Source organism: Frigoribacterium sp. ME-P-080, from assembly GCF_030209595.1.
Lineage (GTDB): Bacteria > Actinomycetota > Actinomycetes > Actinomycetales > Microbacteriaceae > Frigoribacterium.
Map to the genome: position 1 here is coordinate 460,292 of NZ_JARVRR010000004.1, position 56,709 is coordinate 517,000.

55 protein-coding genes, 3 tRNA genes and 1 other RNA gene (2 of these 59 only partly in view) are annotated in these 56,709 nt (G+C 71.6%); 19 read left to right on the forward strand and 40 right to left on the reverse strand.

The genetic code is table 11. The features are described 5' to 3' along the window. On the forward strand, positions 1–133 hold the end of the coding sequence (gene map, locus QRN23_RS10705; RefSeq protein ID WP_285063530.1) for a type I methionyl aminopeptidase. 731 nt of this gene lie to the left of the window's left edge; only the last 133 of its 864 coding nucleotides appear in the window; its start codon lies off the left edge, out of view; the stop codon is at positions 131–133. A gap of 13 nt (positions 134–146) precedes the next feature. Further along, positions 147–908 carry a polyphosphate--glucose phosphotransferase gene (gene ppgK, locus QRN23_RS10710; protein WP_056045514.1) on the forward strand — a complete coding sequence of 254 codons (762 nt, stop codon included), beginning with the start codon at positions 147–149 and terminating at the stop codon, positions 906–908. 75 nt (positions 909–983) lie between these two features. On the opposite strand, the gene rnpB is transcribed toward ppgK, so the two are convergent. The 6 genes from rnpB to QRN23_RS10740 form a co-directional block, all read right to left on the reverse strand. After that, positions 984–1,364: RNase P RNA component class A (gene rnpB / locus QRN23_RS10715), an RNA gene on the reverse strand. Between the two features lie 71 nt (positions 1,365–1,435). Further along, the gene (locus QRN23_RS10720; RefSeq protein ID WP_233568328.1) at positions 1,436–2,179 is read right to left on the reverse strand and encodes a zinc ribbon domain-containing protein; all 744 of its coding nucleotides are present in this window, start codon (positions 2,177–2,179) and stop codon (positions 1,436–1,438) included. Between the two features lie 112 nt (positions 2,180–2,291). After that, entirely contained in the window at positions 2,292–3,107 is an 816-nt protein-coding gene (locus QRN23_RS10725; RefSeq protein WP_285063531.1) for a Nif3-like dinuclear metal center hexameric protein, read from the reverse strand. A gap of 9 nt (positions 3,108–3,116) precedes the next feature. Continuing rightward, positions 3,117–4,529: a hypothetical protein gene (locus tag QRN23_RS10730; RefSeq protein WP_285063533.1), complete on the reverse strand. Its 1,413-nt coding sequence runs from the start codon at positions 4,527–4,529 to the stop codon at positions 3,117–3,119. Positions 4,530–4,644: 115 nt separating this feature from the next. After that, positions 4,645–5,418: an alpha/beta fold hydrolase gene (locus QRN23_RS10735; protein WP_285063534.1), complete on the reverse strand. Its 774-nt coding sequence runs from the start codon at positions 5,416–5,418 to the stop codon at positions 4,645–4,647. 29 nt (positions 5,419–5,447) lie between these two features. Beyond that, a complete protein-coding gene (locus tag QRN23_RS10740) occupies positions 5,448–6,587 on the reverse strand; it encodes an FAD-dependent oxidoreductase (RefSeq protein ID WP_285063535.1) in 1,140 nt (379 codons plus the stop codon). A gap of 164 nt (positions 6,588–6,751) precedes the next feature. On the opposite strand from QRN23_RS10740, the gene QRN23_RS10745 reads away from it, so the two are divergent. From QRN23_RS10745 to QRN23_RS10755, 3 genes are all read left to right on the forward strand, one after another. After that, entirely contained in the window at positions 6,752–7,696 is a 945-nt protein-coding gene (locus QRN23_RS10745; RefSeq protein ID WP_285063536.1) for a septum formation family protein, read from the forward strand. 99 nt (positions 7,697–7,795) lie between these two features. Then, positions 7,796–9,265, forward strand: a complete 1,470-nt coding sequence (gene cls, locus QRN23_RS10750; RefSeq protein ID WP_285063537.1) for a cardiolipin synthase — start codon at positions 7,796–7,798, stop codon at positions 9,263–9,265. A 77-nt stretch (positions 9,266–9,342) separates the two neighbouring features. Then, entirely contained in the window at positions 9,343–9,921 is a 579-nt protein-coding gene (locus QRN23_RS10755) for a DinB family protein (RefSeq protein WP_173150915.1), read from the forward strand. A 143-nt stretch (positions 9,922–10,064) separates the two neighbouring features. Here the strand turns inward: QRN23_RS10755 and QRN23_RS10760 are convergent, their stop codons facing one another. Beyond that, entirely contained in the window at positions 10,065–11,351 is a 1,287-nt protein-coding gene (locus QRN23_RS10760) for an Nramp family divalent metal transporter (RefSeq protein WP_285063538.1), read from the reverse strand. Positions 11,352–11,486: 135 nt separating this feature from the next. Between QRN23_RS10760 and QRN23_RS10765 the strand changes: the two genes are divergently transcribed. Together QRN23_RS10765 and QRN23_RS10770 are read left to right on the forward strand one after the other, a co-directional pair. Then, positions 11,487–12,872, forward strand: coding sequence for a magnesium chelatase ATPase subunit I (locus tag QRN23_RS10765; RefSeq protein WP_056045542.1), 1,386 nt, complete (start codon positions 11,487–11,489; stop codon positions 12,870–12,872). Positions 12,873–12,880: 8 nt separating this feature from the next. Further along, the gene (locus QRN23_RS10770; RefSeq protein WP_285063539.1) at positions 12,881–14,878 is read left to right on the forward strand and encodes a vWA domain-containing protein; all 1,998 of its coding nucleotides are present in this window, start codon (positions 12,881–12,883) and stop codon (positions 14,876–14,878) included. Here the strand turns inward: QRN23_RS10770 and QRN23_RS10775 are convergent. The 4 genes from QRN23_RS10775 to QRN23_RS10790 all read right to left on the reverse strand — a co-directional run bounded on the left by QRN23_RS10775 (position 14,847) and on the right by QRN23_RS10790 (position 17,957). Then, entirely contained in the window at positions 14,847–15,650 is an 804-nt protein-coding gene (locus QRN23_RS10775; RefSeq protein WP_200413289.1) for an SCO1664 family protein, read from the reverse strand. The two genes, QRN23_RS10770 and QRN23_RS10775, sit on opposite strands and share 32 nt — an antisense overlap. Next, entirely contained in the window at positions 15,650–16,201 is a 552-nt protein-coding gene (locus QRN23_RS10780; protein WP_056045550.1) for a DUF3090 domain-containing protein, read from the reverse strand. The genes QRN23_RS10775 and QRN23_RS10780 overlap by 1 nt, the downstream gene beginning before the upstream one ends. A gap of 33 nt (positions 16,202–16,234) precedes the next feature. Then, complete coding sequence (locus QRN23_RS10785) at positions 16,235–16,957, reverse strand: histidine phosphatase family protein (protein WP_056045553.1); 723 nt, start codon at positions 16,955–16,957, stop codon at positions 16,235–16,237. A gap of 142 nt (positions 16,958–17,099) precedes the next feature. Continuing rightward, positions 17,100–17,957 (reverse strand): NAD(P)H-binding protein, encoded by an 858-nt coding sequence (locus QRN23_RS10790; protein ID WP_285063542.1) that lies wholly within the window; start codon positions 17,955–17,957, stop codon positions 17,100–17,102. Between the two features lie 91 nt (positions 17,958–18,048). Between QRN23_RS10790 and QRN23_RS10795 the strand changes: the two genes are divergently transcribed. After that, positions 18,049–18,417 (forward strand): winged helix-turn-helix transcriptional regulator, encoded by a 369-nt coding sequence (locus QRN23_RS10795; protein ID WP_159826467.1) that lies wholly within the window; start codon positions 18,049–18,051, stop codon positions 18,415–18,417. A 16-nt stretch (positions 18,418–18,433) separates the two neighbouring features. Here QRN23_RS10795 and QRN23_RS10800 read toward each other — a convergent pair whose 3' ends face one another. Then, the gene (locus QRN23_RS10800) at positions 18,434–18,847 is read right to left on the reverse strand and encodes a hypothetical protein (RefSeq protein WP_200412985.1); all 414 of its coding nucleotides are present in this window, start codon (positions 18,845–18,847) and stop codon (positions 18,434–18,436) included. A gap of 129 nt (positions 18,848–18,976) precedes the next feature. Between QRN23_RS10800 and QRN23_RS10805 the strand changes: the two genes are divergently transcribed. Next, positions 18,977–20,377, forward strand: a complete 1,401-nt coding sequence (locus tag QRN23_RS10805) for a dihydrolipoyl dehydrogenase family protein (protein ID WP_285063543.1) — start codon at positions 18,977–18,979, stop codon at positions 20,375–20,377. A 53-nt stretch (positions 20,378–20,430) separates the two neighbouring features. Continuing rightward, entirely contained in the window at positions 20,431–21,042 is a 612-nt protein-coding gene (locus QRN23_RS10810) for a histidine phosphatase family protein (protein WP_285063544.1), read from the forward strand. A 35-nt stretch (positions 21,043–21,077) separates the two neighbouring features. Here QRN23_RS10810 and QRN23_RS10815 read toward each other — a convergent pair whose 3' ends face one another. Then, positions 21,078–21,746: a response regulator transcription factor gene (locus QRN23_RS10815; protein WP_043592622.1), complete on the reverse strand. Its 669-nt coding sequence runs from the start codon at positions 21,744–21,746 to the stop codon at positions 21,078–21,080. 119 nt (positions 21,747–21,865) lie between these two features. Between QRN23_RS10815 and QRN23_RS10820 the strand changes: the two genes are divergently transcribed. Further along, positions 21,866–22,147, forward strand: coding sequence for a GlsB/YeaQ/YmgE family stress response membrane protein (locus tag QRN23_RS10820; protein ID WP_123570784.1), 282 nt, complete (start codon positions 21,866–21,868; stop codon positions 22,145–22,147). A 97-nt stretch (positions 22,148–22,244) separates the two neighbouring features. Here the strand turns inward: QRN23_RS10820 and QRN23_RS10825 are convergent, their stop codons facing one another. The 4 genes from QRN23_RS10825 to QRN23_RS10840 form a co-directional block, all read right to left on the reverse strand. Continuing rightward, positions 22,245–22,922, reverse strand: a complete 678-nt coding sequence (locus QRN23_RS10825) for a DUF6766 family protein (RefSeq protein ID WP_285063545.1) — start codon at positions 22,920–22,922, stop codon at positions 22,245–22,247. 5 nt (positions 22,923–22,927) lie between these two features. After that, complete coding sequence (locus QRN23_RS10830) at positions 22,928–23,053, reverse strand: hypothetical protein (RefSeq protein ID WP_274604854.1); 126 nt, start codon at positions 23,051–23,053, stop codon at positions 22,928–22,930. A 217-nt stretch (positions 23,054–23,270) separates the two neighbouring features. Further along, positions 23,271–23,343, reverse strand: a tRNA-Val gene (locus QRN23_RS10835). Positions 23,344–23,428: 85 nt separating this feature from the next. After that, positions 23,429–23,902, reverse strand: coding sequence for a peroxiredoxin (locus tag QRN23_RS10840; protein WP_159826459.1), 474 nt, complete (start codon positions 23,900–23,902; stop codon positions 23,429–23,431). Positions 23,903–24,166: 264 nt separating this feature from the next. Here QRN23_RS10840 and aceE point away from each other — a divergent pair, with 264 nt between their 5' ends. The 6 genes from aceE (at position 24,167) to QRN23_RS10870 (ending at position 31,904) form a co-directional block, all read left to right on the forward strand. Then, positions 24,167–26,911: a pyruvate dehydrogenase (acetyl-transferring), homodimeric type gene (gene aceE, locus QRN23_RS10845; RefSeq protein WP_123570161.1), complete on the forward strand. Its 2,745-nt coding sequence runs from the start codon at positions 24,167–24,169 to the stop codon at positions 26,909–26,911. A 7-nt stretch (positions 26,912–26,918) separates the two neighbouring features. After that, positions 26,919–28,145, forward strand: a complete 1,227-nt coding sequence (locus QRN23_RS10850; protein ID WP_233568329.1) for a PucR family transcriptional regulator — start codon at positions 26,919–26,921, stop codon at positions 28,143–28,145. Positions 28,146–28,251: 106 nt separating this feature from the next. Then, positions 28,252–29,172 carry an ACP S-malonyltransferase gene (locus QRN23_RS10855; RefSeq protein WP_159826455.1) on the forward strand — a complete coding sequence of 307 codons (921 nt, stop codon included), beginning with the start codon at positions 28,252–28,254 and terminating at the stop codon, positions 29,170–29,172. After that, entirely contained in the window at positions 29,169–30,179 is a 1,011-nt protein-coding gene (locus tag QRN23_RS10860) for a beta-ketoacyl-ACP synthase III (protein WP_123570163.1), read from the forward strand. Before QRN23_RS10855 ends, QRN23_RS10860 begins: the two co-directional genes overlap by 4 nt. A gap of 81 nt (positions 30,180–30,260) precedes the next feature. Next, positions 30,261–30,509, forward strand: coding sequence for an acyl carrier protein (locus QRN23_RS10865; protein WP_043592609.1), 249 nt, complete (start codon positions 30,261–30,263; stop codon positions 30,507–30,509). Between the two features lie 156 nt (positions 30,510–30,665). Beyond that, positions 30,666–31,904 (forward strand): beta-ketoacyl-[acyl-carrier-protein] synthase family protein, encoded by a 1,239-nt coding sequence (locus QRN23_RS10870; protein ID WP_055972470.1) that lies wholly within the window; start codon positions 30,666–30,668, stop codon positions 31,902–31,904. A gap of 105 nt (positions 31,905–32,009) precedes the next feature. On the opposite strand, the gene QRN23_RS10875 is transcribed toward QRN23_RS10870, so the two are convergent. The 9 genes from QRN23_RS10875 to QRN23_RS10915 all read right to left on the reverse strand — a co-directional run bounded on the left by QRN23_RS10875 (position 32,010) and on the right by QRN23_RS10915 (position 40,440). Further along, on the reverse strand, positions 32,010–32,513 hold the full coding sequence (locus QRN23_RS10875; protein ID WP_056045587.1) for a DUF3145 domain-containing protein: 504 nt from the start codon (positions 32,511–32,513) through the stop codon (positions 32,010–32,012). A gap of 196 nt (positions 32,514–32,709) precedes the next feature. Further along, the gene (locus QRN23_RS10880; RefSeq protein ID WP_350224700.1) at positions 32,710–34,371 is read right to left on the reverse strand and encodes a bifunctional 3'-5' exonuclease/DNA polymerase; all 1,662 of its coding nucleotides are present in this window, start codon (positions 34,369–34,371) and stop codon (positions 32,710–32,712) included. A gap of 42 nt (positions 34,372–34,413) precedes the next feature. Further along, positions 34,414–35,274 carry a DUF1684 domain-containing protein gene (locus QRN23_RS10885; protein ID WP_285063546.1) on the reverse strand — a complete coding sequence of 287 codons (861 nt, stop codon included), beginning with the start codon at positions 35,272–35,274 and terminating at the stop codon, positions 34,414–34,416. Between the two features lie 105 nt (positions 35,275–35,379). Further along, positions 35,380–36,021 (reverse strand): FMN reductase, encoded by a 642-nt coding sequence (locus QRN23_RS10890; protein ID WP_285063547.1) that lies wholly within the window; start codon positions 36,019–36,021, stop codon positions 35,380–35,382. A 19-nt stretch (positions 36,022–36,040) separates the two neighbouring features. Next, positions 36,041–37,177 carry an LLM class flavin-dependent oxidoreductase gene (locus tag QRN23_RS10895; RefSeq protein ID WP_056045601.1) on the reverse strand — a complete coding sequence of 379 codons (1,137 nt, stop codon included), beginning with the start codon at positions 37,175–37,177 and terminating at the stop codon, positions 36,041–36,043. 384 nt (positions 37,178–37,561) lie between these two features. Next, positions 37,562–37,903, reverse strand: a complete 342-nt coding sequence (locus tag QRN23_RS10900; RefSeq protein ID WP_148053615.1) for a hypothetical protein — start codon at positions 37,901–37,903, stop codon at positions 37,562–37,564. 115 nt (positions 37,904–38,018) lie between these two features. Next, positions 38,019–38,092: transfer RNA gene (locus QRN23_RS10905), tRNA-Ile, on the reverse strand. Between the two features lie 57 nt (positions 38,093–38,149). Then, positions 38,150–39,433 carry a glycosyltransferase gene (locus tag QRN23_RS10910; protein WP_324289741.1) on the reverse strand — a complete coding sequence of 428 codons (1,284 nt, stop codon included), beginning with the start codon at positions 39,431–39,433 and terminating at the stop codon, positions 38,150–38,152. A 92-nt stretch (positions 39,434–39,525) separates the two neighbouring features. Next, positions 39,526–40,440, reverse strand: a complete 915-nt coding sequence (locus tag QRN23_RS10915; RefSeq protein ID WP_123570787.1) for a DMT family transporter — start codon at positions 40,438–40,440, stop codon at positions 39,526–39,528. A 41-nt stretch (positions 40,441–40,481) separates the two neighbouring features. Between QRN23_RS10915 and def the strand changes: the two genes are divergently transcribed. After that, positions 40,482–41,048 (forward strand): peptide deformylase, encoded by a 567-nt coding sequence (gene def, locus QRN23_RS10920; protein ID WP_192123500.1) that lies wholly within the window; start codon positions 40,482–40,484, stop codon positions 41,046–41,048. Between the two features lie 156 nt (positions 41,049–41,204). On the opposite strand, the gene QRN23_RS10925 is transcribed toward def, so the two are convergent. The 10 genes from QRN23_RS10925 to dusB form a co-directional block, all read right to left on the reverse strand. Further along, positions 41,205–41,277, reverse strand: a tRNA-Asn gene (locus tag QRN23_RS10925). 114 nt (positions 41,278–41,391) lie between these two features. After that, positions 41,392–42,447: an NAD(P)-dependent oxidoreductase gene (locus QRN23_RS10930; RefSeq protein WP_350224701.1), complete on the reverse strand. Its 1,056-nt coding sequence runs from the start codon at positions 42,445–42,447 to the stop codon at positions 41,392–41,394. Then, positions 42,444–43,343, reverse strand: a complete 900-nt coding sequence (locus QRN23_RS10935) for an ATP-binding cassette domain-containing protein (RefSeq protein WP_157485310.1) — start codon at positions 43,341–43,343, stop codon at positions 42,444–42,446. The genes QRN23_RS10930 and QRN23_RS10935 overlap by 4 nt, the downstream gene beginning before the upstream one ends. A gap of 2 nt (positions 43,344–43,345) precedes the next feature. After that, positions 43,346–45,088: a dipeptide ABC transporter ATP-binding protein gene (locus tag QRN23_RS10940; RefSeq protein ID WP_082460242.1), complete on the reverse strand. Its 1,743-nt coding sequence runs from the start codon at positions 45,086–45,088 to the stop codon at positions 43,346–43,348. Next, positions 45,085–46,098: an ABC transporter permease gene (locus QRN23_RS10945; protein ID WP_056045614.1), complete on the reverse strand. Its 1,014-nt coding sequence runs from the start codon at positions 46,096–46,098 to the stop codon at positions 45,085–45,087. Before QRN23_RS10945 ends, QRN23_RS10940 begins: the two co-directional genes overlap by 4 nt. Positions 46,099–46,100: 2 nt before the next feature. Continuing rightward, positions 46,101–47,195, reverse strand: a complete 1,095-nt coding sequence (locus QRN23_RS10950) for an ABC transporter permease (RefSeq protein WP_285063548.1) — start codon at positions 47,193–47,195, stop codon at positions 46,101–46,103. Between the two features lie 158 nt (positions 47,196–47,353). After that, positions 47,354–48,976 (reverse strand): ABC transporter substrate-binding protein, encoded by a 1,623-nt coding sequence (locus QRN23_RS10955; RefSeq protein ID WP_285063549.1) that lies wholly within the window; start codon positions 48,974–48,976, stop codon positions 47,354–47,356. A 228-nt stretch (positions 48,977–49,204) separates the two neighbouring features. Further along, the gene (gene dnaG / locus QRN23_RS10960) at positions 49,205–51,112 is read right to left on the reverse strand and encodes a DNA primase (RefSeq protein WP_285063550.1); all 1,908 of its coding nucleotides are present in this window, start codon (positions 51,110–51,112) and stop codon (positions 49,205–49,207) included. A gap of 112 nt (positions 51,113–51,224) precedes the next feature. Then, on the reverse strand, positions 51,225–52,496 hold the full coding sequence (locus QRN23_RS10965) for a deoxyguanosinetriphosphate triphosphohydrolase (RefSeq protein ID WP_082460243.1): 1,272 nt from the start codon (positions 52,494–52,496) through the stop codon (positions 51,225–51,227). A 45-nt stretch (positions 52,497–52,541) separates the two neighbouring features. After that, positions 52,542–53,699 (reverse strand): tRNA dihydrouridine synthase DusB, encoded by a 1,158-nt coding sequence (gene dusB / locus QRN23_RS10970; RefSeq protein WP_056045623.1) that lies wholly within the window; start codon positions 53,697–53,699, stop codon positions 52,542–52,544. A 15-nt stretch (positions 53,700–53,714) separates the two neighbouring features. Between dusB and QRN23_RS10975 the strand changes: the two genes are divergently transcribed. Then, complete coding sequence (locus QRN23_RS10975) at positions 53,715–54,239, forward strand: aminoacyl-tRNA deacylase (RefSeq protein WP_082460244.1); 525 nt, start codon at positions 53,715–53,717, stop codon at positions 54,237–54,239. Here QRN23_RS10975 and QRN23_RS10980 read toward each other — a convergent pair. The 4 genes from QRN23_RS10980 to QRN23_RS10995 all read right to left on the reverse strand — a co-directional run. After that, positions 54,229–54,426, reverse strand: a complete 198-nt coding sequence (locus QRN23_RS10980) for a hypothetical protein (RefSeq protein WP_056045627.1) — start codon at positions 54,424–54,426, stop codon at positions 54,229–54,231. The genes QRN23_RS10975 and QRN23_RS10980 overlap by 11 nt on opposite strands. Next, positions 54,423–55,091: a DsbA family oxidoreductase gene (locus tag QRN23_RS10985; protein ID WP_285063551.1), complete on the reverse strand. Its 669-nt coding sequence runs from the start codon at positions 55,089–55,091 to the stop codon at positions 54,423–54,425. Before QRN23_RS10985 ends, QRN23_RS10980 begins: the two co-directional genes overlap by 4 nt. Continuing rightward, entirely contained in the window at positions 55,088–56,131 is a 1,044-nt protein-coding gene (locus QRN23_RS10990; RefSeq protein WP_285063553.1) for a putative endonuclease domain-containing protein, read from the reverse strand. The genes QRN23_RS10985 and QRN23_RS10990 overlap by 4 nt, the downstream gene beginning before the upstream one ends. Before the next feature lie 532 nt (positions 56,132–56,663). Continuing rightward, positions 56,664–56,709 carry the 3' end of a glycine--tRNA ligase gene (locus tag QRN23_RS10995; protein WP_285063555.1) on the reverse strand. The gene runs 1,340 nt beyond the window's last position, so the window shows 46 of its 1,386 coding nt (coding positions 1,341–1,386); its start codon lies off the right edge, out of view; the stop codon is at positions 56,664–56,666.

Here is a 56,709-nt window from a genome sequence, read left to right on the forward strand (position 1 = left end):
CCTCGGTGGCATCGAGGCCGACGTCTGGGACGACGACTGGACCGTCACCACCCGCGACAAGAGCCTCACGGCCCAGTTCGAGCACACCCTGGTCGTCACCGAACGCGGTGCCGACATCCTCACGCTCTCCTGAGAAAGGACCACCCATGGCACGCACCGCAGTGGGAATCGACATCGGCGGCACAGGCATCAAGGGGGCGATCGTCGACCTCGACAGCGGCGAGCTCCTCTCGGACCGCATCAAGAAGAGCACTCCCGAGGGCGGTGAACCCGACGCCATCGTCGCGGTCGTCCGGCAGATCGTCGACGAACTCGGCCTCGACGACGCCTCGGTGCCGGTCGGCGTCTGTTTCCCGGCCGCCATCATGGACGGCAAGACCCTCTCGGCCGCCAACGTGTCGAAGAAGTGGATCGGCTTCGAGGCCGAGAAGCTCTTCGAGACCACGCTCGGCCGCGACATCCACTTCGTCAACGACGCAGACGCCGCGGGCTACGCCGAGACCCGTTTCGGGGCCGCGAAGGACGTGAAGGGTCTCGTCGTCATGACGACGCTCGGCACGGGCATCGGCACCGCCCTGATCAACGACGGCGTGCTCATCGTCAACGCCGAGCTCGGGCACCTCGAGATCGGTGGCAAGGACTACGAGACCAAGGCCTCGTTCGCGGCGAAGGAGCGCGACGACCTCAGCTGGAAGCACTGGGCGAAGCGCCTGCAGAAGTACTACTCGCACCTCGAGGCCCTGCTCTACCCGCGCCTGATCATCGTCGGCGGCGGCGTCTCGAAGCACCACGACGAGTTCTTGCCGCTGCTCGACCTGCGGGCCGAGATCGTCCCGGCGAAACTCCGCAACAACGCCGGCATCATGGGTGCCGCCGCCCTGGCCGCCGACTCGAACCCGGCGTTCTGAGGCGAGACGCGACCGACGCGAGACGACCCCGGCCGAGGAGGCGCGCCTCCTGGGCCGGGGTCGTCTCGCGTGAGGCGAATGGGCCGACTACTACGCCGGGTTCTGTCCCGGTGCCGAGGCACCATGGACGGCCATCTCTCTCGGAACTACGTTGCCGCAGCTCTCTAGCGGTCTACCCGGGGACTCGGCGAGCAGCCTCGTCGTCCCCTCTTTGACCTTGCTCCGGGCGAGGTTTACATAGCCGGCCGGTCACCCGAGCCGCTGGTGGTCTCTTACACCGCCGTTTCACCCTTACCCCGTGTCGCACCCGGAGGTGCGACGCGTGGCGGTCTGCTCTCTGTTGCACTTTCTCGCGGGTTGCCCCGGGTGGGTGTTACCCACCGCCCTGCTCTGTGGAGCCCGGACGTTCCTCGGCGACGGGCTCTCGCCCGCCGACGCGACCGTCTTGTCGACCCATTCGCGACCCCGAGCCTAGCGGTGCGACGCCCCTCCGTGTGCCACGGCTCGTGCGGGGGCCCCGCCCCTGGTCAGAGGCCTGATTCGTAGGTGCGGACGAGGACCGCGTTGCTGTCGGGGCAGAGCACGACGTCGTCCTCGGCGGCGGCACGCACGGCCGCGAGGTCGCTGCCCGTCAGGGCCACGCCACTCGCGCTCGACACGCCACCACGCAACAACGAGGCACCCACGCCGTAGCGGTCCCGCTGACGCTCGTAGAGGGCCAGCAGATCGGCGGGCACCGTGGCGGCGATGGTCTCGCGGTTGGCGACGACCTCGGCCCGGTCGGCCTCGAGCTCGGCGAGCTTCGCGTCGCGCCCGGTCTCGGCGTCGACGCGGCGGGTGTCGAGCTGGTCGAGCTCGCCCCGCGTCACCGCCGCGACGGCACCCAGGCTCTCGACGCGTTCCATCACCTCGAGCTGGAGGTCCTCCAGGTCGGAGCGACGCTTGGCGAGGGCGGCGAGCTCACCCTCGAGGGCGGCCACGTCCTTCGAGGACGACGACGACGCGATGCGCTGTTCGTCACGGACGACGCGCGCCTCGACGACGGCGACGTCGGACTCGATGCGCTTGAGCTCGCTCTGCGCGTCCTCCCAGGCGCCCTGCTCGGTCGCGAGGCGGCTGCGGAGGCGAGAGCCGTCGCCCTCGAGCGACGCGAGGACGGCGATCTCGGGGAGGTTCGCCCCCTTGTGCGCGATCTGGCGGAGTGCGGTGTCGAGTTGCTGCAGGTCGAGCAGCAGGGCCTGGTGCTCGTAGCTGGCTTTCATCAGGGGCATGGGGACTCTTCTCGGGGTCGGGGGGAGGCAGGGACGGGGCGACGAGGAGGCGCGTGCCGCGAGGTCTCGCGGCTCGCGACCCGGCGACGTCGCGACGGGCGGCTCGGCGTGCTCACTGCACGACGGCGAAGTCCCACGGGTCGGTGCGCAGGTCGCTGAGGGTGACCTCGACGTCGTGCAGCTCGCGGCGGAGCTGCGCGGCCGCGGTGTCGAGCCAGAGCCACTCGGCCGCCCAGTGCGACACGTCGACCAGGGCGGGGCCGCGGCCGAGCCTCATGAGTTCGCGCGCGTCGGAGGCGGGGTGGTGGCGCAGGTCGCTGGTGACGTACACGTCGGCGGCGAGCACCGCCGGGTCGGCCAGCAGCGAGTCGCCGGCACCGGCGCAGAGGGCGACGGTCTCGACGACGCGGTCGGCGTCACCTGCCACACGGATGCCGGACGCGGTCGGGGGCAGCATGTCGCCGAGCTGGCGGGCGAGGGCCACGAGCGTCATGGCGTGCGGCAGGCGCCCGACGATGCCGAGTCCCGTGTCGTCGGTGGCACCCGGGGTGATCGGGCGCTGGTCGACGAGGCCGAGCTGGTGCGCGAGCACGCGGGACGTGCCGGTCTCGACGACGTCGGCGTTGGTGTGGGCGGCGACGAGGCCGCACCCGGCACGGACGAGCCGTGCGACGACCGCACCCTTGGTGGTGTCCTCCGACACCGTCGAGACGCCGTGGAACAGCAGCGGATGGTGGACCAGCAACAGGTCGGCCCCCATGCCGACGGCTTCGTCGACGGTGTCGAGCACGGCGTCGACGGCCAGGTGCACGTGGGTCACGGGCCGGTCGGGGTCACCGACGACGAGACCGGGAGAATCCCACGACGACGCGCCCGCGAGAGGCCAGAGACGTTCGATGACGGAGTTGACCGAGGCGAGGGTGGACACCTCGACAGCCTAGTCGCGAGCCGACGAGCGGAACCCCGTGATCATGACCGCGACGATGAACGCGACGACCGAGGCGCCGAGCAGGGCGACGACCACCGAGACGGACGTCGACAGGCCGGTGAGGCCCACGGCCCGGACGACGAATCCCTGCCAGGCGAACGAACCGAGGTCGCTCAGGAGCAGACCGAAGCCGACGACGGTGCCGACCACGACGCCGGCGACGACGCCCACCGGACCGCGGCGGGCGACGCGGGTGGCGTCGTCGGGGCGGGTCGAGACCGAGGCGAGCGCGGTCAGGCCGACGAGGCCGGTCGCGACGGGGACGGCGACGGTGGCGAGGACGGCCGAGGCCACGGCCAGGGCGGGGACGAAGGCCAGCACGACGGCCGCGACGACGATCAGCGCGGCCGTGGCGGCGACCACGAGCGCGAGGGGACGACGCAGCAGGGGCGGGACGGGGGCGGAGGCGACCGTCTGCCCGTCGGAGGCCGACCGGGTCGGCGTGACCAGCGCCTCCTGGTCGGCTGCCGCCCGGGCGTCCGGGGCGTCGGCGGAGTCGCCGGCGTCGAGCGCGAGGGGACGGGGACCGGTCGACGGGACGACGACGGGAGCCGAGGTCGGGGTGGCGGCGGCCGGGCGCGCGTCACGGTCGGCGTCCGGCGCGTGGCCCGCCTCGACGACGGGCCTGGCCTGACGGATCGTCCCGGGCGTCACGACGGGCAGGACCCCGGTGAACCGGAGGCGCGTGGCCTCGAGGGCGCGCGCCGCCTCGTCCGTGCCGACGCGGGTGATCTCGTCCTCCCAGGAGGCGAAGCGCGCGGCCTCGACCTCGCGCAGGGCCAGCTGGGCCTGGACGACGGCCATCAGGTCGATGGTCGCGGTGTCCTCGAGGCGCTTCTCGACCAGGCGCGCGAGCACCTCGTCGTCGAGCGTCATGCGCTCCGGGGGCTGGGGCAGGTCGTCGGGCACCGACACGGCGAGCACCGGCAGGGTGATCGCCGAGGTGTCGACCGAGTGACGGGCCACGCTGGCCGGGCGGGCCTCGAAGGCGTCCGTGGGCACGACGTCGTCGAGGACGACGTCGGCGCGGTGCGAGGGGATCGAGACGGGACGGGGCACCACGGGAGTGGCGGCGTCGACGGGGCGGACCTCGGCGTGGCGCGTCTCGGCCTGACGCGTCTCGGCCTGACGGTCCTCGGTCGTGTCGTCGAGCCGGTCGACGGGGGCCTCGGCGGCCTCGGAGGTCTCGGGGGCGAGGGTCTGGTTCACGGGGTGGTGCTCCTGCTGGTCCGGGCGAGCGGAGGGCTCGGGGACGGTGTCGTCGAGGGGTGCGACGAACGTCACACGGCGCCGGTGGAACGTGACGTCGTCGTCGAGGGGTGCGATGCCCCCGACGCTCGCGGTCTGCACGTTGTCGGCCATGCTCGGATGGTAGGTGACGAACGGCCCCGCGACGGGCGGACTCGCCGGTCCGACCGGCACATTCGTCGTCCGGGGTGCCCCGGCCGACCCCGGGGCGTCCTTGAGGCCCCGAGCGTCAGGAGGCGCGGGTCAGGTGGGCGAGCACCTCGCGGGACACCCCTCGCGAGCCCAGGCCGAGGTGGCCCGACCGGGGGTGCACGGCGAGCGTCGCGTCCGGCAGGCCGGCGACGGTCCGCGCCACCAGGTCGAGGGGGTAGAAACCGTCGGCGCCACCGGCCACGACGAGCGTCGGGGCCGTGACCTCGCCCAGGCGGTCGCCCACGTCGAACGAGTCCTCGGCGTCCAGCGTCACGACCAGGTCGTCGTGTCGGTCGCCGACGACGAAGTGGTGTGCCACCCGTCCGAGGCGCCGCAGGGCGTTCGAGGACGGGACGCCGGTGGTCGTCTGACCGAGCATCGCGGCCGAGGCACCTCTCGCGTCACCGGCCCGGAGGCGCTCGGCCGTGCGCCGCTGGGCCTCGCGCCCGGCCTCCCCCAGCCGGTGGGCGGAGGACACGAGGACCAGTCGACGGACGAGCTCGGGGTGGTCGACGGCCAGTCGGAGCGCGATGCTGCCGCCCGTCGAGGTGCCGACCACGTCGATCGGGCCGTCCCCGATCTCGGCCGCGGCCCGGGCCACGTCGTCGGCGAGGTCCTCCACCGTCGTGCCCTCGGGCAACCCGCGGCGACGACCGAGCGTCCACAGGTCGAGCCGCCGGACGAGCGGCGCCGTCTCGAGCCGCAGCAGGGTCCGGTCCCAGGTCGAGGGGTGGTGGCGACCCGGGCCGACCCCGGGCAGCAGGATCGTCGGGACGCCGCTCCCCCGGCGCACGAAGGGCAGGCCCGCCACGGTGCCCCTGGTCGTCGCGCTCCGGGGGCTCACGGCCGGCCCAGCCGCCGGAACCGCGCGGGGGCGTCGCCGCCCTCGACGAGGTCGACGAGGATCGACCCCACGAGAGGCGTGAACTTGAAGCCGTGCCCGGAGAACCCCGCCCCCACCACGACGGGGCCGACCCGGTCGAGCACGAAGTCCTCGTCGTCGGTGGTCGTGTACGTGCAGCTGATCGGGTCGGCGGTCTCGGCGTCGACGCCGGGCAACCACTCACGGGCGTACCGCCGCAGCTGCTCGAGCTGCCCGGGGTCGGGTTCGAACGACCGGCGGTCGGGGTGCACGACGGGTCCGGCTCCGTGCCAGCCCGCCTTGACGCCCTCGCCCGGCGTGAGCATGCCGTAGACGACGCCCGGCCACCACGACTCGCCGGGTCGGTCGGGGTCGGGACGGTGGTTGACGCTCGGCCACACGGCCTCGGCGTCGGTCACGGCGAAGTGCGCCGGTTGCTCCTGGGTCACGGTGAGGCGGGGGAGGCGGACGAGGCCCCCGACGACGTCCTCGGTCCAGGCGCCCGCCGTCACCACGACCCGCCGGGCGACGATCTCGTCGTCCGCCGTGACGACCCGGACGCGCTCCGGCCCCTCGACGTGCAGGCCCGTGACCGGCGTCGACCAGCGCAGTCGCGCCCCGTGGGTCTCGGCCGCCCGGGCGAGGACCGTCAGGGCCTCGGCGGCCCGGATGCGTCCGCTGCCCGGCACGTGCAGCACCTCGGTCTCGAAGCGGATGCCCCTCCACCGCTCCCCCGCCTCGGCGGCGTCGACCAGTTCGCTGGGGACGCCCGAGTCGACGTGCAGGGCCCGCATCCGACGGAGCATCGCCGGGCGACCGTGGTTGACCACCCCGACGAGGTCGAGCAGCGGGGTGCCGGTCTCGTCGGCCAGCGCGTCCCACCGCCGCCGCGCCTCCTGCACGAGGGCGACGTAGTCGGCGTCGTCGTAGGCGACGTTGAGGTTCCGGGTCGCGCCGTGGGAGGCACCCCGGTGGTGCCCCTGCTCGAAGCGCTCGACGAGCACGACCTCGTGTCCGCGCGTCGCGGCCTGCCAGGCCGTCGCGAGGCCCATGGCGCCGCCGCCGACCACGACCAGGTCGACGTCGACGCGGGACGGACTCGGCTGACCGGACGACATCCCCCGAGCATAGGAGGCGCAGTGCGGCCGCGCCCCCGGCTCACGCCCCGTGGCACGCCCGTCCCCTGGCCCGCCGACGGGGGCTGCTGTGGCCGGGCCGCGTGCCGGTAACATCCCTCGACGGCCGCCACGGGACGCGGCTCGCGCAGCAGCAGGGGGAACTCGTGGACCGACCAGACGACCGGACGACGACCGAGGGGGCCTCGGACGCGACCCCCGTGTCCGTCGTGGCCGAAGGACTCGTGCAGCGGTTCGGACCGCTCGAGATGCGCGTCCTGCCGAGCGACTACCCCGCCGGCGCCGTCGGGGTCCCGGGAGCCGGCCACCCCGAGATGCTGCGCGTCCGGCTCGGCGCCACCGAGTTCGTCGACCTGGGGCACGACGGATCGCACTGGTTCGCGGTGCCCCTGCGCATCGACGCCTCGGGGCCCACGCCCCTCGAGCAGCGGCGCCGGGACCCCCTCGACATCGGGGTGGGCGAGGAGACGTCCGTGGTGCTCGACGCGGCCTCGGCCATGGTTCGACGGTGGGCCGCCCTGGTCCCGCCCGCGTCCCGTCTGGGCACGGCCTGGCCCGCACCGCAGGCGTTCGCGTCCGGTGCCGTCGCGGGTGCCCCGGCACCGAGGCGACGGCGGGGCGTGCTCCTCGGCGTGCTGGGTGCGGTGGGCGTCCTCGCCTTCGGCGGGATCTGCTTCGCCCTCTACCAGGCGAACGGGGGCGAGGGAGGCGTGATCGAGACCGGTTCCGAGCTCGTGAGCGAGCTCACCACCGGGGACTGCTTCGACATGACGGAGGGGATCGACGACGAGTACCAGACGTTCGTCGACGTGACCGCCTGCGGCGAGGTGCACCACTTCGAGGTGTTCGCCGAACCGGTCCTGGACGACGAGGCGTTCCCCGGCGACGACGAGGTCGGGCAGCTCGGCGACGACGCATGCTTCGAGGTCTTCGACGACTACGTCGGGTCCGCCTGGGAGGACTCGGCCCTCGACTACGGCTGGTTCACGCCGACCGAGGACACCTGGGCCACCGGCGACCGCGAGGTCACCTGCTACCTCGCGACCGCACCCGAGGGCGAGTCGGCCAGCCTGGCGGGCAGCGGGCGCTGACCTGCGGGGCGGGCAGCGGGCGCTGACCTGCGGGGCGGGGTCGAACCGGCGAAACGAACGGGGCGGCCCCGTCCCCCGTCGACCTGCGATGATCGGCGGATGACCTGGCGCAAGCTCCTCAAGGCGTTCCCCACCGTGATCCTGGTGGTCGACATCCTCATCAGGATCGTGTCGGTGGCGGTCGTGCCGCGCAACCGGCGACCGAGTTCGGCCATGGCGTGGCTGCTGGCGATCTTCGTCGCCCCCATCCCGGGCAGCGTCCTCTACGGTCTCCTCGGCAGCACCAAGCTGCCGAAGGACCGGCGGGACAAACAGCGCGAGATCAACTCGCTCATCCTCGAGAACACGCAGGGTCTCGACAACCGCGTGCCCACCGACACCCAGCCGCCGTGGTTCGGGACGGTGGTCCAGCTGAACCGCACGCTCGGTGCCATGCCCCTCATCCCGGGCAACACGACGCGGCTGCTGCCGGACTACGCCGGATCGATCGCGGCCATGACCGAGGCCGTCGACGTGGCCGAACGATACGTGCACGTCGAGTTCTACATCTTCACGCGCGACGAGTCGACCTTCCTCTTCTTCGACGCGCTCAAGCGTGCCCACGACCGTGGAGTCAAGGTGCGGGTGCTCTACGACCACTGGGCCACGATCCGCAACCCCCAGGGCCGGGTGACGCGCACCTGGCTCCGCGACTCCGGCATCCGTTTCGAGGAGATGCTGCCGTTCCACCCCACGAAGGGCATGTGGCGCCGACCCGACCTGCGCAACCACCGCAAGATCGTGGTCGTCGACGGCGACGTGGCGTTCACCGGGTCGCAGAACATGACCGACCCCAGCTACAACAAGCGCGGCAACATCCGACGCGGCCTGCAGTGGAAGGACCTCATGGTGCGGCTCGACGGTCCCGCCGCCATCGGCCTCAACGCACTCTTCATCACCGACTGGTACAGCGAGACGGACGAGTTGCCCACGGACGCCGGGGCCGAGCCGCCCGTCGAACGACGCGGGGGCGACGACGCCTACGAGTGCCAGGTCGTGCCGAGCGGACCCGGGTTCGACGGGGAGAACAACCTCCGGTTGTTCAACGCCCTGGTCTACGGCGCGCAGGAACGCCTCATCATCGCGAGCCCCTACTTCGTGCCCGACGAGTCGATGCTCTACGCCATCACCACGGCGGCGGAGCGCGGGGTCGACGTGCAACTCTTCGCCTGCGAGGTCGCCGACCAGTTCCTCGTCTACCACGCGCAGCGCTCCTACTACGAGACGCTGCTGCGGGCCGGGGTGCGGATCTTCCTCTACGAGAAGCCGATCGTCCTGCACTCGAAGCACTTCACGGTGGACGACGACGTCGCGGTGATCGGCTCGAGCAACATGGACATGCGGTCTTTCAGCCTCAACTTCGAGGTGTCGCTCATGGTGCGTGGAGCGGGCTTCGTCGACCAGGTCCGCGAGGTCGAGGCGGACTACCGCGCGAAATCGCACGAGATCACCCTGGCGAGTTGGCTGACGAGGCCCGCTCCCCTGCAGGTGCTCGACAACGTCGCGCGCCTCACGGCGGCGGTGCAGTAGGTCCGCCGTCTCCGGGCGGCCCGGCCAGGGGTGGTCGGCCGGTGGACGGTCGACGCCCTGAGGGGCAGAGTGTCGGCATGGACCAGAAGGAACACCTCAGCCGGTACCTGACCCGTTCGCGCGACGACCTGGTGCGCAAGCTCGACGGACTGTCGGAGTACGACGTCCGTCGCCCGCTGGTGCCGAGCGGCACCAACCTGCTCGGGCTGGTCAAGCACGTCGCCACCGTGCAGCTCGGCTACCTCGGCGACGTCTTCGGGCGACCGAGCGGCATCGAGACGCCGTGGTTGACCGACGAGAGCGAACCCGAGGCCGACCTGTGGGCGACTCCGGACGAGAGCCGCGGCTTCGTCGTCGACCTCCTGCAGCGGTCGAACGCCCACGCCGACGAGACCGTCCGGGCGTTGCCGCTCGACGCGCCCGGCGACGTCCCCTGGTGGGGACCCGACCGCCGTGCCGTCACGCTGCACCAGATCCTCGTGCACCTGACCGTCGAGACCGCCCGGCACGCCGGCCACGCCGACGTCGTCCGCGAGTTGATCGACGGCGGCCTCGGCAACGGCCCCGCCGACCCGAACGTGCCGGACCGCGATGCCGACGGATGGCGACGACACCACGACCGCGTCGAGGCCGCCGCCCGCGCCGCAGGCCACTGACCGCCCCGCGCCACCGTCCGCCGCCGGCCCGCGTGCGCCTGACCCGTGACGTCGGCAATTCCTGCCTCCCGTCGCGAGACCGGCCTGACCGCCCCGCGGGCGGCACGTGCCGCCGCAGGGACCAGGAGTTGCCGACGCGCGGGTCAGGCGAACAGCTTGCCGACCTCGGTCGCGAGCTGCTGCGCACCCAGCACGACGAAGAGCACGGCGCAGACCCCCATGAGCGAGTTGCTCACCCACCGGCTGCGCCACTCGGCCGGCGTGCGTGACGAGTTCAGCAGCCAGAGCAGGGTGATCGCCAGGAACGGCATGAAGAGCGCCCCGAGCACGCCGTAGAGCACGATCAAGCCGATCGGCCGGTCCAGGAAGAGGATCGCCATCGGAGGAACCGTGAGCCAGACGACGAAGACCCGGTAGTAGAGGCCGCCGATCCGGCGTCGGGGGTCGTCCGCGTCGAGACCGCGAAGGGTGCCCACGAAATCGGCGAACATGAGGGACACGCCGTTCCACACGCCGAGGATCGACGAGAACGAGGTCGCGAAGAACCCGATCAGGAAGAACCAGGTCATGAAGGTGCCGTAGCGCTCGCCGAGGACGGCCGCGAGCTGGACCAGCCCCCCTTCGCCGTCGGCCAACGCGATGCCGCCGGAGTAAAGGAGCTCGGCCCCGACCACGAGCATCGCGAGGACGAAGACGCCGCTCACGACGTAGGCGACGCCGTTGTCGAGTCGCATGACCTTCATCCAGCCCGGACTGTGCCAGCCCTTCTCGCGCAACCAGTAGCCGTAGGCGGCGAGCGTGATGGTGCCACCGACCCCGCCGGTGACGCTGAGCGCGACGACCAGCCCGTTCTCGGGGATGGTCGGCACGAGACCGGCCGCGAGTTCGCCGAGGTTCGGCAGGGTGACGATCGCCGAGCCGACCACCGTGACGAACATGAGGCCGACGAAGAAGGCGATGACCTTCTCGAAGAACGAGTACTTGCCGAACCACACCATGACGCCGCCGAGCACGCCGGCGCCGATCGCGAACACCTTGAGGTCGACCCCCGGGAAGAGCGCCTGCAACGGCAGCGCGGTCGAGCTCATCGCGGCGGCCCCGTAGACGAAGCCCCAGACGACGACGTAGACGCCGAAGTACACGCTCGTCCAGCGCCCGAGCGATCGCCACCCCTCGAAGATCGACCGCCCCGTGGCCAGCGACCAGCGCCCGGCACCCTCGACGAGGGCGATCTTGACGACGACGCCCACGACCACGGTCCAGGCGAGGGCGTAGCCGAAGCGGGAGCCCGCGACGAGGGTGGCGACGAGGTCTCCCGCCCCGATGCCGGTGGCCGCGACCACCAGCCCGGGGCCGATGACGCGCCATCTCTTCGTCGAGACGGGGGTCGTGAGGTCGGGTGTCCGGAGGACGTCGTCGTCGGCAGCCATGTCGGCCAGTCAACCGGCCCCGACGAGAGGCGACCACCGTCGCGCGACGGATGTCGTCGAATCGTGACGTCTCGGCAAGCTCGCAGGAGGCGCCCCTCGCCAGGTCCGGGCCGGGAGCGTAGCGTCACCGGGGTGATGCCTCCCTCCGCGAGAACCGTCGGCGAACTCAGGCGCTCGGGGCACGTCCCCAAGCCCCTCCGCACCGAGATCCGAGACAACCTGCTCGACGCCCTGCGCGAGGGACGTGATCCCTGGCCGGGACTCCACGGCTTCCGGTCCACGGTCATCCCGCAGCTGGAACGGGCCTTGATCGCGGGCCACGACATCGTCCTGCTGGGAGAGCGCGGTCAGGGCAAGACCCGCCTGCTCAGGACGCTCGCCGGTCTGCTCGACGAGTGGTCCCCCGTGATCGAGGGGTCCGAGCTGGGCGAGCACCCGTTCGAGCCGATCACGAGCGAGAGTCGCCGTCGCGCCGCCGAGCTCGGCGACGACCTGCCCGTCGCCTGGCGGGGACGCGACGAGCGCTACGTCGAGAAGCTGGCGACGCCCGACACCAGCGTCGCCGACCTGATCGGCGACGTCGATCCGATGCGGGTGGCCGAGGGACGCAGCCTCGGCGATCCCGAGACGATCCACTTCGGGCTCATCCCCCGGGGCCACCGCGGCATCGTCGCGGTCAACGAGTTGCCCGACCTCGCCGAGCGCATCCAGGTGGCGATGCTCAACGTGATGGAGGAGCGCGACATCCAGATCCGCGGTTACGTCCTCCGCCTCCCGCTCGACGTGCTCGTCGTGGCCAGCGCCAACCCCGAGGACTACACCAACCGCGGGAGGATCATCACGCCCCTCAAGGACCGCTTCGGTGCCGAGATCCGGACGCACTACCCGGCCGAGCTCGCCGACGAGGTCGCGGTCGTCCGTCAGGAGGCCGACCTCGTCGCCGAGGTGCCGGACCACCTCGTCGAGATCCTGGCGCGCTTCACGCGCGCGCTCCGCGAGTCCCCCTCAGTGGACCAGCGCAGCGGCGTCAGCGCCCGCTTCGCGATCGCCGGAGCCGAGACCATCGCGGCCGCCGCCCTGCACCGCGCGACCCGACAGGGCGAGGACGAGGCCGTGGCACGACCGATCGACCTCGAGACGGCCGTCGACGTGCTCGGCGGCAAGATCGAGTTCGAGTCCGGAGAAGAGGACCGTGCCGAGGAGGTCCTCGAGCACCTGCTGCGGACGTCCACCGCCGAGACCGTCCGTGCCCACTTCCGCGGGCTCGACTTCGACGGGCTCGTCGACGCCCTCGAGTCGGGCGTCATGGTGACCACCGGTGAGCAGGTCACCGCCCGGGAGTTCCTGGCCGGTCTGCCCTCGCTCGGCGAGGACGACCTCTACGACCGCGTCGCCGAACGGCTCGGCGCGACGACCGACGGCGGTCGGGCCGGCGCCGTCGAGTTGGCGCTCGAGGGCCTCTTCCTGGCCCGACGCGTGAGCAAGGAGAGCGGCGACGGTGAAGCGGCCTACGGGTTCTGAGGTGCGACGTGGCTAGGGCGAACCGTCGCCTGCACCGGGCCGCGCGCTACCAGAGGTACGCCGACGGGCCCGACCCGCTCGCGCCTCCTGCCGATCTCTCCGAAGCACTCGACGCCGTCGGACGGGACGTCATGGCGGGCACGAGCGCCGAGGCGGCGCTCCGTGAGTTCCTCCGGCGCGGTGGTCGCGACCAGACCGGTCTCGACGACCTCGCCCGCCGGGTCGCGGAACGTCGGCGGGCCCTGACCCGCGACCACCACCTCGACGGCACGCTCCACGAGGTCCGTGAGCTCCTCGACCGGGCCCTACGGGCCGAGCGCGCCCAGCTCGCCCGGGACGTCGACCTCGACGACGGCGACCGCGCGCTCGCCGAGCTCCAGCTCGACAGCCTTCCGCCGTCCCCCGCCGGCGCCGTCGCCGAGCTGTCGGAGTACCGGTGGCAAAGCCGGGAGGCCCGGGACGCCTACGACGAGATCAAGGACCTGCTCGGTCGCGAGATGCTCGACCAGCGCTTCGCGGGGATGAAGACCGCCCTCGAGAACGCCTCGGACGCCGACCGCGAGGCCGTGGCCGAGATGCTGCGCGACCTCGACGACCTGCTCGACGCCCACGCCCGTGGTGACGACACCCCTGAGCAATTCGACGACTTCATGGCGAAGCACGGGGCGTCGTTCCCCGAGCAGCCGGGCGACGTCGACGCGTTGATCGACGCCCTGGCCGCTCGTGCGGCCGCCGCCCAGCGCCTCCGCAACTCGATGACGGCCGAGCAACGGGCCGAGCTGGACGCCCTGGCCCAGCAGGCCTTCGGCTCCCCCGACCTGATGCAGTCCCTCGAACGGCTCGACGGCACCCTGCGTGCGCTCCGACCAGGGCAGGACTGGAGCGGCTCCGAGGGCATGGACGGCGAACAGGGCCTCGGGCTCGGCGACGGCACGGGGGTCTTCCAGGACCTCGCCGACCTCGACGCGCTCGCCGAGCAGCTGGCCCAGCAGTCGAGCGGCTCGTCGCTCGACGACGTCGACCTCGACGCCCTGCGCCGCCAACTGGGCGAGCAGGCCGCCGTCGACGCCGCGGCCCTGCGGCGGCTCGAGAAGGCCCTCCGCGACTCGGGTGCCCTCCGCCGCCGGGCCGACGGCACGCTGGCCCTGACGCCCCGGGCCATGAGGCAGCTCGGCAAGAACCTGCTGCGCGACGTCGCGGCGAAGATGTCGGGACGAGCGGGGAGGCGCGAGTTGCGGTCCGCGGGAGGCCTCGGCGACCGCTCCGGCGCGAGTCGTGAATGGGCCTTCGGCGACACCGAGCCGTGGGACGTCACCCGGACGATCACGAACGCGGTCACGCGGACCGCCGCCGGGGGCGGCCGGACCGGCGGCGGGGTGCGGATCGAGATCGGCGACGTCGAGGTGCACGAGACCGACGCCCGGACGCAGGCCTGCGTCGCCCTGCTCGTCGACACGTCGTTCTCGATGGCGATGGAGGACCGCTGGGTGCCGATGAAGCGCACGGCCCTCGCCCTGCACACCCTGATCACGTCGCGCTTCCGCGGCGACGACCTGCAGCTCATCGGGTTCGGCCGGCACGCCGAGGTCATGCCGATCGAGCAGCTCGTCGCCCTCGACGCGAAGTGGGACAAGGGGACGAACCTCCACCACGCCCTTCTGCTGGCGAATCGGCACTTCCGCAAGCACCCGACCGCGCAACCCGTCCTGTTGATCGTCACCGACGGCGAGCCGACCTCCCACCTCGAGCCCGGCGGTGAGGTCTTCTTCGACTACCCGCCGCACCCCGTGACGATCCTGAGGGCCGTGGAGCAACTGGACGTGGCCCGCCGCCTCGGCGCGCACACGACGTTCTTCCGGCTCGGCGACGACCCGGGGCTCGCCCGCTTCGTCGATGGGATGGCGCGGCGCGTCGACGGCACGGTGACCGCCCCCGACCTGGACGACCTCGGAGCGGCCGTCGTCGGGTCGTACGTCAGAACACGGGCCACGGAACCGCCGGCATAGGGCCGTGCGGCTCGGGGAAGACGGAGGACGCGAGCAGGCGGGCGCAGCGGTCGTCGAGCGCCTCGAGTTCGTCCGACGTCACGAGCGGCGCGAGGGCCGTCCCCAGGCCACCGGACAGACCGGCCCGGACGCGCTCGACCCCGGCGAGTTCGTCGGTGGTGAGCGGATCGCCGATCCAGCCCCAGAGCACGGTGCGCAGTTTGTGCTCGGCGTGGAAGGTGAGGCCGTGGTCGACGCCGTGCCGTCGTCCGTCGGGCAGGGCGAGCACGTGGGCACCCTTGCGGTCGGCGTTGTTGACCACGACGTCGAAGACGGCCATGCGGCGTAGGGCATCGGTGTCCTCGTGGATCAGGGCGACCGGCCCGTCGTCGCCCTCGCCCTCCAGCACGAGGCGCCACCCGTCGTCGGGCAGGTCGTCGACCGGGACGAGGTCGACGGCGTCCTGCTCCGGGTCGACGTCCTGCCAGAGCTGGACCATGCCCTCGCCGAGCGGGCCGTCGCGCAGCCAGGTGCGCGGGACGACGTCCCAACCCAGGGCCTCGGAGACGAGGTAGGCCGCGACCTCACGATCGGCGAGGCGACCGTCGGGAAAGTCCCAGAGCGGCCGTTCGCCGGCGACGGGCTTGTAGATGACCGACACGTCGCCGAGGCGGGCCAGGAACGACGCGTTCGACGCCGTGCGGATGCGACCGGTGAGCTCGAGGTCGACGTCGTCCGGCGGAACGGTGGCGGACGCCTCGGGGGGAGCGTCCTCGGCCGACGCCGAGGACATCAGAGGTCGCCGGACAGGACGCAGACGTGGCCCTCGGGGTCGATCGGCTGCCCACAGAAGGGGCAGAGCGGTCGACCGGCCCCGACGATCTCGAGGGTCCGAGCCGCGAACGCCCTCGCCGTGCCGACGGGGATGCGGACGACCAGGACCTCGTCCGGCTCGAGCTCGGCCTCGTCGACGTCGGCGTCGTCCGCCACCTCGACCAGCGGGAACGCCTCGATGACGACCTGGGCGGTGGACGGGTCCCAGCCGAGGCTGAGCGCCCCGGCCCGGAACTCGGGCTCGACGGGCTGGTCGAGGGGCTCGTTGTCGACGAGCTCGACCGGGATGCCGGTGGGCACGCTGACCGGGTTGCCGTCGGCGGCCATCACCTGGTCGAGGATCTCGTCGATCTTCTCGGCGAGGGCGGCCGACTGCATCTTCTCGAGGCCGACGCTCGTGACCCGCGACCCGTCACGGGCCTGGAGGTAGAACGCGCGGGAGCCGGGACGGCCGATGGTCCCGACGACGACCCGATCCGGCCAGTCGAAGGTGTGGACGATGGAGGGCATGCCGCGAGTCTACGAGCGCCCCGCCGCCGACGCTCAGGTCGCGGGAGGCTCGTCGCCGACGGCGTCGCCGCCGGCCGGACCCGCGCCTCCCCCGACGGCGGCGTCGGCGGCGGGAGCCGCCTGCCGCAGCCACGAGAGGTCGCCCGAGTCCGTGTTCGTCGCGACGACGTCGGGGCGGTTCGGCCCGTAGCGCACGATCGACACCGAGGCCGGACCCACGGTGATGCGCTGGAACAGGTCGAGGTGCATGCCGTAGGCGTCGGCGAGGATGGACTTGATGATGTCACCGTGGCTGACGGCGACCCACACGGCGCCCGGACCGTGTTCGGCCTCGAACGCGGCGTCGTGCCGGCGGACCGCGGCGACCGCCCGGGACTGCATGGTCTGCAGCGACTCGCCGCCCGGGAAGACCGCGGCGGACGGCTGGTTCTGCACGACGGACCAGAGGGCCTCGCCCGCCAGGTCCTTGAGCGGCCGACCCTGCCAGTCGCCGTAGTCGCATTCGGTGATGCCCCGCTCGACGGGCGTCGCCGGCGTCCCGGTCTGACGGTCGAGGATCGCCCGGGACGTCTGACGGCAGCGTTCGAGAGGACTCGACACGACGCCGACGAGCGGCACGACGGCGAGCCGGTCGGCGGTCCGCCGCGCCTGCTCGCGTCCGACGTCGTCGAGCCGGACGCCGGCCGTCCGTCCGGCGAGCACACCGCTCGCGTTGGCGGTGGTGCGTCCGTGTCGGACGAGGACGAGGGTGGCCATGCGTCGAGCCTAGACACCGGGACCCGCCGTCGACGCCGGACGCCGGCCGCTCGGCGCCGGGGAGGGGCCGACGAGGAGGCGCGGTGCCCGGACGACCGGAACCGCGCCTCCTGCGGGCTGCCGCCCCGGCGTCTCGGCGGGACTACGCGGTGGCGGCGGTGAGGGCCTCGACGAGCGGGGTCGTCGGACGGCCGATCAGGCGGGCGAGGTCGCAGCTCGTGTCGGCGAGCAGCCCGTCGCGGATGTTCCCGTCGAGCGCGACGACGAAGCCGACCGTGCCCTCGTCCAGGCCGAAGCCGCGCAGGCGCTCGGCGTGCTGCTCGGGCGTGAGCGACTCGTAGCGGACGGGTCGGCCCGTGACGGTCGTGAGCGCCTCGGCGAACTCGTCGAAGTCCCAGGCGTGGTCGCCGGACAGCTCGAAGGTGCGACCGGCGGTCGACTCGTCGAGGGCCGCGACCGCGGCGGCCTCGGCGTAGTCCCGACGGCTGGCGCTGGCGAGACGGCCCGCCCCCACGCTCGCGGCGACCACGCCGGAGTCGCGGGCGGTGGCGATCTCGCCGACGTAGTTCTCGGTGTACCAGCCGTTCCGCAGCAGCGTGACGGGCACGCCGGAGGCGGCGAGGTGCTCCTCGGTCGCCTTGTGCTCGGGCGCGAGGATCAGGGGCGAGGTCGAGGCCGCGAGGACGCTCGTGTAGACGATGCGGGCGGCACCGGCGGCCTTCGCGGCGTCGATCACGGCGGCGTGCTGCGGGACGCGCTGGCCCACGGCGTCGCTCGAGATCAGGACGACGACGTCGCCCGCGTCGATGACGGCCGCGATCGTGTCGGGTCGGGTGTAGTCGAGCTCGGCGGTGCGGACGCCGCGCTCGGCGAGGTCGGCCAGCTTCGAGACGTCGCGCGACGTGGCGATGACACTGTCGGGGGCTGCGCCGCGGGCGAGGAGGGACTCGACGACGAGGCGGCCGAGCTGACCGGAGGCGGCGGTGACGATCGTGGACATGGTGTTCCTTTCGGTTGCGTGCCTGGGACAACGACGACGATCCACCGGGACTTCCCATCTGCAGGTACGCACCTTTTCGTAAGCTACTGACGTGGACGTCGGAATCGTGAACCCTGCCCGCCCTGCACCCTCGGGTCGTTTCCCGGCGGAGTGCCCGAGCCGCGTGGTGCTGACCCACGTGACGAGTCGGTGGGGAGTGCTGATCCTGCTGGCGCTCGAACGCGGGCCGATGCGGTGGGGCGAGTTGCGACGCGAGATCGAGGGCGTCAGCGAGAAGATGCTCGCCTCGACCCTGAAGACCCTCGAGGCCGACGGCATCGTCCATCGCGCCGCCCAGCCGACGATCCCGCCGCGGGTCGACTACTCGCTGACCGAGCGCGGCACCGACCTGGCCGCCCGCCTCGTGCCGCTCATGGACTGGATCCTCGACAACGCCGACGAGATCGTCGCGGGCCGGTGAGCGATCGATCGACCGATCAGGACGACGCCCCCGCTGCCAGGTACGTGGACGCGAGGTAGGCCGTCGCACCCACGATGAAGACGACGAAGATCGGCATCGCGACCAGCAGGAACGTCCTCTCGCGGGGCGGGACGTAGGCACTCGACTTCCGCAGGGTCGACGCGAGCATCCCGACCCCGAGGCCGGGGAAGAGCAACAGCGCGAAGGTCGGCAAGGAGTGTTCGACGCCGTGTCGCCGGTACGGGGTGGTCGTCCACACCGGGACCTGGGTCCAGACGAACACGACCAGGCCGAGCGAGAGGACGATGCCGACGACGAGGGCCACGCGCATCCACCGGACGAGCACCCGACCCCGAGCGACGTCGTCGTCCGTGAGCGGCACCGTGCGGGGCGTGCCGTCGGGCCGGGTCGTCTTCAGGTCGATGGTCACGTAATGATGCTAGCGAGTCGGGACGGACCGGTCTGCTCGTCCGCCTCGACTCGCCTGCACGGGCGTCCGCCCATCCGCAGCTGGTTGAGTTCGACCTGACGACCGACTCGACGAAGGGGCAGGCAGCACATGGGCATCTCGGAGAAGGACTACGACGTCGCCGTCATCGGCGCCGGTCCGGCGGGCACCGCGGCGGCCCTGCGCGCAGCCGAACTCGGGGCCCGCGTCGTCGTCCTCGAGGCGGGGCGCGAGGGAGGCACCTGCGTGAACACCGGATGCGTGCCCACCAGGGTGCTGGCCAAGACGGCCCGGCTGATCCGCGAGACCCGGCACGCGGACGTCTACGGCGTCGGCGTCGCTCCCCCGACGATCGACTGGGCGACGACCGTCGCGCGCGTCCGGGAGCGCGTCGACGCGGTGCGGTCGATCAAGCGGGAGGCCGAGCGGTTCGAGGCCGCGGGCGTCGAGCTGGTCCACGAGGGCAGGGCCCGGTTCGTCGACGACTCGACCCTCGTCCTCGACAGCGGGCGGACGATCTCGGCGGCGTCGATCCTGATCTGCGTCGGCGGTCACTCGCGCCGACTGCCGATCCCGGGCGGCGAGTTGGCGACGGTCCCCGAGCACGTCCTCGACCTGCCGTCCCTCCCCCACCGGGTGGCCGTGATCGGCGCGGGCAACACGGGCGCACAACTCGTGACGGTGTTCGACGCGTTCGGCAGCGACGTGACGCTCCTCGACGTCGCCCCGCGGGTGCTGACGACGTCGGACGCGTCGATCTCGGAGGCGGTCTCCGTCGCGTTCACCGAGCAGGGCATCGACGTGCGCACCGGGATCGACGGCGTCGAGAGCCTCGCCCGAGCCGACGACGGCTCGATCACCCTGACCTGGCGGCAGGACGACGCGCACGCCCGGGCCGACTTCGACGTGGTCGTCATGGCCACGGGGTGGCCGGCGGACGTCGAGGACCTCGGCCTGGAGAACGCCGGGATCGAGGTGGAGCGCTCGTCCGTCCCCGTCGACCGGTACTTCCGGACCGTCGTCCCGCACGTCTTCGCCGTGGGCGACGCCAACGGCCGCGACATGCTCGTCCAGGCCGCCCAGTTCGAGGGGGAGGCCGCCGCCGAGAACGCCGTCCTCGGCGCCAACCGCCGCACGCCGCACCACCTCCTGCCCGCCGGTGGGTTCACCGACCCGGACTACGCCGGCGTCGGCCTCACCGAGGACGAGGCCCGCGAGGCGGACGAGTCGTGCGTGGTCGTCACGATCCCGTACTCGACCGTGGACCGGGCCGTGATCGACGACCGCGAGACGGGATTCCTCAAGCTGATCGCCGACCGCCGTCGCGAGCTCGTGCTCGGTGCCCATGCCGTCGGTGAGAACGCCGTCGAGGTGGTCCAGGCGGTCACCACCGCCATGGCCGGCGGCGTCGACGTCGCCACGCTGGCGGAGGTGCGCTTCGCCTACCCCACCTACAGCGCGGTGATCGGGATGGCGGCCCGGGCCGTGCTGGCGGATCGCACCCCGCGCTAGGAGCCCGCGGGCGCCGTGGCACGATGGACGCTCCGCCCCGACCGAAAGCCACGATGCGCCTCCTCCTGATCCGCCACGGCGAGACCGCCGACAACGTCGCCCGCACCATCGGCTCGCGCCCCCCGGGCCCGCCGCTGTCTCCGCTCGGCCGCGAACAGGCCGCCGACCTCGCGAGGGCCCTGGCAGGCGAATCGATCGTCGCCGTGCACTCGTCGCGCCTGCGCCGGGCCGGCGAGACCGCCGTGATCGTCGCCGACGGTCTCGGCCTCCCCCACCACGAGGTCGAGGGTGCCCACGAGATCGACGCCGGCGACCTGGAGGGCCTGCCCTACGCCGAGGCCCTGCCCCGGTACGCCGGCACCATGCAGCAGTGGTGGACCGACCCGGAGGCGCGCATCCCCGGTGGCGAGAGCGGCACCGAGTTCACGGCCCGGTTCCGCGGAGCGGTCGATCGGGTCGTGGCGTCGACACCGGCCGACTCGACCGCGGTGCTCGTCTCGCACGAAGCCGCCATCTGCGTCTGGGCGGCCGACACCGCCCGCAACCTCGACGCCGCGTTCAGTCGCACCCACGGACTCCGCAACACGGGGTCGGTCGTCCTCGAGGGCTCGACCGAGGCCGGCTGGGTCGCCCTCTCGTGGGACGGCGAACCCCTGGCGCACTGAGCCGGGCGTCCGACGGCCAGACCGCAGCGCGCCTCCTACGGGCCGCCGAGCCAGTGGTCGATGCGGTGGTGGTCCGGGCGGAAACCGTTCTGGACGCCCCACAGCACGGCTTGCGTCCGGCTCGTCGCGCCGATGCGTCGGTAGACCGATCGGATGTAGGACTTGACCGTGTTCGGGCTGAGGTAGGTGAGCGCCGCGACCTCGGCGTTGCTCTTCCCCTGGGTGATGAGGGCCAGGATCTCGGACTCGCGGTCGGTGATGCCCTCGCGGCGGCCGGGCCAGTCGAGGCCCGGTGCACTCGGCGCTCGCCCCCGCACCTCGCTGACGACCCGCTCGCCCCGGTGGACCGCCTCGAGCGCCTCGACCAGCTCGCGGGCACCGAGGGTCTTCGACAGGTACCCGTGCACGCCCTGCGCCAGAGCCGACTCGACGAGCTCGGGGTGGAAGTTCCAGGTGTAGACGACGACCTTGCCGGCCGCCGGGTTGGCGACCAGCTCGGCGAGCTCGTGATGGTCGGACTCCGGCTGGGCGAACGAGTCGTAGAGGACGACGTCGACCCGGTCGGACAGGGACGTCGTGGCGTCGATCTCGGCGACGACGACCCGGTCGCGGTAGCGGTCGAACATGTGGGCGAGACCGGCGAGCACGACGTCGTAGTCGTCGACGAGTGCGACGGTGATCGACCGGGTCGGAGCGAGGGGCATGAGGACACCATCCCACCCCGAGGGGTGTGCCGCCACACCTCCAGGGGTGGTCTGCTGGGTCCTGCGACACCACGGCACCGACGGTGCCGGTCGCCCATCTCTCCCGGAAGGAGAACACCATGATCGGTCTCATCATCAGCTTGCTCGTCGTCGGCCTCATCGCAGGGTTCATCGCCCGCGCGGTCGTCCCGGGTCGCCAGAGCCTCTCGATCGCCATGACGATCCTGCTGGGCATCATCGGTTCGTTCGTCGGAGGGTTCCTCGGCTTCCTGCTGTTCCAGCACGACCCCACGGACGGGTTCTTCCAGCCCGCCGGCATCATCGGCTCGATCATCGGCGCGATCGTCGTGCTGGTCGTCTGGGTCGCCGTCTCGGGTCGCCGCGGCGCCGCTCGCCGCTGACCCCGGTCCCGGTCGGGGCGGCCGCGGACGGCCGCCCCGAGGGCATCGTCCTGCCGGCGGCATCCACTGCCCGCAGGACGGAACGACGACCTCGTGCTCAGGCGGACTCCTCCGCGCTCGTGGTGTGCGGTGCCCCGACGGGCTTGGACTCACTCGAGCCACGCTGGCGGAGGAAGATCGAGAACACGATCATCGCTCCGACCGCCAGGAACTCCGACTGCCAGTTCTGCAGGGTCCTGTTCCAGAAATCCGGAGACGCGACGTACTGGAGCCAGGTCTCGGGTGGTGCGCCGTGTTCCGCCTTCTCCTCGTTCGCGACCACGGTCCCGCCGAGGGACTGTGCGAGCCAGGACGACACGAAGAGGGCGCCCATCACCAACAGGAGCGAGTTCGAGTACACGAAGGATGCCCATCCGCCCCGGCGCGCCCACGCGGGCGACCCCGGCGGCGCGTGGTCTCCGACCGATTGTGCCTCGTCGCTGCCGACGCCCTCGTCCCCCGGTCGCTTCGACTCGGGCGACCCGCGTTGCACCAGCCAGATCGTCGCGGCGATGAACAAGAAGAACTGCAAGAACTCGGACTGCCAGTTCTCGGCCACGTCCACCAGGAAGCTCGACGACGACACGAAGTCCCAGTAGGCGACGGGCGGAAGACCGTGCACCGCGAGTTCCTCGTTGGTGGCGGCGAGCCCGGCGAACGACTGGCCCACGAGGGCGGCGACGAAGATCACGAGGAAGGCCGTGCTGAGCCCCTGGTCTCGGATGGCTCGACGCATCCTCGTCACCGAGCCGTCAACGGGACGGCGATCATCACGACGAGTCCCGCGACGATCACGCCCATCCACAGCCAGAAGACGGCGCGCATCCCCCGCGTCGATCCGGCGTCGTCGTCCTGCTGATCGCTCACCTGGTCACCCTCCTCGACGGGAATCGCCACGAGGCAGTCCTACGTCACCGACTGCGCGGCGACAAGGGGCTTGCTTTCTCCTCCGGGTGCTGCTGTCGGACCGTCGCCAGCCACGCGCCGACGTCGACGCCCGCAGGCGCGACCCGACACGGCGTCCGTGTCCCGCCGGGCCGTGCGGCCGAGGAGAACCGCGGTCGTCCGACCACCGTTCGTGAGGTGGGCCCTACCGGGCTCGAACCGATGACATCCACGGTGTAAACGTGGCGCTCTACCAACTGAGCTAAAGGCCCTCGCACCGAGACGAGCCGGGCGAGCGACTACAGGTTAGCGGGTGGACGAACGGACCCGCGCCTCCTGCGGTCGTGATCGCGGTCGTCAGGCCGAGACGGGGACGAGGAGGTCGAGCGCGGCGCGGTAGTCGGCGAGCGAGCGCTCCTGGCCGGGCTCCGTGCCGAAGTGTTCGCGGATCACCCCGTCGACGTCGATCAGGAAGGTGGTGCGGGTCGCGAAACCCTTGTTCTCGAGGAAGACGCCGTACTCCTTCGAGACCTCGCCGTGCGGCCAGAAGTCCGCCAGCAGGGTGAATTCGTAGCCCTTCTCCTCGGCGAAGGCGCGCAGCGTGGCCTTGGAGTCGACGGAGACGACGAGCAACTCGACGCGGTGGTCCTGGAACATCGCGAGGTTGTCGCGGAGGGTGCAGAGCTCTTTCGTGCAGGTGCTGCTGAACGCCAGGGGGAAGAACACCAGCGCGACGGGCTTGACGCCCCGGAAGTCGCTCAACCGGACTCGCTCGCCGAACTGGTTCGGCAGGTCGAAGTCGGGAGCCTGGATGGCGTTCTCCAAAGCCATGGGTGCGTTCCTTTCGCGTCGACCCGGGCGGTCGGCGACTGACACGATCGCCGATCCTACGCCTCACTCGTCGGTTTCCACACGGTGGCGTGGCCGGACGTTCCCAGCGCGTGCCGAGCCTGTCCCGGTCCGGGCAACTAGAGTGGGCTGGTCAGGCGGAGTGCGTCTCGGAACCCGGGCACGACGGGCCTGACATCTGTTTGTCCACTCCACGCGGTGGCCCTCCAAGAGACGGCTGCTCCACACAGATGATTGAGGTCAAGGGTGACGGTTAACGATCAGGACCCGTACACGGTCGACAAGGCCGATCGCGATCCCGAAGAGACCGCCGAGTGGCGTGAGTCGCTCGACGCTCTCGTGAAGGCGCAGGGTCACGAACGTGCCCGCGAGATCATGAAGAGCCTGCTCACCCGGTCGAGCGAGCTGCACCTGGGCGTGCCGATGGTGCCGAAGACGGACTACGTCAACACCATCGCCCCCGAGGACGAGCCCGAGTTCCCCGGCGACGAAGACCTCGAGCGCCGCTACCGCAAGTGGGTCCGCTGGAACGCCGCCATCACGGTGCACCGCGCCCAGCGCCCCGGCGTCTCGGTGGGTGGCCACATCTCGACGTACGCCTCGTCGGCCGCCCTGTACGAGGTCGGCAACAACCACTTCTTCCGCGGTCAGGACCACTCCGGTGGCGGCGACCAGGTGTTCTTCCAGGGCCACGCCTCCCCCGGCATGTACGCCCGCGCCTACCTCGAGGGCCGGCTGGGCACGGACCAGCTCGACGGCTTCCGCCAAGAGAAGTCGCACGCCTCGGGCGGACTCAGCTCGTATCCGCACCCGCGCCTCATGCCCGACTTCTGGCAGTTCCCGACCGTGTCGATGGGCCTCGGTCCGATCAACGCGATCTACCAGGCGCAGGTCGCCAAGTACCTCACCAACCGTGGCATCAAGGACGCCAGCGACCAGCAGGTCTGGGCGTTCCTCGGCGACGGCGAGATGGACGAGGTCGAGAGCCGCGGTCAGCTGCAGGTGGCGGCCAACGAGGGCCTCGACAACCTGAACTTCGTCATCAACTGCAACCTGCAGCGCCTCGACGGTCCGGTCCGCGGCAACGGCAAGATCATCCAAGAACTCGAGTCGTTCTTCCGCGGCGCCGGCTGGAACGTCATCAAGGTCGTCTGGGGTCGCGAGTGGGACACCCTGCTCGCGAACGACTCGAGCGGCGCACTGCTCAACCTCATGAACACCACGCCCGACGGCGACTTCCAGACCTACAAGGCCGAGAGCGGCGGCTACGTCCGCGACAACTTCTTCGGTCGCGACCCACGCGCCCTCGAACTCGTCTCGGACTACTCGGACGACGACATCTGGAACCTCAAGCGCGGTGGCCACGACTACCGCAAGGTCTACGCCGCCTTCAAGGCCGCGACCGAGCACAAGGGCCAGCCCACGGTCATCCTCGCCAAGACGGTCAAGGGCTACGGCCTGGGGCCGTCCTTCGAGGGGCGCAACGCGACCCACCAGATGAAGAAGCTCACGCTCGACAACCTCAAGCAGTTCCGTGACGAGCTCCGCATCCCGATCAGCGACGCCCAGCTCGACGAGAACCCGTACCTGCCGCCGTACTACCACCCCGGTCAGGACGACGACGCGATCCAGTACATGCAGGAGCGTCGTCGTGCGCTCGGCGGCTACGTGCCCGAGCGCCGGACCAAGTACACCCAGATCGCGGTCCCCGAGGCGAAGACCTACGACGTCGTCAAGAAGGGGTCGGGCAAGCAGGAGGTCGCCACCACGATGGCCTTCGCGCGCCTCCTGAAGGACCTGCTGCGCTCGCCCGACTTCGGCCACCGCATCGTGCCGATCATCCCCGACGAGGCCCGCACCTTCGGCATGGACGCGTACTTCCCGACGTCCAAGATCTACAACCCGAACGGTCAGCACTACACCTCGGTCGACCGCGAACTTCTGCTCGCCTACAAGGAGAGCCCGCAGGGCCAGATCATCCACGTCGGCATCAACGAGGCCGGCGCGTTCGCGGCCTTCACCGCCGTCGGCACCTCGTACTCGACGCAGGGCGAACCGCTCATCCCGGTCTACGTCTTCTACTCGATGTTCGGGTTCCAGCGCACCGGCGACGCCATGTGGGCCGCCGGCGACCAGATGGCGCGCGGCTTCATCATCGGTGCCACCGCGGGTCGCACGACGCTGACCGGCGAGGGCCTCCAGCACGCCGACGGCCACTCCCTGCTGCTGGCGTCGACGAACCCCGCGGTCGTCTCGTACGACCCGGCGTTCGGCTACGAGCTCGGGCACATCGTCAAGTCGGGCATGGACCGCATGTACGGCACGGACGAGCACGGCAACGCGTCGCACTCCGACCCGAACGTCATGTACTACATCACCGTGTACAACGAGCCGATGGCCCAGCCCGTCGAACCCGAGGGCCTCGACGTGGACGGCGTGGTGCGCGGCATCTACAAGCTCAAGGACGCCGAGAACCTGGGTCCCCGCGCCCAGCTCCTGGCGTCCGGCGTCGGTGTGCCGTGGGCTCTCGAGGCGCAGCAGCTGCTCGCCGACGACTGGAACGTCGCGGCCGACGTCTGGAGCGTCACGAGCTGGAACGAACTGCGCCGCGACGGCCTGGCCGCCGAGGAGCACAACTTCCTGCACCCGAACGACGAGCCGAAGACGCCCTACGTCACCGAGAAGCTGAAGGACTCCGAGGGCCCCGTCATCGCCACGAGCGACTTCATGGCCGCCGTGCCCGACCAGATCCGCGAGTACGTGCCCGGCGACTACCTGACCCTCGGGGCCGACGGCTTCGGTTTCAGCGACACCCGGGCCGCCGCCCGCCGGTTCTTCAAGATCGACGGACCGTCGGTCGTCGTCCGCACCCTGCAGGCCCTGGCCCGTCGCGGCGAGGTCGACCCCGCTGTGGTCCAGCAGGCGATCGATCGTTACCAGCTGCACGACGTCACGGCCGGCACCAGCGGCACCGCCGGCGGGGAGGCCTGACGACCCCGTGAGCGCCGAGCGGGTGCCCGGATCGCCCCTGCAGCCGTCCGCGGCCACGAAAGAGCGCACGCTCGCGTGGCTGCGGACGGTCTCGGGTGAGCTGTCCACCGCGACCATCAAGCGCCTCGAAGAGACGCTGCCCTGGTACGGGGACATGCCCCCCGGGCGCCGCTCGGCGGTCGGGCTCGTCGCCCAGGCCGGCATCACCTCGTTCATCAGCTGGTTCGCCGACCCGCGATCCACCCCGTGGATCGCCGCCGACGTCTTCGGTTCGGCCCCCCGCGAGCTTCTCCGCTCGGTCAGCCTCACGCAGACCCTGCAGCTCATCCGCATCACCGTCGAGGTCGTGGAAGAACGCGTCAAGGACGGGGACGACTCCCTGCGCGAAGCGATCCTCCTGTACTCGCGCGAGATAGCCTTCGCCTCGGCGGACGTCTACGCGCGGGCCGCCGAAGCCCGAGGCCTCTGGGACGCCCGACTCGAGGCCCTGGTCGTCGACTCGATCCTGAGCGGCGAGTACGACGACGAGTTGCCCAGCCGCATCGCCGCGCTCGGATGGCACGGGCACGGTGAGGTCGCCGTCCTCGTCGGCACGGCTCCGCGGATGCTCGACGTCGACATGCTCCGACGCACGGCCCGGCACCGGGAGGCCGACGTGCTCATCGGCGTGCAGGGTAGCCGACTGGTGCTCGTCATCGGGCGGGCCGATCCGCTCGACGAGGGCAGCGCCTCCTCGACCCACCCCAGCTTCACCGAGATCGCGCGCGCGCTCGAACCCGGCTTCGGCGACGGGCACCTCGTGCTCGGCCACGAGGTGCCGAGCCTCGTCGACGCCTCGAAGAGCGCCAAGGCCGCCCTCGCCGGTTTCGCGGTCGCACGGGCCTGGCGCAACGCGCCCCGCCCCGTCCTCGCCGACGACCTCCTGCCCGAGCGCGCCCTCGCCGGAGACCCGGTCGCACGGTCGACCCTCGTCAACCGCATCTACAAGCCCCTCAAGACGCACTCGACCGAGTTGCTGACGACCTTGTGGTGCTACCTCGACAACGGGCGCTCGCTCGAGGCCACGGCACGCGAACTCTTCGTGCACCCGAACACCGTGCGGTATCGCCTGAAGCGCGTCACGGACGTGATCGGCTGGGATGCCACCGGCGCCCGTGAGGCGCTGATCCTCCAGTCGGCGCTCGTGCTCGGATCGATCGCCGACCCCGAGGGGTCAGGGGTCCGACGCAAGTGACCGTCGGGCTGCCCGCGAGGACGTCTGTGCGCTTCGACAACGTTCTCGCTCATCTTTGGTCGAGTTGCTACACCGCAGACCCCCGACTCGTTGGCATGATGGACCAGTGATCGTTGTCGTAGCGCCCGGTCAGGGCTCCCAAACTCCCGGTTTCCTCGACCCCTGGCTGGCAGACCCCGACCAGCGTGAGCTGCTGACGTCGCTCTCCGACGCGGCCGGCCTCGATCTCGTCGCCCACGGCACCACGTCCGACGCCGACACGATCCGCGACACCGCCGTGGCCCAGCCCCTCATCGTCGCGGCCGGCATCCTGACCGCCCGTGCCCTCTTCGGCCGTGTCGAGCGCTCCGCCGTCGCCGGCGTCGCGGGCCACTCGGTCGGCGAGTTCACCGCCGCGGCCGTCAGCGGCGTGCTGAGCGACCTCGACGCCGTAACGCTCGTCGCCGAACGGGGCCGGGCCATGGCCGACGCCGCCGCACTCGTCGAGACCGGCATGAGCGCCGTGCTCGGCGGTGACGAAGACGAACTGCTCGCCCGTCTCGACGCCCTCGGGCTCTTCCCCGCCAACTACAACGGTGGCGGCCAGATCGTCGTCGCCGGCGAGACCGCCGCACTCGCCGAGCTGGCGGCCGACCCGCCGGCCAAGAGCCGCGTCGTGCCCCTCCAGGTCGCCGGCGCCTTCCACACGCGATACATGCAGCCCGCCGTCGAGCGCCTCCGCTCCGCCGCCGCCTCGGTCACGGCCGCCGACCCCTCGACGACGCTCTGGACCAACCACGACGGCAGCACCGTCGACTCGGGCGCGCGCTTCGTCGAGCTGCTCGTCGGGCAGGTCTCGTCTCCCGTCCGATGGGATGCGACGATGCGGTCGTTCGCCGACGCCGGTGTGACGGGCATCGTCGAACTCGCCCCGGCCGGAGCCCTGACCGGCCTGGCCAAGCGCGCGCTGAGGGGTGTCCCCTCGGTCGCCGTCAAGACACCCGACGACCTGCAGGCCGCCGTCGACCTCATCGAGGGAGCAGCATGACCACCCCCCAGCTCAACCAGACCACCGGTGCGCAGTTCACCCGGATCTACGCACTCGGCGCCGCCCGCGGTGAGAACGTGGTCCCGAACGCCGACATCATCGAACCGATCAACTCCAGCGACGAGTGGATCCAGCAGCGCACCGGTGTGATCACCCGCCGACGGGCAGGCAAGGACGTCAAGGTCGTCGACCTCGCCGAGACCGCCGCCAACGAGGCCATCGCCAAGTCGGGCATCCGCCCCGACCAGATCGGCGCCGTCCTCGTGTCGACCATCGGTGCCGGCGTCGTGACCCCGTCGGTCGCCTCGCTGCTCGCCGAGCGCGTCGGTGCGAACCCGGCCGCCGCCTACGACATCTCGGCCGCCTGCGCCGGCTTCACGTACGGCATCGCGCAGGCCGACTCGTTCGTCAAGTCGGGCCTCGCCGAGTACGTCCTCGTCGTGGGTGCCGAGAAGCTCAGCGACGTCATCGACCCGACCGACCGCACGATCTCGTTCCTGCTCGCCGACGGAGCGGGTGCGGCCGTCGTCGGTCCGTCCGACACCGCGGGCATCGGCCCGACGGTCTGGGGCTCGGACGGCTCGAAGTGGGACGCCATCGGCATGACCAACACCATGACCGAGTACCGCGAGGGTGCCGGCGAGATCCCCTGGCCGACCCTCCGCCAAGAAGGTCAGACGGTCTTCCGCTGGGCCGTCTGGGAGATGGCCAAGGTCGCGAAAGAGGCCCTCGAACGCGCCGGCGTGACCGCCGACCAGCTGTCGGCCTTCGTGCCCCACCAGGCCAACATGCGCATCATCGACGAGTTCGCGAAGCAGCTCGGCCTGCCCGAGTCCGTCGTGATCGGTCGCGACATCGCGACCACCGGCAACACCTCGGCCGCCAGCATCCCGCTCGCGACCCACCGACTGCTCGACGAACACCCCGAACTCAGTGGCGGTCTCGCGCTGCAGATCGGTTTCGGTGCCGGACTCGTGTTCGGTGCCCAGGTGGTCGTGCTGCCCTAGCGCGCCGCTGCCCGCCCGACCGCGGGGCGCTGTATAGGCTTTACCCCGGTCACAACGACACCCCCTCAAGGAGACAACACCATGGCACTGTCCACCGAAGAAGTCCTCGCCGGCCTCGCCGAGCTCGTCAACGACGAGACCGGGATCGCCACCGACACCGTCGAGATGGACAAGTCGTTCACCGACGACCTCGACATCGACTCGATCTCCATGATGACCATCGTCGTCAACGCCGAAGAGAAGTTCGACGTCAAGATCCCCGACGAAGAGGTCAAGAACCTCAAGACCGTCGGCGACGCCGTCACGTACATCCACAAGGCGCAGAACTAAGACGTCGGCTGCCCGGTCGCCTTCACGGCGACCGGGCCCCGCCGCTGTGCCCTCGACGCCGTCGACCCCACGCCACCAGCCTCGGCTGCAGCCCGGGTCACGGCGTCGTCGTACATCGGCACAGCCCACCGACCGGCCCTCCCAGAAGGAACGTCAATGACCAAGAAGATCGTCGTCACCGGCCTCGGCGCCACGAGCCCGCTCGGTGGCACCGCCACCGAGAGCTGGCAGAACCTGCTCGCCGGCCAGTCGGGCATCACCACGCTCGAACAGGACTGGGTCGCCAAGTACGAGCTGCCCGTCACCTTCGCCGGCCAGGCACGCACCCCCTCGGCCGACGTGCTCGACCGCCGCGAGATCAAGCGCCTCGACCCGTCGAGCCAGTTCGCGCTCACCGCGGCCCGCGAGGCCTGGGCCGACGCCGGCTCGCCCGAGGTCGTCCCCGAACGCTTCATCGTCGACTGGGCCACCGGGATCGGCGGTGTCTGGACGCTGCTCGACGGGTGGGACACCCTGCGCGAGAAGGGCCCGCGACGCGTCCTGCCGATGACCGTCCCCATGCTCATGCCGAACGGTCCCGCCGCCGCCATCTCGATGAGCCTGGGTGCGCGCGCCGGAGCCCGCACGGTCGTGTCGGCCTGCGCCTCCAGCACCGAGTCGATCGCCATGGCCTACGAGCACCTGCAGTCCGGCCTCGCCGACATCGCCGTCGCCGGCGGTTCCGAGGCGGCCATCCACCCGATGCCCCTGGCCTCCTTCGCGGCCATGCAGGCCCTCTCGAAGCGCAACGACGACCCCGCCACCGCCTCGCGTCCCTACGACGTCACGCGCGACGGCTTCGTCCTCGCCGAAGGAGGCGCGGCGCTCGTCCTCGAGACCGAGGAGCACGCCCTGGCCCGCGGGGCCCGCATCTACGCCGAGCTCATCGGTGGTGCGGTCACCAGCGACTCGTACCACATCACCGCTCCCGACCCCGAGGGCACCGGCGCCGCCCGGGCCGTCATCGCGACGCTCGAGAACGCGGGGGTCGACCGCGACCAGGTCGTCCACGTCAACGCCCACGCGACGAGCACCCCGGTCGGCGACATCGCCGAGTACCACGCCATCAAGCGCGTCTTCGGCGACCACACCTCGAAGCTGATCGTCTCGGCGACCAAGGCGGCCACGGGCCACCTGCTCGGCGGCGCGGGCGGCATCGAGGCACTGTTCACGGTCAAGGCGCTGCACGAGCGCGTGGCGCCGCAGACGATCAACGTCACGCAGATGGACGACGAGATCGACATGGACGTCGTCGTCGGAGAACCGCGCCCCCTGCCCGAGGGCGAGATCGTGGCGATCAGCAACTCGTTCGGCTTCGGCGGCCACAACGCCGTCGTCGGGTTCCGCTCGGTCTGACCGAGGCGACCGACGCAGGAGGCGCGGGTGGCGTGATCACGCCACCCGCGCCTCCTGCGTCGTCACCCGGTGCGCCCGGGACGCCCCTCCCCGGGCAGGGCCGGGTCAGCTGACCTTGTGCAGCCAGACGACGGGGTTGCCTTCACCGCTGTAGCGGAACGGTTCGAGTTCGTCGTCCCAGGCCTGGCCGAGGGCGAGACGCAGCTCGCGGTGCAGCTCGAGGGTGTTCGACCCCGCGATCTCCATCGCGTAGCGGATGCGGTCCTCGGGGATGACCGTGTTGCCGGCGGTGTCGGTCTGGGCGAAGAACACGCCCAGGTCGGGAGAGTGCATCCAGCGCCCCCCGTCGTGGGTCTCGCCGGGGTCTTCGGTCACCTCGTAGCGGAGGTGCTCCCAGCCCCGCAGAGCAGAGGCGATGCGCGCGCCGGAACCCTCGTCACCCTGCCACGAGAACTCGGTGCGCTGGGCGCCGGGCAGCACGGGTTGGTCGACCCAGGCGAAGTTCACGCCGTGCCCGAGGGCACGACCGACGGCCCACTCGACGTGTGGGCACAGTGCACGAGGGGACGAGTGCACGTAGAGCACTCCCCGAGCGGTTGCAGCAGCCACGATTCCTCCATCTGGTTCAGGTGCGACTTCCCCATCGACCTGTCAGACGTGATTCGTGTGCGTTCTTCGATTGTGCGGGCCGGGACCCGGTGATGCGCGGGACGGTGCCCGTTCTGTGAATTATGACCGACCCGCCTGAGAAATCACAACTGTGTAACACCTGCGAATGGTGCGGCGTCTCGCACGGCCTGTCGGCTCACTTGGCCTGCGAGTAGTCGTCCACGACCGCGACCGTGACCGGGAAGGCCACCGGGGCGTCGCCGAAGAGCAGCCGGCCGGCCTCGACCGCGCTGTCGGCGACCAGCGCGGCGACCTCGTCGGCGGCGGCCGCGGGGGCGTGCACCACCACCTCGTCGTGCAGGAAGAACACGAAGTGGGGTGCCGGGACGCCGGTCCCCCAGCGCGCGTGCAGACGACGGCGCAGGGCGCCCATCCAGCAGAGGGCCCACTCCGCGGCGGTGCCCTGCACGACGAAGTTGCGCGTGAACCGACCCCACGAGCGTGCGTCGCGATCGGCCGGCCGCACGCCCATCTCGGGAGGCAGCGCGCCCACCCCGGCGCCCCCGGAGGCGTCCGGGTCGTCGGACGGCCGCGGTGAACTGCGGCCGAGCAGGGTGTCGACGACTCCCCCGGCCTCGCCCGTGCGTGCCGCCGTCTCGACGAGCGCCATGGCGTCGGGGAACCGCCGCGCCAGGCGGGGCACGAGACGACCGCTCTCGCCCTGGGTCGCGCCGTACATCGCGCCGAGCATCGCGACCTTGGCCTCGGCCCGCGTGGCGACGGCTCCGCTGGCGACGATGCCCTCGTACAGGTCGCCCGACCCGGCCCGGGCCATCGAGCGGTCGCCGGACAGGCCGGTCAGGATGCGCGGCTCGAGTTGCGAGGCGTCGGCGACCACGAGCTTCCAGCCCGGGTCGGCCACGACGGCCCCGCGGACCGCCCGGGGAAGCTGCAGCGCGCCTCCTCCGCTCGTGGCCCACCGGCCGGTCACGACGCCGCCCGGCACGTAGTCGGGACGGAAGCGCCCACCGTGCACCCAGGCGTCTAGCCAGGCCCAGCCGTTGGCGACGAGCAGCCGCTGCATCTTCTTGTAGCGGAGCAACGGCTCGATCACGGGATGCTCGTGCCGTTGCAGTTCCCACTGCCGCGTCGACTGCACGAGCACGCCCGCACGGTTGAGGGCCCTGATCAGCTCGGCGGGCGAGTCGGGGTTGAGATCGGGCGCGTCGAGCGCCTGCCGCACCTCGTCGAGGGCGTCGCGCATGCGGGCCGGTCGCTCCCCCGGGGCGGGCCTCGGCCCGAGGGCGGCGGTCAGCAGTTCGTCGTGCACCCGGGGCGACCACGGGATGCCCCGGTGGCGCATCTCGGCCGCGATCAACGCACCGGTGGACTCGGCGGCGACGAGCAGCTCGAGTCGACCCCGGGCAGGCGACGCCTCGACCGCCTCGCGCTGGGCGAGGAACTCGGCCGCCGGGTCGGGCAGCGACTCGGGGAGGACCTCGAAGAGTCCGTCGGACTCGCCCGGCGACGCCTGGGCGACGTCCCACGGCCCGGGAGCCGCACCTCCGAGGGGGAAGGCCGGCGCCGCCGTCGACCGTCGCAGGATCGCGTGCACGAGCCGGAGGTCGACGCACCGCGCCAGCGTGACCCCCGCGTCGAGGAGGCGCGGGTACCACCGCGGGGTGTCGTCCCAGACCCAGCGGGGCGAGGCCTCGCGCTCGAGGCCGGCCACGCGCGCCGGCAGGTCGGCCGCGGGGATGGTCTCCACGCCGACCGCCTCGAGCCGCCCCGACGCGTCGCGCTCGTACCGCGTCAGCTCGACGTCGCCGTCGGGCAGTCGACGCAGCAGGAAGAACACCGCCTGATCATCCCACCCGGCGCCGACACCGACGGGCCGTTCTCAGTGCAGCGGCTGCCCGGCGGCGTCGAGGACGTTCTTCTCGCCCGCCTCGATCGGCGAGGCGAACCGGTTCTGGGCCGGCGGGATCGGGCAGTTGAAGGCGTACGAGAAGGCGCAGGGCGGCAGGACGGCCCGGTTGAAGTCGAGCGTGATGGTGCCGTCGCCGTTCGGCACCGGGAAGAGGAACCGCCCGACCGAGTACGTGCTGTCGCCGTTGGTCGCGTCGCCGAAGACGAGCTGCAACCGGTCGCCGTCACCCGACGGGAACGCCGCGAGCTCGTGGTCGACCCCGTCGCGGGTGAAGCGGATGAGCCCGGGCAACGGCTTGGGCCGACTGAGCTCGACGTCAGCCTGGTGACGGATGTCGACCTGGGTGTCGGGCGCGGTGGGCACGAAGTCGGCCGTGACGACCCAGTCCGGGTCGAACGGGAAGGCGTCGATCGACCCGAAGCCCGTCACGGCGTCCGACGCGGAGTCCCAGACGCGGAGGGCGTACCCGGTGTGGTCGTCGTTCGCGATCACCGTGCCGGTCGTCGTCTCCGAGAACCGGAGGCTGCTCGGGACCAGCGCGTCGTCACCCGCCACGACGACGGTGCCGTCGACGAGGTCGCCGTCCACGTGGATGCCGTCCGCGGCGGCGGCCGTCAGCGCCAGTCCCGACACGCCCTGCGGGGTCGGCGCCCAGCGGCCCGGCACGCCCCAGACGGTCTGCTCGTGGTCGACCCACTGCGTGCCGGTCAGGGCGAGCGGACCCTGCGGCGACACCGCGCGGGTGCGGCGCAGGACGTGGAAGCGGTCGAGCTCGGCCTGCGCGGCCGCGTGCTCGGACGGGCGGGTGGTGTCGGCGGTGCTGTCGGTCATCGGTCCTCCTGGGGTCTGACGAGGGGCAACGCCGGGGAGGCGCGGTTCATGCCCCGACGGACGGGACGTGGTCGGGACCGGCACCGCGCCTCCTCGTCCGACGTCTCAGTCCTGCAGGTCGTCGCCGCCCACGGCGAGGCGCCGGAGCTGCTCGTCGAACGGGACGACCGCGGCGAACGGGTCGTCGAGCGCGCCCTCGTGCCGCGCCACGAGCTCGGCGAACTCCCCCGCGGCGCGCGTGACCCGCTCGGGCAGCGTCGTGGAGGTGCCGTCGCCCTCGCCCCAGTCCTCGGACGCCGCGAACACGGAGGTGGGCACGACGACGGCCTGGAGGTAGGCGAACAGGGGTCGCACCGCGTACTCGAGGGCCAACGAGTGGCGGGCCGTGCCGCCGGTCGCCCCGATCAGCACGGGCGTGCCGGTCAGCGCCTTGTGGTCCATCACGTCGACGAACGACTTGAACAGGCCGCTGTACGAGGACGAGAAGACGGGCGTGACCGCGATCACGCCGTCGGCACTCGTCACGTTCTCGAGCGCCTCGGCGAGGGCGGGAGGCGCGAAACCGGTCAGCATCGCGTCCGTCACCTCGTGCGCGAGGTCGCGCAGCTCGACGACCTCGACATCGACGAACGAGCCGCGGCCGACGAGGTCACGCGTGGTGGCCTCGACCAGCCGGTCGGCCAACAGACGGGTGGAGGACGGCTGGCCCAGCCCCGCGGACAGGGCGACGATCTTCTTGGTGCTCATGGCGCGCCTCCTGCGTGTCTCAGCGGGCGGACGACGCGGTGAGCGCGTCGTGCGCGGTGGGTGTGGCCGTGGACCGCGACGCCCGGGTCGCGGCCTCGACGAGCGAGGCATGCGTGGGGGCGTCGGGCACGTCGGCCGGACGGTTCGCGGCGAACTCGCGACGGAGGACCGGCACGACCTCGCTGCCGAGGATGTCGAGCTGCTCGAGGACCGTCTTCAGGGGCAGGCCGGCGTGGTCCATGAGGAAGAGCTGGCGCTGGTAGTCGCCGACGTAGTCGCGGAAGCCGAGGGTGCGGTCGATGACCTCCTGGGGGCTGCCGACGGTGAGCGGGGTCTGGCTCGTGAAGTCCTCCATCGAGGGACCGTGGCCGTAGACCGGGGCGTTGTCGAAGTAGGGACGGAAGGTGCGCTTGGCGTCCTGCGAGTTCTTCGCCAGGAAGACCTGACCGCCGAGACCGACGATCGCCTGGTCGGCACGCCCGTGCCCGTGGTGCTCGAAGCGGCTGCGGTAGAGCTCGACCATCTGCTTCGTGTGCGAGGCGGGCCAGAAGATGTGGTTGGCGAAGAAGCCGTCGCCGTAGTAGGCGGCCTGCTCGGCGATCTCGGGGCTGCGGATCGACCCGTGCCAGACGAAGGGCGCGACGCCGTCGAGGGGACGCGGGGTCGCCGTGAAGCCCTGCAGCGGCGTGCGGAAGTGGCCCTTCCAGTCGACGACGTCCTCGCGCCAGAGGCGGTGCAACAGGGCGTAGTTCTCGATCGCCAGGTTGATGCCCTGGCGGATGTCCTTGCCGAACCAGGGGTAGACCGGGCCCGTGTTGCCGCGACCGAGCGTGAGGTCGACCCGGCCACCGGCGAGGTGCTGGAGCATCGCGAAGTCCTCGGCGATCTTGACCGGGTCGTTCGTCGTGATGAGCGTCGTCGCCGTGCTGAGCACGATGCGCTCGGTCTGCGCGGCGATGTAGGCGAGGAGTGTCGTCGGGCTCGAGTTCACGAAGGGCGGGTTGTGGTGCTCGCCTGCGGCGTAGACGTCGAGGCCGACCTCCTCGGCCTTCTTCGCGATGGTGACCATCGCCTGGAGGCGCTCGCCCTCGGTCGGGGTGGCACCGGTGGTGGGGTCGGTCGTGATGTCGCCGACGCTGAAGATTCCGAACTGCATTGCTCCACCTTAGAACATCTGCATGCGTTTGCATGCACTTCGGTGAACCGCGGGGTGGGGCGTGGCATTCCCGGGGCGTGCGACGGCCGTCGGGAACGCGCAGCGGACAACCTGGCCTCGACCTCGACCTCCGTGCGCGACGTGGGACGTGGGACGTGCGACGTGTCGGCAACTCCGGACTCGTGCTCCACCCCGAACGCCCGGGCCCGGAAACACGGGGCCCGCGCCGACCGACGCAGCAGGGGGCAGGAGTTGCCGACCACGCGGCGGGGTGGCCGAAGTCACCACCGCGAGAAGTCATGCAGGAAGCGCGGCACACGCCGTAGCGGGCGGTGCGGAGGGGGTGGGGGGCGCCGGGGCGGGGTGAGGCGGTACGGCGGCGGGTCAGGCGAGGGGGGCGAGGCGCAGCCAGCGCTCCGCGACCTGGGCCTGCGAGACGGGCCCGTCGCCGTCGCGGTCGATCTGGGGCGAGTCGAACTCGACCCACCAGGTGCGGGCCGAGCCGCCGATGGCCGACACCCCCTGCCAGGCGCTGCCCCCGGCCCGGACCACGATGCCCGTCGGGCCGTACGGGAACGGCGTAGAAGGGTCCTCGTCCGAGTCGAGGACGTACACCTGGGCCCCCACGCCCATGCGCGCCGGGCCGGATCGCCCGGCGTCGTCGGAGGAGGCGCCGCCCCAGGCGTCGGGGTCGGGCTCCGGCTGTCGGGGCCGCTTGGTGAACATGGACGACATCGTGCCACGCACGACGGACGCCGGGCGACGACGCGGCCGCGCTCACAGCAGGCCCGGAGGCCGCGAACCGACCGGAACCGGGGCAGGCACCACCGGACACCACGAGTAGGGCGGACGGGACTTGAACCCGTGACCGATCGATTATGAGTCGACTGCTCTAACCGGCTGAGCTACCGCCCCTCGCGTCGGCCCACCGGTGCGAGCCGTGGCCGGCCGGGGCGGTGCCGCGGTCGACCGTCAGTGCGCGCGGTCGGACGCCGCGTCGGTGGAGGGGACCACCGGCTGACCACGATACAGGCTCTCGAACACGCTGAGCGTTCGCTCGATGTCGTGCCCCTCGATCATCTTCAGGCTGGCCCGGCGCATCGCGAGGTACTCGTCGTCGGGGGCGGTCAACACGGTCGTGAGCTTGTCGGCGAGGTCGCGGCTGTCGCCCGGGCGGAAGAGGTAGCCGTTCTGGCCCTCGTCGACCAGGTGCGGCAGGGCCATGGCGTCGGCCACGACGATGGGCAGCCCCGACGCCATCGCCTCGAGGCTGGCGATGCTCTGGAGTTCGGCGATCGACGGCATGGCGAAGACCGTCGACTCGGTCAGCGTGCGTCGCAACTCGTCGTCGGACAGGTACCCGGCGAAGGTGACGACGTCGGCGAGGCCGAGGTCGCGGCTGGTCGTCTGGAGCTGCTTGAAGAGGTCTCCGCCGCCCACGATCGTGAGCGTCGCGCCGAGGGTCGGGTCGAGCAGGGTCATCGCCTTGAGCAGCACGTCGATCTGCTTCTCGGCCGTGACCCGGCCGACGAACACGATGCGGTTCTCGGCCGGACGGGTGTCGAGGGCGGTGTAGTGCCCGGCCTCGATCCCGCAGGAGACGGCGAGCACGCCCGTGACCGCGACCGACTTCTCGAGGAACGTGGCCGCCTTCTGCGTGGGGGTCGTGATCGCCGCGGCCTTGTGGAACGTCTTGCTCGCGTCGTTCCAGGCCATCTGGGTCGCCTTGGCGCGCAGCCCCTTGGGCAGACCGGTGTGCTCGAGCAGGTTCTCGGGCATGAAGTGGTTCGTGGCGACGATCCGCACGCCCCGGCGTTCGGCGACCTGCGCGACGCCCCGGCCCATCACGATGTGCGACTGGATGTGGACGACGTCGGGGTGGATCTCGTCGAAGATCGCCTCGGCGTGCTCCTGCACGCGCCACGGGGTGGCGAAGCGCAGCCAGTCGTGCAGCGGCCACCGCGTCGAGTACAGCCGGTGGACGGTCAACGTCACGCCGCCGTGCTGCTCGAGGAAGGTGCCGTGGTGCCGGCTGGCCGCGGGCACCATGAGGTGCACGTCGTGGCCGCGCTGGGCGAGCCCCACGGCGAGCCGCTCCGTGAAGTTGGCGGCGCCGTTGACGTCGGGCGGGAAGGTGTCGCCCGCGATCAGGACGGTCAGACGGTCGGACGACCCCGAGGAGGCGCGGGTCGCGACGTCAGCCGACGTCGCGTCGTCGGGTCGGCCGGGTTCCGAGGGCGTCGGGGCAGGTGTCACGGGTCGTGGCGTCCTTCTCGTGCTCGGTGGGGTGTGCGGCGCATCGTGCCCGGACGATCGTCGACCGGCGGGCGAGACGACCCCACGCTAGCTCAGGCTCGGGTCTGGGGATGGTATTTGGCGAGTTGGAACACGCCGTAGACCGCGATGGCGGCCGCGACGACGAAGAAGACGCCGGCGATCGCGGGGGCGTTCTGCGCCTCGCCCAGGACGACGATGCCGATGCCGACCGCGATGAGCGGATCGACGACCGTGAGACCGGCGATGACGAGGTCGGGTGGGCCGGACGAGTAGGCGTTCTGCACGAAGTACCCGCCGAGCAGGCCTGCCGCGAGCAGGAACACGATGCACACGATCGTCAACCAGTCGAAGTTGCCGGCGAAGACCCGGTTGAGGACGACCTTGGCGAGGGTCGCGACGAAGCCGTAGAGCACGCCCGCCGCGATGATGTAGAACAGCGCGCTGCGACGGCGGCGCAACAGGGCGAAGGCGACACCCAGCACGGAGCCGACGACGGCGAGGATCACGAGGACCGTGACGAGCTGCCGCGTGGTGATCTCGGGCTCGATGGCCGTGAAGGCCGCCACGGTGACGAAGAGCCCGACGCCGCCGACGCAGAAGAGGATGGCCCGCTTGGCGCGCCGGTCGAGTCGTCGACCCGTCGAACGGGAGTTGAGGACCGCCGTGATGACGAGGGCGACCGCCCCGAGCGGCTGCACCACGAGGAGCGGGGCGATGCGCAGACTGGTCAGCTGGAAGAGGATCGCGAGGCCGAGCATCAGCGTGCCCAGCACCCACGAGGGGCGGCCCACGAGGGCGAGCACCTGGCGGACGTTCATGCCGCTCTTCGCCGCACCGATCCGTCGCTCGACCTTGGCGACGCCCTGGTGCTGGAGCTGGGCGCCGATCGAGAGGAACACCGCTCCGATCAGCGCGATCGGGATGCCGAGCGCCTGATAGGGGGTCAGGGATACCTGCTGGGTGAGCTCCCCGATGTCCGTCGTCACGGCGTCCACGCTAGCGCCGTGGCGCTGGATAGTCTGGACGAATGGCCGTTCGACCCATTTCCATCACGGGTGACCCCGTGCTCCACTCCCCCGCCTCCGAAGTGACCGTCGTCGACGACGACCTGCGCACCCTCGTCGCCGACATGTTCGAGACGATGGACGCCGCCCCGGGCGTCGGTCTGGCGGGCCCGCAGGTGGGCGTCGGCAAGCGCCTGTTCGTCTACTCGTGGACCGACGACGACGGCGAGCTGTGGCGCGGCGTGGCCATCAACCCGACGCTCTGGCAGAGTCCGCTCTCGATCGAGCCGCTCGACGACGACTCCGAGTCCGAGGGCTGCCTCTCGGTGCCCGGCGAGAGGTTCCCGTTGCGGCGTGCCGACGGCGTCGTGCTGCGGGCCACCGACCTCGAGGGCGACGCGGTCGAGATCGAGGCCTGGGGCTGGCTCGCCCGCGTCTTCCAGCACGAGTACGACCACCTCGACGGCATCCTGTACGCGGACCGGCTCGAGCATCCCTTCCACAAGGCGGCCGCGAAGGCGGTCCGCAAGAAGGGCTGGGGACAACCGGGCAGCACCTGGCTGCCGGGCGTCGACCACCTCGAGGACTGACGGCCGGCCCCGGCCGACCCCGAGACCGAGGAGGCGCGTCCTGCGAACCGCAGGACGCGCCTCCTTCTCGTTCGGGCCCGGAACGGAACGGCGAGAAAGGCCCAGGACGGACCGGGAAAGAGAAAAGGCCCAGAGGGTGGAGCCTCTGGGCCTTCGCTCCCCGAGTTGGACTCGAACCAACAACCTGCCGGTTAACAGCCGGCTGCTCTGCCAATTGAGCTATCGAGGAATGGCAACCGCCCCGGACTTTCGTCCGTGACAGCGGAGACAACACTAGCAAAGATCTGAGCCCCCGAGGGACCACGCCGACGACGCGGCGCGTCGCACGGCTCCGAGCGCCGCGTCAGTACCCGTCGTGCGGGTCGACCACGCCGACGAACTCCCCGTCGCCGAGGAAGGCCCGCACGTTGAGCCGGATGCGCTCGGCCAGCAGCGGGGCGGTCATCTCGGGGGTGTCCGCCTGGTGCGGCGTGACGACGACACGCGGCTCGCCGAAGAGCGGGTGCCCGTCGGGGAGCGGCTCGGGCGTGGTGACGTCGACCCCCGCGCCCCAGAGTCGCTCCGCCCTGACCGCCTCGACGAGGGCGTCCGTGTCGACCAGGCTGCCCCTCGCGACGTTCACGAGCACGGCCGTCGCCGGCAGAAGGGCGAGCCGACGCGCGTCGAGGAGGCCCGCCGTGCCGGGAGTCGCGGCGGCGGCGAGGACGAGGACGTCGGCCTCGGGCAACACCTCGTCGAGGCGCTCGACGGGGACGGTCCGGTCGGCCCCGGGCACGGGTTCGCTCGACCGGCGCACGATCGTCACCCGGACGTCGAACGGGGCCAGGAGGCGCATCAGCTCGATCGCGATGCCCCCCGCCCCGACGATGACGACGTGCCGTCCGTAGAGCGACCGGCCCTGTTGTTCGGTGGCCCAGGAGGTGGCGCGCACGCGCTGGGGAACGACCCTCAGCAGCGACAGCACGAGCATGAGGGCGTGCTCGGCGACGGGTTCGGCGAACGCCCCCTTGGCGCTCGTCCAGAGCGGCAGCGCGCGGTCGGCACGGGCCGCGATGACCTCGGAGAAGGCGTCGACCCCGGCGTAGGGCAGCTGGACCCACTCGATGCCCGGGTTCTCGTCCAGCGCGCGGGCCAGGCCGTCGGGGTCGCGGTACGAGAGCCAGACCAGGCCACGGGTCTCCGGGCCCAGGGGGACGACGTCCGCTCCCCCGGCCCGCACGGCGTCGACGAAGACCGGGGTGGGGCGGGGGGCCACCGAGACGGCGCCCGGGGTCGGGCGTCGACCCGGGGCGAGGACGGGGGCCGCGGTGACGACCGCGCGGTGGCCGCGCGCGCCTCCCGGGCTCGTCGCCCGGGCCGCATCCGAGACGGTCGAGCCCGTGGCCGGCTCGGCGGTCACGAGGGCCGGTCTCCGCGGAGGCCGGCGTCGGGGTCGAGCGGTCGCCCGGCCTCGCGCTCCTCCGGGCGGATGATGTCGATCGGGGTCGTCTGCGAGAGCACCTTGACGTAGGGGTCGATGCCGGTCCGGAGGACCTCGTCGATGTCGCCCAGTCCGACCAGACGGCCACCGCGCATGACGGCGACGCGGTCGGTGATCGCTCGCGCCTCGGCCACCGAGGAGGTGACGACGAGCGCCGAGAACTGACGCCCCTCGTGCAGGTTCCCGATGACGTCGAGGACGGCCTGGCGGACGAGCACGTCCACCCCCCGGGCGGGCTCGTCGGCGATCAGCAACGGGGGCTCGAGGACGAGGCTGCGGGCCAGGGCGACGCGTTGTCGCTGACCGGAACTGAGCTCCCAGGTCTGCTTGAGCATGGTGCCGAGCGGCAGGTGCACGCCGTCGACGAGCGTCGCGACGATGCGCCCGGCCTCGGTGCGGTCGAACTTGCGGTCGCGCTGGTAGATCGGCTCGGCGATGGCCTCGCCGACGGTCAGGTCGGGACTCAGCCGCTCGCCGTCGTCCTGCGCCAGGTAGCCGACCATGGCCGAGAGCCGGTCCCGGCGCCGGCCCGAGAGCTTGCCGACGTCCTGGCCGAAGACCCGTGCGGTCCCACCGACCAGACGCGGGCGCCCCTCGTCGACGCGGCCCGTGCCGGTCAGTCCGGCGAGGGCCATCGCGAGCGTCGACTTGCCCGAACCGCTCTCGCCGAGCACGGCGACGATCTCGCCCGGCTCGACCCGCAGGGTGACCCCGTCGACGGCACGCACGGCCGGATGGCCCGCCCGGGCGGGGTAGAGCAGCGACAGGTCGTCGGTGACGACCGGCTGGTCGAGGTCGAGCTCGCGACCCGGCACCGTCAGGCCGCCCCGACGGTGTCGGTTCCGCGCTCCGGGTCGCCCGCCGCCCGGCGGTCGAGTTCGGCCAACCGCTCGCGGCGGGACGCCTGCTCGATCGGATCGGGCACCGGCAGCGACGCCAGCAAGCGCTGCGTGTAGGGATGTTCGGGCGCGCCGAGGACCTGGTCGTTCGGTCCGCTCTCGATCAGGTCGCCGTGGAACAGCACGCCGATCCGGTCGGCCAGCATGTTGACGACCGCGAGGTCGTGGCTGATGAACAGGGCGGCGAAGCCCAGCTGCGACTGCAACTCGGTGAACAGCTCGAGCACCCGGGCCTGCACGGAGACGTCCAACGCGCTGGTGGGCTCGTCCGCGATCAACAGCGTCGGGTCGAGGGCGAGCGACCGGGCGAGGCTCGCCCGCTGACGCTGCCCACCGCTGAGCTCGTGGGGGTACCGGTCGGCGAACGACTTGGGCAGCTGGACCGCTTCGAGGAGTTCGTCGACGCGCGGACGGGCGGCCCGGGCGTCCTTCGCACGACCGTGCACGATGAGCGGCTCGGCCACGCACTCGGCGATCGTCAGCAACGGGTTGAAGCTCGACGCGGGGTCCTGGAAGACGAAGCCGATGTCGGCGCGCTTCGGCTTGAAGTCACGCTCGTGCACCCCGTTCATCTCGATGCCCAGCACCTCGAGCGACCCCCCGGTGACCTTCGTCAGCCCGGCGATGGCCCGTCCGATCGTCGTCTTGCCCGAACCGCTCTCGCCGACGAGGCCGAGGACCTCGCCGCGGGCGATGGTGAAGTCGACGCCCTTGACGGCCCGGAAGCCGCCGCGGCCGAGGCGCCCGGGGTACTCGATCTCGAGGCCCCGGGCACGCACGACGACCTCGCTGTCGGCGGGCTGCTCCTGCTGCGTGTGGCCACGGGCCTCGAGCTTCGGCACCGAGCCGAGCAGGCGCTTGGTGTAGTCGTCCTGCGGGTTCGCGAACAGCTCGACGGCCGGGGCCTGCTCGACGACCTTGCCGAGGTACATGACGGCGACGCGGTCGGCGAGGTCGGCGACGACGCCCATGTTGTGCGTGATCAGCACGATGGCCGTGCCGAACTCGTCCCGACAGCGGCGCAACAGGTCGAGGATCTCGGCCTGCACGGTCACGTCGAGGGCCGTGGTCGGCTCGTCCGCGACGATCACCGACGGGTCGAGCACGAGCGCCATCGCGATGACCACGCGCTGCTTCTGCCCGCCCGAGAACTGGTGCGGGTAGTAGTCGACGCGGGTCTCGGGGTCGGGGATGCCCACGCGACGCAGGATGTCGATCGCCTTGACCCGCGCCTCCTTGCGTCCGACCTTGCCGTGGGCCCGCAGGCCCTCGGCGATCTGCCAGCCCACCGTGTAGACGGGGTTGAGCGCGGTCGACGGCTCTTGGAAGACCATGGCGACGTCGGTGCCGCGGAGCTCGCGCACCTTCTTCGGGCCGACCTCGAGGACGTTCTGCCCCGAGAGCAGCACGGCACCGGTGGCGACCGCGGTCTCGGGCAACAGGCCGAGGATCGTCTTCGCCGTGACGGTCTTGCCGCTCCCCGACTCGCCGACGATCGCCAGCACCTCGCCGGCGCGGACGTCGAGCGTCACGCCCTGGACGGCCGCGACGTCGCCGCCGTCGGTCGCGAAGGTCACCTCGAGGTCGGTGATGCCGACGGCGACGGGGCGCTCGTCGCGCGGCGTCGCGGGTCGGCCGGTCGTGGTCGTGTCGGCGGTCATGCGGTCACCTCGTCGTGGGTCGTGGTCGGGGCCTGCTCGGTGCGTCGGGTGCCCTTGGTCTTGCGCTTCGCGCGACGGCGGGTCCGGAGGCGCGGGTCGGCCAGGTCGTTCAGGCTCTCGCCCATCAGCGTGATGCCGAGCACCATCAGCACGATCGCCGCACCGGGGAAGACGCCGGTCCACCAGATGCCGCTGGCGGTGTCGGAGAGGGCGCGGTTCAGGTCGTACCCCCACTCGGCCGCCGCGGTCGGGCCGATGCCGAACCCCAGGAAGCCGAGGGCCGCCAGGGTCAGGATCGCCTCGGACGCGTTGAGCGTGAGGATCAGGGGCAGGCTCCGCGTGGCGTTGCGGAGGACGTGTTTGAACATGATGCGGCCCGTGCTGCTGCCGTTGACCTTGGCCGACTCGACGAACGCCTCGGCCTTGAGCCTCGTGGCCTCGGCGCGGACGACGCGGAAGTACTGCGGGACGTACACGACAGTGATCGAGATGCCCGCCGAGACGATGCCGCCCCAGAGGCTCGACTGGCCCCCGCTGATGACGATCGAGACGACGATGGCGAGCAGCAGCGAGGGGAACGCGTAGACCGCGTCGGCGACGACGACGAGCACGCGGTCGAGCCACCCGCCGAGGTAGCCCGAGATCAGGCCGAGCGTCACGCCGATCGTGATGGACAGCACCACGGCCACGATGACGACGGCCACGGCGGTCCGGGTGCCCCACATGACGCGGCTGAACACGTCGTAGCCGCCGACAGTCGTCCCCCACAGGTGCTCGGCCGACGGTGGCGCCTGGCGCGGGAAGGCCTCGGTGGCACCACGCAGCTGGCCGAAGCCGTAGGGCGCGATGAGGGGGGCGAAGATCGCCAGCAGCACGAACACGGCGACGATGACGACGCCGGTCAGCAGCATGCCGCGCTGCAGCCCCACCGAACGGCGGATCTGGGCGACGACGGGGAGGCGCTTGTAGAGGGGTTCGCGGCGGTCGGCCGCGACGGTCGAATCGGTCATGGTCAGTACCTCACGCGGGGGTCGATCAGGGCGGCGATCACGTCGACCACGAAGTTGGTCACGGCGACGATGACGGCGAGCACGGCGACGATGCCTTGCACGGCGATGAAGTCGCGGGCCGACAGGTACTGCTGCAGCTGGAAGCCCAGCCCCCGCCAGCCGAAGGTGGTCTCGGTCAGCACCGAGCCGCCGAGCAGCATCGCGATCTGCAGCCCCATGACGGTGATGATCGGGATCAGGGCGGGCTTGAGCGCGTGGGCCCGGACGAGCCGGAACTCGCTGACGCCCCGCGACCGCGCCGCGTCGACGTACTCGGAACCGAGCGTGCCGATGACGTTGGTGCGCACCAGGCGCAGGAAGATGCCGGCGGTCAGCACGCCGAGCGCGAGGGCGGGCAGCACCGCGTGCGAGAGGACGTCCACGATGATCGTCGAGTTGCCGGTCCGCAGGGCGTCGACGATGTAGATGCCCGTGGGGTTGTCGATGCGCCCCAGGGCGATGGCGACCCGCGTGCTCGCACGACCACCGAGCGGGAGCCAGCCGAGCCAGACCGAGAAGGTGAGCTTGAGCAGCAGGCCCGCGAAGAAGACCGGGGTCGCGTAGGCGAGGATCGCCAGCACGCGCAGGATCGCGTCGGGCCAGCGGTCGCGCACGTACGCGGCGAGCATGCCGAGCGGGATGCCCAGCACGAGCGCGACGACCAGCGCGTAGAAGACCAGCTCGATCGTGGCGCTGCCGTACTGGAGCAGGATGCCGCTGATCTCGCGGTTGTCGGTCGCGGTGGTGCCGAAGTCGCCTCGGACGATCTGGCCGAGGTACTCGAGGTACTGCACGATCACGGGGCGGTCGTAGCCGGCGGCGGCGAGACGCTCCTGCAGCTGGGCCTCGGTGAGACGCCCGCCGACGGAGGCGGTGATCGGGTTGCCGACCACGCGCATCAGGAAGAACACGAGCGTGACGAGGATGAACACGGTGGGCACGATCAGGATCGCGCGGATCACGATGTAGCGTCCGAGGCCGCCGCCGCCGGAACTCCGGGACTTCCCGGGACTGGAGGTGGGCGGTGCCGTGAGGGAACCGTCGGTGATCAGGGTCACGTCGTTGGGCCTTTCGATGGTGTGGTGCCGGTCGCAGACCGGAGGGGGCGCCCCGCGGTGTCGCGGGTCGCCCCCTCGGCGTACGGCCGTGGTGCGGAGTCCCCCGACCCCGGAGGCCGACCGGCGGACCGGCGGGACTCAGGGGACGGGGAGGCGCGTCAGCGGCTCAGCGCACCGTAACGGAACTTGAACGACGCGTCGAGCGTGTCGTCCACGCCCTTCACGTCGGACTGCGAGACGACGACCTGCGTGCCCTGCAGCAGCGGCAGGGTCGGCAGGTCGGCCGCGACGGCGTCCTGGATGTCCCCGATGGTCGCCTCACGAGCCGAGGCGTCCTGCTCGCCGATCTCCTTCGTCAGCAGACCCTGGACGGTCGGGCTGTCGTAGTGGTTGCCGACGAAGTTGTCCGCGCTGAAGAACGGCGTCAGGTAGTTGTCGGCGTCCGAGAAGTCGGGGAACCAACCCAGCTGGTAGACGGGGTAGGCGTCCTCGCGGCGCTCGGTGCTGTAGGTGTCCCACAGGGTCGACTGGAGGTTGACGGTGAACAGGCCGCTCGCCTCGAGCTGCGACTTGATCAGCGCGTACTCCTCGTCGCTCGACGCACCGTAGTGGTCGGGGCTGTACTGCAGGTCGATCGACACGGGGGTGCTGACGCCGGCGGCCGACAGGGCCGCGGCGGCCTTGTCGACGTCCGGGCCGCCCTGGCCGTCGCCGTAGAGGCCCTCGAGGGGCGTCGTCGCACCGGTCAGGCCGTCGGGGACGACCGAGTAGAGCGGCGTGTAGGTGTCGTTGTAGACGTCCTTGGCCAGGGCGGCACGGTCGACCGTGTCGGCCACGGACTGACGCACGGCGAGGGCCTTGGCCGGGTCGGCGTCGGGCTGCGTGGCACCGTACGGCATGGTGTTGAAGTTGAACACCAGGTAGCGGATCTCGCCGCCGGGGCCGTTGTGCACGGTGAGCGCGTCGTCCTTGGCCAGGTCGGCCAGGTCGGTCGGGCTCAGGCTGCGGTTCGCGACGTCGACGTCGCCGTTCTGGACGGCGAGCTTGAGGTCGGTCTCTTCGGTGTAGTAGGTCGCCGTGACCGAGTCGGTCTTCGGGGCCCCGAGCACGCCGTCGTAGGCGTCGTTCGCCTCGTAGGCGATCGTCTCGTTCTGCGAGTAGTCGGTGATCGTGTACTGACCCGAGAAGGCGTTGCCCTTGACGATGTCGTCGGCGTCGGTGAGCCCGGTCGCCGAGAAGACGTCCTCGTCGACGATCGGGCCGGCGGGGCTCGAGAGCACCTGGGGCCAGGTCTGGTCGGCCGACTTGAGCGTGAAGACGACGGTCGTGTCGTCGGGCGCGTCGGTGCTGGCCAGGTTGCCGAGCAACGACGACGGGCCGTTGGGGTCGGCGATGGCCAGCTGGCGGTCGAAGCTGAACTTGACGTCGCTCGAGGTGAGCGCGTTGCCGTTCGCGAAGGTCAGTCCGTCCTTGAGCTTGACCGTGTACTCGGTCGGGCTGGTGAAGTCGGCGGACTCGGCCAGGTCGGGCTCGACGTCGGGGCTGCCGTACGGGGCGTTCGCCAGGAAGCCGAACACCTGGTTCTGGACGGCGAACGAGCCGTTGTCGTACGAACCGGCCGGGTCGAGCGACGTGATGACGTCGGTCGTGCCGATGCTGAGACCGTCGAGGGCGTCGGTCGCGTCACCACCGGAGGCGCAGCCCGAGAGGACGAGTGCGGTGGCAGCGGCGCCACCGACGACGGCGATGGCGCGTCGGGCGAGCGTGGAGTCGGATGTCATATCCGGTTACCTCTTTCTCTGTGTGCAAGGGGCCCCGGGCCGTGCTGTGGACGCGGCCGTTTCAGGGAACGTCCATTGGTAACACACACGTGAGCGCGAGACGGGCTCATCGCGCAACTGTTTACAGGCCCGCAACGAACCCTTGCCAACTGGTCGTCTCGAGGCCGGCGGCGCATCCTCGTGATGTATGCGCGTTCAGGCCGGGGCACCGCGTGACGGCTGCCGACCTCACTCTTGGCGGATGGACCGGCGCTCGGCCTCGACGGCGGCGATCCGCACCTGGATCTCACGCCAGCGTTCGGGTTCGGTCTTCATGTCGGTGCGGAACGACTGCCCGAGCAGTTCGGACTTCTCGCGGATCAGGTCGCGCTCGACGATCGAGACGACGATGCCGCGACAGTAGGTCGTGATCTCGCGTCCCTCGCGCTCGGGGATGGGGGCGACGGCGAGCTCCTTCGCCAGGGCGTCGAACGGCGACGGCGTCTGGCCGAGGACGACGTCGAGCCAGTCGGCCGAGTCGAACCGGTCGAGGCTCGCGCCGATCGCGTCGCGGACGACGGCCAGCGCACCGTTCTCGATGCGTGCCCGTGCCGCCCGCTGCATGAGTTCGAAGCCGACCGTCGCCGGGTGCTGGAGCATCGCCATGAGCGCGTCGCGCTCGGTGCGGGTGGTCAGGTCGCCCGGGAGCGTCAGCAGGCTCGGGCCGGCGGGCTCGTCGGGCACCGGCGGCAGGCTCGTGATCGACTGGCGGCCGTCGGTGGCGTTCTTGGGCTGCGACCGCTCGAGCGCGTTCTGGGCCGAGGAGGCGCGACCCGCGTCGTCGACGGACCGCGCGACGTCGGCCGGGTCGAGCCCAAGCCACCCGGCCAGCGACCGCACGTAGCCCTGGGTCATCGAACGGTCCCGGATGCCCGCCACCACCGGCGAGGCCGCCCGGAGCGCCGACACGCGACCCTCGACCGTCTCGAGGTCGTGCCCGTCGATGAGCCGGCGGATCATGAACTCGAACATCGGACGCTTGGTCGAGATGAGGCGGCGCACGGCGTCGTCGCCGCGGTTCAGCCTGAGGTCGCACGGGTCGAGCCCGTCGGGGGCCACGGCGACGAAGGTCTGCGCGGCGAACCGCTGCTCTTCGGCGAACGCGCGTGACGCCGCCTTCTGGCCCGCCTCGTCCGGGTCGAAGGTGAAGACGACCTCGCCGCCGGTCGAGGTGTCGGCCCCGCTGACGTCGCCGAGCATGGGTCGCAGCACCTTGATGTGGTCCACGCCGAACGACGTGCCGCAGGTCGCGACGGCCGTCGTGACCCCGGCCAGGTGGCACGCCATCACGTCGGTGTAGCCCTCGACGATGACGACCTGCTTGCCCTTCGAGATGTCCCGACGGGCCAGGTCGAGCCCGTAGAGCACCTGGGACTTGTGGTAGATCGGCGTCTCGGGGGTGTTGAGGTACTTCGGGCCCTTGTCGTCCTCGAGCAACCGACGCGCGCCGAACCCGATGGTCGACCCCGTGACGTCGCGGATCGGCCACACCAGCCGCCCGCGGAAGCGGTCGTAGGGGCTGCGGTCGCCCTGGCTCAGCAACCCCGCGGTGACGAGCTCGTCGTCGCGGTAACCGAGCCCCTTGAGGTGCGACCGCAGGGCGTCGAACGACTTGGGGGCGAACCCCACGCCGAACCGCTCGGCCGCGGCCGGGTCGAACCCCCGCTCGCCGAGGAAGCGCCGGGCGGGCTCGGCGTCGACGGCCGTGAGGTGGTCCACGAAGAACTCGCGCGCGGCCTCGTTCGCCGAGATCAGACGCGCCCTGTTGCCGTGGTCGCTGGCCTGCCCGCCGTCCTCGTAGTGCAGCTCGAAACCGATGCGCGCCGCCATGCGTTCGACCGCTTCTTGGAAGGTCGTGTGGTCGGTCTTCATGACGAAGCTGAAGACGTCGCCGTCCTCACCGCAGCCGAAGCAGTGGTACCGCCCCACCTGGGGCCGCACGTGGAAGCTCGGACTGCGCTCGTCGTGGAACGGGCAGAGCCCCTTGAGCGACCCCACGCCCGCCCCCTTGAGCGTGACGTGGTCGCCGACGATGTCGGCGATGTTGGTGCGCGACCGGACCTCGTCGATGTCGTTGCGTTTGATCAGGCCGGGCACGTGTCGATTGTAGGTCGAGCCACCGACCACGCCGACCCGGGAGGTCGGCCGCGGGAGGACGAGGAGGCGCGGTGCGGCCGGTCGGGACCCGCGCCTCCTCGGCGACCCGCCGTCAGCGGCCGGCGGTGAGCCGGTCGTGCCATGCCATGGCGCTCTGGTCGGTCAGCGAGGCGACCTGGTCGACGACGACCCGACGCCTCGCGGCGTCGTCGTCCGCCGAGGCCCAGTCGGCGGCGAAGCCACGGTCGAGTTCTGACGGGCCCGCCTGCCACAGGGCGTCGGCGAGGCTCGTCAGGACCTCGCGCTGACGCAGGTAGATGGGCTGCCGGTTGTCCCGCGTCATGACGAAGGCCGCGACGATGCCCTTGAGCACGGCGATCTCGCCGATCACGTCCGGGGCGACGACCACCGACGCGCCGAAGCGCATCAGGGCGTCACCGGGATAGGACTCACGGGTCGCCTGGGTGGCCGAACCGGCGAAGCGTCCGATCAGCTGGCTCGTGAGGTTCTTGAGACGGGCCTGCGCGAACCGGCTGCCGTCGTACGACTCGAGCCAGAACGGCAGCGCCTGCAACCGGTCGAAGGCCTCGGTCAACTCGTCGCGACTGAGCTCCCCGCCGACCCACTCGTGCATGGCCGTCACGAGCGAGTCGTGGTCGACCCGCGCCCCGAGGGCGGCGACGTCGACGTAGCCGTTGACCACGGCGTCCTCGAAGTCGTGGACCGAGTACGCGATGTCGTCGCTGAGGTCCATGACCTGGGCCTCGACGCACCGCCGTCGACGCGGGGCACCCCGACGCAGCCACTCGAACGCGGCCGTGTCGTCGTCGTAGAAACCGAACTTCATGCGACCGCCCGGGTCGGGGATGCCCTGGGCCGCGGGCCACGGGTACTTGCAGCTGGCGTCGAGGCTGGCACGGGTGAGGTTCAGCCCGAAGCTGCGTCCCGTCGCGTCGATGACCTTCGGCTCGATGCGGGTCAGCAGTCGTAGGGTCTGCGCGTTGCCCTCGAAGCCGCCGATGTCGGTCGACCAGTCGTTCAGGGCCCGCTCGCCGTTGTGCCCGAACGGCGGGTGGCCGAGGTCGTGCGCGAGGCAGGCCGTGTCGACGACGTCGGGATCGAGGCCGAGGCTCGTGGCGAGCTCGCGACCGACCTGCGCCACCTCGAGCGAGTGCGTCAGCCGGTTGCGGGCGAAGTCGAGGCCGGCCGTCGGGCTCAGCACCTGCGTCTTGGCCGCCAGGCGCCGGAGCGCGCTGGAGTGCAGCAACCGGGCCCGGTCGCGGGCGAAGTCGCTTCGCCGGTTGGAGTGCTGCTCGGGCGCCCAGCGCTCGGAGTCGGCGGGGTCGTACCCGGGGGTGGCGCTCGGCAGGGCTTCGGTGGACACCGGGGCCTCTCGGTCGGGACGGGAAGGGATCTCGGGAGGGGGTGCCTAGCCGCCGCTGTGGTGCAGCTCGGCCGCGGCGAGCTCGGCCTTGAAGGCCTCGTCGAGCTCGCGGCTCTCGAGCCAGCGGTCGGGCAGGGCGGGCCGCTTCGGGCTGCCCGCACGGCCACGCGGCCCCTCGGCCGCCTCGCCGGGGTACTGCTCGTGGGGGTCCATCGTGGCGAGCAGGTCGTCGATCTGCTGCAACGAGTCGGCGAGGGCGAGAGCCGCCCGGACCTCACCGCCCACGGGGTAGCCCTTGAAGTACCACGCGACGTGCTTGCGCATGTCACGGCAGGCGCGGCCCTCGTCGCCCGACCAGAACTCGACCATGAGTTCGGCGTGGCGCCGGAAGGCCCGTCCCACCTCGCCGAGCGTCGGCTCGGCCTTCAGGTCCTCGCCGCGGAAGGCCGCGGCGAGGTCGCCGAACAGCCACGGCCGACCGAGGCAGCCGCGACCCACGACGACCCCGTCACACCCGGTCTCGTCGACCATGCGCAGGGCGTCGGCCGCCGACCAGATGTCGCCGTTGCCGAGGACCGGCACGTCGGTCACGGTCTGCTTCAGGGTGGCGATGGCGGACCAGTCGGCGGTGCCCGAGTAGAAATCGGCGGCCGTGCGGGCGTGCAGCGCGATGCTCGCGACGCCGGCCCCCTGGGCGGCTCGACCGGCCTCGAGATAGGTGAGGTGGTCGTCGTCGATGCCCTTGCGCATCTTGACGGTCAGCGGGATGTCGCCGGCGGCCTTGACGGCACCCTCGACGATCTCGCGGAAGAGGCCGATCTTCCAGGGCAGGGCCGAGCCACCGCCCTTGCGCGTGACCTTGGGCACCGGGCAGCCGAAGTTGAGGTCGATGTGGTCGGCGCGGTCCTCGGCGACGAGCATGGTGACCGCCTCGGCCACCGTGTTCGGCTCGACGCCGTAGAGCTGGATGCTGCGCGGCGTCTCGGACTCGTGGTGCTGGATGAGGCGCATCGACTCGGGCGTGCGCTCGACCAGCGCCCGACTCGTGATCATCTCGCTCACGTAGAGGCCGGCGCCGTACTCGCGACAGAGGCGGCGGTACGCCGTGTTGGTGATTCCGGCCATGGGGGCGAGCACGACGGGCGAGGCCACGTCGATCGGTCCGATCGAAAGGCCGCGCGAGGGCAGGGTGGTGGTGGACATCGTTACGATTCTCCCATGAGCGACGGCGGGCTGACGAGTGGTGTGGACGACGCGGACGTCGGGGGCGACCAGGGTCGACCCGACGGCGCGGACCGGGTGCGGGCGGACGCCGCTGCGCGCGGTCTCGCGGTCGAGATCGTCGCGCGCCCCGCGGCCGACTCGCTCGAGGCCGCTGCCGCTCTGCTCGGGCTGCAGCCGTCCGACATCGTGAAGAGCCTGGTGGTCAAGCGACACGACGGCTCGTTCCTGTTCGCGCTCGTGCCGGGCGACCGACAGATCTCGTGGGCGAAGCTCCGAGCCGTCGTGGGCGTCAACAAGCTGTCGATGCCGAGCGCCGACGTCGCCCTCGAGGTCACCGGGTACGAGCGGGGCACCATCACCCCCCTGGGCAGCTCGACCGCGTGGCCCGTGGTCGCGGACTCCCGAATCGTGGGGAGGCGCGTCGCCCTGGGTGCCGGAGCACACGGCTTCAGCGCCTTCGTCGAGGCCGACGACCTCGTCGCCGCGTACGACGCGACCGTGGCCGACGTCAGCGACTGACGCCGCGCCTCCCGGGCTCGGCGGCCGGGGACCCGACCGCGGACGTGCCCTCGGCGACCGGGGGGACGACCAGGCAGGAGTCCCCCTCGCAGGCGACGGCGCCCGGTGCCCCGAGCATGGTCAACGGCGCGGACGGCGTCGCGAGCCCGGCCACGGACCCGGCCCCGGCCCCGCGGGAATCGCTCATCGGGCCACCTCGGAGGCGACCTGCTCGAGGGCCTGGACGAACGTCTCGGGAGCCTGGGCGCCCGAGATGCCGTACTTGCCGTCGAGGACGAAGAACGGGACGCCGGTGATGCCGAAGGCCTGCGCCTGGGCCTGGTCGCCCCGCACGTCGTCGAGGTGACGCCCGGTCTCGAGAGCGTCGCGCGCCTCCTGCTCGTCGAGGCCGACCTCGGCGGCCAACGTGACGAGATCGTCGACGCGGCCCACGTGGCGGCCCTCCTCGAAGTAGGCGTGGAGGAGGCGTTCCTTCATCTCGGCCTGACGCCCGTTCGCCTTGGCGAAGTGGAGCAGCTCGTGCGCCTTGACCGTGTTGGTGTGCTGCAGGTGCTCGAAGTCGTAGGCGAGGCCGACCTCGGACGCGATGCCGGCGACGGTGTCGAGCATGCCGCGGACCTGGTCGGCGGGCATGCCCTTGTGCTTCGAGAGGAAGTCGACCTCGTCGCCCTCGAAGTCGGCCGGGGTGTCGGGCGAGAGCTCGAACGAGTGGTACTCGACCTCGACGGGGCCGTCGAAACGTCGCACGGCCTCCTCGAACTTGCGCTTGCCGATGAAGCACCACGGGCAGGCGATGTCGGACCAGATGTCGACCTTGACGGTCGCGGACGGGGTGGCTGGGTCTGCGGTCACGGCAGGCCCAACCCTCGGCCGGGCCCCGCCATTCCCCGCGCCGTCCCTCCGCCCCCCTCAGGCTCCTCCCCCTCCGGCGCCTCCCTTGTCGGCAACTCCTGCCTCGTGCGTTGCCCGGGTACGGCGAGCCGCCAGTTCCTGCGGCCGCGGGGGCCGAGCACGCAGGGCGTGCAGGAGTTGCCGACACGTGACCCGGGCGTGGGGCCACCCGCCGTGGCCACCAGGGCGTCGATCGCGGCCGAGGTGCGAGCCCACAGGTCACGCACCATGATCGTCCCCGCGCGGAACGGGACGAGCCCGTCCAGAGCGATGTCGGCGTCCTTGAGGCGGTCCTGGTCGAACCGCCTCTCGTGGTGCTCGCGACCGTCGGTCTCGAGACCGACGATGCCGTCGACGAGCATGTCGAGGACCTTGCCCGTGGTGCCGACGGGCACCTGCCGCACGACGTGGTGCCCGGCCAACCGGAGCCGCGTCCCGGCCGCCGACTCGAGGATGCTCTGTGCTCCCCCGTCGCTCCAGGCCACCAGGCCCGCGGCATCGACACGCTTCCGGGCGAGGACCTCGGCGGCGTCCTCGTCGTCGATGACGAGGCTCATGCTGCGGGCCCAGTCGACCAGGATCACCGCGTCCTCGAGCGATGCCGCCTCGACGACCGCGCGGGCGAGGGCGTCACGTGGGTCCACCATCCAGGTCGAGCCTCGGGCTCCCAGAGCGACGGGGTCCCAGACCACCCGGACGCCCCGTCGACGGCGGAGGCGGGAGGCGGTCTCGGGTACCGAGACCGTGATCCGCGGGCGTCGCCACGACCAGGCACCGAGTTGGTGCAGGGCAGCTGCCCCGGTGAGCCGGCCACCCACGGCGACGGCGACGAACCTCGGGTCGTGGGGCGGCCACGTCGAGTACCAGCCACGTCGGGGACGACGCACCGTGCGGGCGCGCACGGCGATGGTCAGGTGGCGGTCCGTGGCACCCAGCGCGACCAGGTCACGCTTGTGCAGCAGGCCACCGGCATCGGAGACGAGTTCGGCGATCGTGGTCATGCCCGACAGCGTGCCGAGCGGTGCCGCTCTCCCGGGGCGGCCGAGGGCGGCTTGGGGACGGTGGCCGCGCGTGGCTCCCCTGGGGCCGAGACCTCGTCGCGGGGACTGCGACTCGGGCGACGGCAACTCCTGCCCCGTGCCTCGTGGGCCCGCGACACGCCACGTGGGCGGCGCGGGTCGCGGCACGAGGCAGGAGTTGCCGACGCATCGCCCCACGAACGGACCGGGCGCGGAGGCGAAGGGCGGCACGGGTCGACGCGACCGGGCGCGGGGCGGCACGAGGGTGCGCGGAGCGGCGGGGCGGCGCGAGGGGGTGCGGAGCCGCACGGCGATCGGCTGAGCGCGAGGGGGTGCGGAGGCGCTGGGCGGTCGGCAACTCCGGGCCCGTGCCTCGTGGGCCAGCGACACGCCGCGTGGGCGGCGCGGGTCGCGGCGGGAGGCAGGAGTTGCCGACGACAGACGGGCCCCCGTCGTGCAACGCGTGCACGACCGGGGCCCGTCGCGGAGGGGCGGGCGCGAGGCGCCCCGGCGGCTACGCGCCGAGCAGTTGCTCGGCCAGGTAGGCGCGCAGCCCGGCC

Coding starts and splice junctions, on each gene's coding strand:
- ppgK (WP_056045514.1), top strand. CDS start 147: ATGGCACGCACCGCAGTGGGAATCGACATCGGCGGCACAGGCATCAAG.
- QRN23_RS10720 (WP_233568328.1), bottom strand. CDS start 2,179: ATGCCCCTGATGAAAGCCAGCTACGAGCACCAGGCCCTGCTGCTCGAC.
- QRN23_RS10730 (WP_285063533.1), bottom strand. CDS start 4,529: ATGGCCGACAACGTGCAGACCGCGAGCGTCGGGGGCATCGCACCCCTC.
- QRN23_RS10740 (WP_285063535.1), bottom strand. CDS start 6,587: ATGTCGTCCGGTCAGCCGAGTCCGTCCCGCGTCGACGTCGACCTGGTC.
- cls (WP_285063537.1), top strand. CDS start 7,796: ATGACCTGGCGCAAGCTCCTCAAGGCGTTCCCCACCGTGATCCTGGTG.
- QRN23_RS10755 (WP_173150915.1), top strand. CDS start 9,343: ATGGACCAGAAGGAACACCTCAGCCGGTACCTGACCCGTTCGCGCGAC.
- QRN23_RS10760 (WP_285063538.1), bottom strand. CDS start 11,351: ATGGCTGCCGACGACGACGTCCTCCGGACACCCGACCTCACGACCCCC.
- QRN23_RS10765 (WP_056045542.1), top strand. CDS start 11,487: ATGCCTCCCTCCGCGAGAACCGTCGGCGAACTCAGGCGCTCGGGGCAC.
- QRN23_RS10775 (WP_200413289.1), bottom strand. CDS start 15,650: ATGTCCTCGGCGTCGGCCGAGGACGCTCCCCCCGAGGCGTCCGCCACC.
- QRN23_RS10780 (WP_056045550.1), bottom strand. CDS start 16,201: ATGCCCTCCATCGTCCACACCTTCGACTGGCCGGATCGGGTCGTCGTC.
- QRN23_RS10785 (WP_056045553.1), bottom strand. CDS start 16,957: ATGGCCACCCTCGTCCTCGTCCGACACGGACGCACCACCGCCAACGCG.
- QRN23_RS10790 (WP_285063542.1), bottom strand. CDS start 17,957: ATGTCCACGATCGTCACCGCCGCCTCCGGTCAGCTCGGCCGCCTCGTC.
- QRN23_RS10805 (WP_285063543.1), top strand. CDS start 18,977: ATGGGCATCTCGGAGAAGGACTACGACGTCGCCGTCATCGGCGCCGGT.
- QRN23_RS10810 (WP_285063544.1), top strand. CDS start 20,431: ATGCGCCTCCTCCTGATCCGCCACGGCGAGACCGCCGACAACGTCGCC.
- QRN23_RS10815 (WP_043592622.1), bottom strand. CDS start 21,746: ATGCCCCTCGCTCCGACCCGGTCGATCACCGTCGCACTCGTCGACGAC.
- QRN23_RS10820 (WP_123570784.1), top strand. CDS start 21,866: ATGATCGGTCTCATCATCAGCTTGCTCGTCGTCGGCCTCATCGCAGGG.
- QRN23_RS10825 (WP_285063545.1), bottom strand. CDS start 22,922: ATGCGTCGAGCCATCCGAGACCAGGGGCTCAGCACGGCCTTCCTCGTG.
- QRN23_RS10840 (WP_159826459.1), bottom strand. CDS start 23,902: ATGGCTTTGGAGAACGCCATCCAGGCTCCCGACTTCGACCTGCCGAAC.
- QRN23_RS10860 (WP_123570163.1), top strand. CDS start 29,169: ATGACCACCCCCCAGCTCAACCAGACCACCGGTGCGCAGTTCACCCGG.
- QRN23_RS10865 (WP_043592609.1), top strand. CDS start 30,261: ATGGCACTGTCCACCGAAGAAGTCCTCGCCGGCCTCGCCGAGCTCGTC.
- QRN23_RS10870 (WP_055972470.1), top strand. CDS start 30,666: ATGACCAAGAAGATCGTCGTCACCGGCCTCGGCGCCACGAGCCCGCTC.
- QRN23_RS10885 (WP_285063546.1), bottom strand. CDS start 35,274: ATGACCGACAGCACCGCCGACACCACCCGCCCGTCCGAGCACGCGGCC.
- QRN23_RS10890 (WP_285063547.1), bottom strand. CDS start 36,021: ATGAGCACCAAGAAGATCGTCGCCCTGTCCGCGGGGCTGGGCCAGCCG.
- QRN23_RS10895 (WP_056045601.1), bottom strand. CDS start 37,177: ATGCAGTTCGGAATCTTCAGCGTCGGCGACATCACGACCGACCCCACC.
- QRN23_RS10900 (WP_148053615.1), bottom strand. CDS start 37,903: ATGTTCACCAAGCGGCCCCGACAGCCGGAGCCCGACCCCGACGCCTGG.
- def (WP_192123500.1), top strand. CDS start 40,482: ATGGCCGTTCGACCCATTTCCATCACGGGTGACCCCGTGCTCCACTCC.
- QRN23_RS10940 (WP_082460242.1), bottom strand. CDS start 45,088: ATGACCGCCGACACGACCACGACCGGCCGACCCGCGACGCCGCGCGAC.
- QRN23_RS10945 (WP_056045614.1), bottom strand. CDS start 46,098: ATGACCGATTCGACCGTCGCGGCCGACCGCCGCGAACCCCTCTACAAG.
- QRN23_RS10955 (WP_285063549.1), bottom strand. CDS start 48,976: ATGACATCCGACTCCACGCTCGCCCGACGCGCCATCGCCGTCGTCGGT.
- dusB (WP_056045623.1), bottom strand. CDS start 53,699: ATGTCCACCACCACCCTGCCCTCGCGCGGCCTTTCGATCGGACCGATC.
- QRN23_RS10975 (WP_082460244.1), top strand. CDS start 53,715: ATGAGCGACGGCGGGCTGACGAGTGGTGTGGACGACGCGGACGTCGGG.
- QRN23_RS10980 (WP_056045627.1), bottom strand. CDS start 54,426: ATGAGCGATTCCCGCGGGGCCGGGGCCGGGTCCGTGGCCGGGCTCGCG.
- QRN23_RS10990 (WP_285063553.1), bottom strand. CDS start 56,131: ATGACCACGATCGCCGAACTCGTCTCCGATGCCGGTGGCCTGCTGCAC.